At 69.2% G+C, this 56,902-nt stretch carries 51 protein-coding genes, 1 tRNA gene and 4 pseudogenes (1 of these 56 cut by a window edge); 33 read left to right on the top strand and 23 right to left on the bottom strand.

Annotated elements, in window-relative coordinates:
- The 4 genes from tmk to ACFQ87_RS02330 all read left to right on the top strand — a co-directional run.
- Positions 1-310: the final stretch of a dTMP kinase gene (gene tmk / locus ACFQ87_RS02345; RefSeq protein WP_380608654.1), read on the top strand. It extends 3,089 nt beyond the left edge of the window; 310 of the gene's 3,399 nt are visible here — the last part of the coding sequence; its start codon lies beyond the left edge, outside the window; it ends in the stop codon at positions 308-310.
- 202 nt (positions 311-512) lie between these two features.
- Positions 513-1,724, top strand: coding sequence for a DNA polymerase III subunit delta' (locus ACFQ87_RS02340; protein WP_380608732.1), 1,212 nt, complete (start codon positions 513-515; stop codon positions 1,722-1,724).
- Between the two features lie 303 nt (positions 1,725-2,027).
- Positions 2,028-3,191, top strand: coding sequence for a hypothetical protein (locus ACFQ87_RS02335; protein WP_380608653.1), 1,164 nt, complete (start codon positions 2,028-2,030; stop codon positions 3,189-3,191).
- Between the two features lie 189 nt (positions 3,192-3,380).
- The gene (locus ACFQ87_RS02330; protein WP_380608652.1) at positions 3,381-5,003 is read left to right on the top strand and encodes an alpha/beta hydrolase; all 1,623 of its coding nucleotides are present in this window, start codon (positions 3,381-3,383) and stop codon (positions 5,001-5,003) included.
- A 10-nt stretch (positions 5,004-5,013) separates the two neighbouring features.
- Here ACFQ87_RS02330 and leuE read toward each other — a convergent pair whose 3' ends face one another.
- Positions 5,014-5,664, bottom strand: a complete 651-nt coding sequence (leuE, locus tag ACFQ87_RS02325; protein WP_380608651.1) for a leucine efflux protein LeuE — start codon at positions 5,662-5,664, stop codon at positions 5,014-5,016.
- A gap of 193 nt (positions 5,665-5,857) precedes the next feature.
- On the opposite strand from leuE, the gene ACFQ87_RS02320 reads away from it, so the two are divergent.
- A tRNA-Thr gene (locus tag ACFQ87_RS02320) sits at positions 5,858-5,931 on the top strand.
- Between the two features lie 346 nt (positions 5,932-6,277).
- Here ACFQ87_RS02320 and ACFQ87_RS02315 read toward each other — a convergent pair.
- From ACFQ87_RS02315 to ACFQ87_RS02290, 6 genes are all read right to left on the bottom strand, one after another.
- The gene (locus ACFQ87_RS02315) at positions 6,278-6,910 is read right to left on the bottom strand and encodes an HAD-IA family hydrolase (RefSeq protein ID WP_380608650.1); all 633 of its coding nucleotides are present in this window, start codon (positions 6,908-6,910) and stop codon (positions 6,278-6,280) included.
- On the bottom strand, positions 6,907-8,865 hold the full coding sequence (locus ACFQ87_RS02310) for a site-specific integrase (protein WP_380608649.1): 1,959 nt from the start codon (positions 8,863-8,865) through the stop codon (positions 6,907-6,909). The genes ACFQ87_RS02315 and ACFQ87_RS02310 overlap by 4 nt, the downstream gene beginning before the upstream one ends.
- A gap of 461 nt (positions 8,866-9,326) precedes the next feature.
- A complete protein-coding gene (locus ACFQ87_RS02305) occupies positions 9,327-9,668 on the bottom strand; it encodes a helix-turn-helix domain-containing protein (protein ID WP_380608648.1) in 342 nt (113 codons plus the stop codon).
- The gene (locus tag ACFQ87_RS02300; protein WP_380608647.1) at positions 9,668-10,789 is read right to left on the bottom strand and encodes a tyrosine-type recombinase/integrase; all 1,122 of its coding nucleotides are present in this window, start codon (positions 10,787-10,789) and stop codon (positions 9,668-9,670) included. Before ACFQ87_RS02300 ends, ACFQ87_RS02305 begins: the two co-directional genes overlap by 1 nt.
- 103 nt (positions 10,790-10,892) lie before the next feature.
- Positions 10,893-12,377, bottom strand: a complete 1,485-nt coding sequence (locus tag ACFQ87_RS02295; protein ID WP_380608645.1) for a tyrosine-type recombinase/integrase — start codon at positions 12,375-12,377, stop codon at positions 10,893-10,895.
- Entirely contained in the window at positions 12,374-13,042 is a 669-nt protein-coding gene (locus ACFQ87_RS02290) for a helix-turn-helix domain-containing protein (RefSeq protein ID WP_380608644.1), read from the bottom strand. Before ACFQ87_RS02290 ends, ACFQ87_RS02295 begins: the two co-directional genes overlap by 4 nt.
- An 89-nt stretch (positions 13,043-13,131) precedes the next feature.
- Between ACFQ87_RS02290 and ACFQ87_RS02285 the strand changes: the two genes are divergently transcribed.
- The 7 genes from ACFQ87_RS02285 (at position 13,132) to ACFQ87_RS02255 (ending at position 20,929) form a co-directional block, all read left to right on the top strand.
- A complete protein-coding gene (locus tag ACFQ87_RS02285; RefSeq protein WP_380608643.1) occupies positions 13,132-13,395 on the top strand; it encodes a hypothetical protein in 264 nt (87 codons plus the stop codon).
- A 301-nt stretch (positions 13,396-13,696) separates the two neighbouring features.
- Entirely contained in the window at positions 13,697-15,028 is a 1,332-nt protein-coding gene (locus ACFQ87_RS02280) for a DUF3631 domain-containing protein (RefSeq protein ID WP_380608642.1), read from the top strand.
- A gap of 481 nt (positions 15,029-15,509) precedes the next feature.
- Positions 15,510-16,322, top strand: coding sequence for a DUF2637 domain-containing protein (locus ACFQ87_RS02275; RefSeq protein WP_380608641.1), 813 nt, complete (start codon positions 15,510-15,512; stop codon positions 16,320-16,322).
- A 406-nt stretch (positions 16,323-16,728) separates the two neighbouring features.
- Entirely contained in the window at positions 16,729-17,310 is a 582-nt protein-coding gene (locus tag ACFQ87_RS02270; RefSeq protein WP_380608640.1) for a MobC family plasmid mobilization relaxosome protein, read from the top strand.
- A gap of 7 nt (positions 17,311-17,317) precedes the next feature.
- Complete coding sequence (locus tag ACFQ87_RS02265) at positions 17,318-19,063, top strand: relaxase/mobilization nuclease domain-containing protein (RefSeq protein ID WP_380608639.1); 1,746 nt, start codon at positions 17,318-17,320, stop codon at positions 19,061-19,063.
- 100 nt (positions 19,064-19,163) lie between these two features.
- Positions 19,164-20,057, top strand: a complete 894-nt coding sequence (locus ACFQ87_RS02260; RefSeq protein WP_380608638.1) for a ParB/RepB/Spo0J family partition protein — start codon at positions 19,164-19,166, stop codon at positions 20,055-20,057.
- Positions 20,058-20,383: 326 nt separating this feature from the next.
- Entirely contained in the window at positions 20,384-20,929 is a 546-nt protein-coding gene (locus ACFQ87_RS02255; protein WP_380608637.1) for a YbhB/YbcL family Raf kinase inhibitor-like protein, read from the top strand.
- 137 nt (positions 20,930-21,066) lie between these two features.
- Here the strand turns inward: ACFQ87_RS02255 and ACFQ87_RS02250 are convergent, their stop codons facing one another.
- From ACFQ87_RS02250 to ACFQ87_RS02240, 3 genes are all read right to left on the bottom strand, one after another.
- Positions 21,067-22,614: a hypothetical protein gene (locus ACFQ87_RS02250; RefSeq protein WP_380608636.1), complete on the bottom strand. Its 1,548-nt coding sequence runs from the start codon at positions 22,612-22,614 to the stop codon at positions 21,067-21,069.
- A gap of 343 nt (positions 22,615-22,957) precedes the next feature.
- The gene (locus ACFQ87_RS02245; protein WP_380608635.1) at positions 22,958-23,449 is read right to left on the bottom strand and encodes a TrmO family methyltransferase; all 492 of its coding nucleotides are present in this window, start codon (positions 23,447-23,449) and stop codon (positions 22,958-22,960) included.
- A gap of 13 nt (positions 23,450-23,462) precedes the next feature.
- On the bottom strand, positions 23,463-24,845 hold the full coding sequence (locus ACFQ87_RS02240) for a Tat pathway signal protein (RefSeq protein ID WP_380608634.1): 1,383 nt from the start codon (positions 24,843-24,845) through the stop codon (positions 23,463-23,465).
- A 600-nt stretch (positions 24,846-25,445) separates the two neighbouring features.
- On the opposite strand from ACFQ87_RS02240, the gene ACFQ87_RS02235 reads away from it, so the two are divergent.
- Positions 25,446-25,649 carry a hypothetical protein gene (locus ACFQ87_RS02235; RefSeq protein ID WP_355672218.1) on the top strand — a complete coding sequence of 68 codons (204 nt, stop codon included), beginning with the start codon at positions 25,446-25,448 and terminating at the stop codon, positions 25,647-25,649.
- Positions 25,650-25,674: 25 nt separating this feature from the next.
- Positions 25,675-26,712 carry an NAD-dependent epimerase/dehydratase family protein gene (locus ACFQ87_RS02230; protein ID WP_380608633.1) on the top strand — a complete coding sequence of 346 codons (1,038 nt, stop codon included), beginning with the start codon at positions 25,675-25,677 and terminating at the stop codon, positions 26,710-26,712.
- Here ACFQ87_RS02230 and ACFQ87_RS02225 read toward each other — a convergent pair.
- On the bottom strand, positions 26,709-27,581 hold the full coding sequence (locus tag ACFQ87_RS02225; RefSeq protein ID WP_380608632.1) for a glycosyltransferase family 2 protein: 873 nt from the start codon (positions 27,579-27,581) through the stop codon (positions 26,709-26,711). The genes ACFQ87_RS02230 and ACFQ87_RS02225 overlap by 4 nt on opposite strands.
- A gap of 18 nt (positions 27,582-27,599) precedes the next feature.
- Between ACFQ87_RS02225 and ACFQ87_RS02220 the strand changes: the two genes are divergently transcribed.
- The 7 genes and pseudogenes from ACFQ87_RS02220 to ACFQ87_RS02190 form a co-directional block, all read left to right on the top strand.
- Complete coding sequence (locus ACFQ87_RS02220; RefSeq protein WP_380608631.1) at positions 27,600-28,361, top strand: hypothetical protein; 762 nt, start codon at positions 27,600-27,602, stop codon at positions 28,359-28,361.
- A 14-nt stretch (positions 28,362-28,375) separates the two neighbouring features.
- A complete protein-coding gene (locus ACFQ87_RS02215) occupies positions 28,376-29,698 on the top strand; it encodes a hypothetical protein (protein WP_380608630.1) in 1,323 nt (440 codons plus the stop codon).
- Between the two features lie 147 nt (positions 29,699-29,845).
- A complete protein-coding gene (locus tag ACFQ87_RS02210; protein ID WP_380608629.1) occupies positions 29,846-30,400 on the top strand; it encodes a peptide deformylase in 555 nt (184 codons plus the stop codon).
- Between the two features lie 594 nt (positions 30,401-30,994).
- A complete protein-coding gene (locus tag ACFQ87_RS02205) occupies positions 30,995-31,666 on the top strand; it encodes a DUF6009 family protein (protein ID WP_380608628.1) in 672 nt (223 codons plus the stop codon).
- A gap of 141 nt (positions 31,667-31,807) precedes the next feature.
- Entirely contained in the window at positions 31,808-32,710 is a 903-nt protein-coding gene (locus ACFQ87_RS02200) for a phosphotransferase (protein ID WP_380608627.1), read from the top strand.
- A 39-nt stretch (positions 32,711-32,749) separates the two neighbouring features.
- On the top strand, positions 32,750-33,217 hold the full coding sequence (locus ACFQ87_RS02195; RefSeq protein ID WP_380608626.1) for an NUDIX hydrolase: 468 nt from the start codon (positions 32,750-32,752) through the stop codon (positions 33,215-33,217).
- 48 nt (positions 33,218-33,265) lie between these two features.
- Positions 33,266-33,608, top strand: a pseudogene (locus ACFQ87_RS02190) (restriction endonuclease); the annotation flags it as partial.
- Here ACFQ87_RS02190 and ACFQ87_RS02185 read toward each other — a convergent pair.
- Positions 33,561-33,875: pseudogene (locus ACFQ87_RS02185) on the bottom strand (DNA/RNA helicase domain-containing protein); the annotation flags it as partial. The pseudogenes ACFQ87_RS02190 and ACFQ87_RS02185 sit on opposite strands and share 48 nt — an antisense overlap.
- Before the next feature lie 105 nt (positions 33,876-33,980).
- Here ACFQ87_RS02185 and ACFQ87_RS02180 point away from each other — a divergent pair.
- Together ACFQ87_RS02180 and ACFQ87_RS02175 are read left to right on the top strand one after the other, a co-directional pair.
- Positions 33,981-34,229, top strand: a complete 249-nt coding sequence (locus ACFQ87_RS02180; RefSeq protein ID WP_380608741.1) for a hypothetical protein — start codon at positions 33,981-33,983, stop codon at positions 34,227-34,229.
- 80 nt (positions 34,230-34,309) lie between these two features.
- Entirely contained in the window at positions 34,310-34,777 is a 468-nt protein-coding gene (locus tag ACFQ87_RS02175; protein WP_380608625.1) for a very short patch repair endonuclease, read from the top strand.
- On the opposite strand, the gene ACFQ87_RS02170 is transcribed toward ACFQ87_RS02175, so the two are convergent.
- The 4 genes from ACFQ87_RS02170 to ACFQ87_RS02155 all read right to left on the bottom strand — a co-directional run bounded on the left by ACFQ87_RS02170 (position 34,774) and on the right by ACFQ87_RS02155 (position 40,156).
- A complete protein-coding gene (locus ACFQ87_RS02170) occupies positions 34,774-36,036 on the bottom strand; it encodes a DNA cytosine methyltransferase (RefSeq protein ID WP_380608624.1) in 1,263 nt (420 codons plus the stop codon). The genes ACFQ87_RS02175 and ACFQ87_RS02170 overlap by 4 nt on opposite strands.
- A 141-nt stretch (positions 36,037-36,177) precedes the next feature.
- On the bottom strand, positions 36,178-38,010 hold the full coding sequence (locus ACFQ87_RS02165; RefSeq protein ID WP_380608623.1) for a DEAD/DEAH box helicase: 1,833 nt from the start codon (positions 38,008-38,010) through the stop codon (positions 36,178-36,180).
- The gene (locus ACFQ87_RS02160) at positions 38,007-39,440 is read right to left on the bottom strand and encodes a ParB N-terminal domain-containing protein (protein WP_380608622.1); all 1,434 of its coding nucleotides are present in this window, start codon (positions 39,438-39,440) and stop codon (positions 38,007-38,009) included. Before ACFQ87_RS02160 ends, ACFQ87_RS02165 begins: the two co-directional genes overlap by 4 nt.
- 23 nt (positions 39,441-39,463) lie before the next feature.
- Positions 39,464-40,156, bottom strand: a complete 693-nt coding sequence (locus ACFQ87_RS02155) for a hypothetical protein (RefSeq protein WP_380608621.1) — start codon at positions 40,154-40,156, stop codon at positions 39,464-39,466.
- A gap of 219 nt (positions 40,157-40,375) precedes the next feature.
- On the opposite strand from ACFQ87_RS02155, the gene ACFQ87_RS02150 reads away from it, so the two are divergent.
- Together ACFQ87_RS02150 and ACFQ87_RS02145 are read left to right on the top strand one after the other, a co-directional pair.
- A complete protein-coding gene (locus ACFQ87_RS02150; protein ID WP_380608620.1) occupies positions 40,376-41,257 on the top strand; it encodes a hypothetical protein in 882 nt (293 codons plus the stop codon).
- 207 nt (positions 41,258-41,464) lie between these two features.
- Positions 41,465-41,656 (top strand): annotated as a pseudogene (locus tag ACFQ87_RS02145) (MazG-like family protein); the annotation flags it as partial.
- 652 nt (positions 41,657-42,308) lie between these two features.
- Here the strand turns inward: ACFQ87_RS02145 and ACFQ87_RS02140 are convergent.
- The 5 genes and pseudogenes from ACFQ87_RS02140 to ACFQ87_RS02120 all read right to left on the bottom strand — a co-directional run bounded on the left by ACFQ87_RS02140 (position 42,309) and on the right by ACFQ87_RS02120 (position 46,870).
- The gene (locus ACFQ87_RS02140; RefSeq protein WP_380608619.1) at positions 42,309-42,800 is read right to left on the bottom strand and encodes a nuclear transport factor 2 family protein; all 492 of its coding nucleotides are present in this window, start codon (positions 42,798-42,800) and stop codon (positions 42,309-42,311) included.
- Between the two features lie 6 nt (positions 42,801-42,806).
- Positions 42,807-44,582: an acetyl/propionyl/methylcrotonyl-CoA carboxylase subunit alpha gene (locus ACFQ87_RS02135; protein ID WP_380608618.1), complete on the bottom strand. Its 1,776-nt coding sequence runs from the start codon at positions 44,580-44,582 to the stop codon at positions 42,807-42,809.
- Between the two features lie 465 nt (positions 44,583-45,047).
- A complete protein-coding gene (locus ACFQ87_RS02130) occupies positions 45,048-45,692 on the bottom strand; it encodes a response regulator transcription factor (protein WP_380608617.1) in 645 nt (214 codons plus the stop codon).
- Positions 45,693-46,307: 615 nt separating this feature from the next.
- A pseudogene (locus tag ACFQ87_RS02125) lies at positions 46,308-46,582 on the bottom strand (IS5/IS1182 family transposase); the annotation flags it as partial.
- Between the two features lie 33 nt (positions 46,583-46,615).
- Complete coding sequence (locus ACFQ87_RS02120) at positions 46,616-46,870, bottom strand: hypothetical protein (protein ID WP_380608616.1); 255 nt, start codon at positions 46,868-46,870, stop codon at positions 46,616-46,618.
- Positions 46,871-47,054: 184 nt separating this feature from the next.
- Here ACFQ87_RS02120 and ACFQ87_RS02115 point away from each other — a divergent pair, with 184 nt between their 5' ends.
- Positions 47,055-47,726: a ScbR family autoregulator-binding transcription factor gene (locus tag ACFQ87_RS02115; protein WP_380608615.1), complete on the top strand. Its 672-nt coding sequence runs from the start codon at positions 47,055-47,057 to the stop codon at positions 47,724-47,726.
- Between the two features lie 375 nt (positions 47,727-48,101).
- Positions 48,102-49,349, top strand: a complete 1,248-nt coding sequence (locus ACFQ87_RS02110) for a sensor histidine kinase (RefSeq protein ID WP_380608614.1) — start codon at positions 48,102-48,104, stop codon at positions 49,347-49,349.
- Positions 49,350-49,479: 130 nt separating this feature from the next.
- Here ACFQ87_RS02110 and ACFQ87_RS02105 read toward each other — a convergent pair whose 3' ends face one another.
- Positions 49,480-50,943, bottom strand: coding sequence for an FAD-dependent monooxygenase (locus ACFQ87_RS02105; protein WP_380608613.1), 1,464 nt, complete (start codon positions 50,941-50,943; stop codon positions 49,480-49,482).
- Between the two features lie 65 nt (positions 50,944-51,008).
- Complete coding sequence (locus ACFQ87_RS02100) at positions 51,009-51,200, bottom strand: hypothetical protein (RefSeq protein ID WP_380608612.1); 192 nt, start codon at positions 51,198-51,200, stop codon at positions 51,009-51,011.
- A 212-nt stretch (positions 51,201-51,412) separates the two neighbouring features.
- Here ACFQ87_RS02100 and ACFQ87_RS02095 point away from each other — a divergent pair, with 212 nt between their 5' ends.
- Genes ACFQ87_RS02095 through ACFQ87_RS02070 form a run of 6 tightly spaced genes read left to right on the top strand, consistent with a single transcriptional unit; the run spans position 51,413 to position 56,784 of the window.
- Positions 51,413-52,888 carry an FAD-dependent monooxygenase gene (locus tag ACFQ87_RS02095; RefSeq protein ID WP_380608611.1) on the top strand — a complete coding sequence of 492 codons (1,476 nt, stop codon included), beginning with the start codon at positions 51,413-51,415 and terminating at the stop codon, positions 52,886-52,888.
- Positions 52,889-52,932: 44 nt separating this feature from the next.
- The gene (locus ACFQ87_RS02090; protein WP_380608610.1) at positions 52,933-53,589 is read left to right on the top strand and encodes a TetR/AcrR family transcriptional regulator; all 657 of its coding nucleotides are present in this window, start codon (positions 52,933-52,935) and stop codon (positions 53,587-53,589) included.
- Between the two features lie 30 nt (positions 53,590-53,619).
- On the top strand, positions 53,620-53,949 hold the full coding sequence (locus tag ACFQ87_RS02085; protein ID WP_380608609.1) for a TcmI family type II polyketide cyclase: 330 nt from the start codon (positions 53,620-53,622) through the stop codon (positions 53,947-53,949).
- A 37-nt stretch (positions 53,950-53,986) separates the two neighbouring features.
- Positions 53,987-55,255: a beta-ketoacyl-[acyl-carrier-protein] synthase family protein gene (locus ACFQ87_RS02080; RefSeq protein ID WP_380608608.1), complete on the top strand. Its 1,269-nt coding sequence runs from the start codon at positions 53,987-53,989 to the stop codon at positions 55,253-55,255.
- Positions 55,252-56,469, top strand: coding sequence for a ketosynthase chain-length factor (locus tag ACFQ87_RS02075; RefSeq protein WP_380608607.1), 1,218 nt, complete (start codon positions 55,252-55,254; stop codon positions 56,467-56,469). The genes ACFQ87_RS02080 and ACFQ87_RS02075 overlap by 4 nt, the downstream gene beginning before the upstream one ends.
- A 42-nt stretch (positions 56,470-56,511) precedes the next feature.
- A complete protein-coding gene (locus ACFQ87_RS02070; protein ID WP_380608606.1) occupies positions 56,512-56,784 on the top strand; it encodes an acyl carrier protein in 273 nt (90 codons plus the stop codon).
- The last annotated feature ends 118 nt before the right edge of the window (positions 56,785-56,902 follow it).

Raw genomic sequence — 56,902 nt, 5'->3', positions numbered from 1 at the left:
CGGACAGCCTGCCGTGGAGCAGCCCGGTGCTGGGCAGCCCGCGGTCGAGCAGCCGGATGTCGAGCAGTCCACGGCGGAGCGGCCTCGGCCGGAGTGGGCCGAGGAGACCCCGATGGACGACCTGCCGAGCCTGACCGACACCCTGCTCGGCTCGCGCGACGAGTGGGCCCGCTGGGAGCAGGGTGGTGGCCAGGGGCCGCAGGGCCCGCACGACGGCGAGGACCGGCGCGGCGGGGACGACCGGGGCGGGGACGACCGGGGCGGGGACGGCGACAAGGGCAAGGGCCGTCGCTGGGGTCGCCGGGGCTGAGCCCGTTTCGTGACGGATGGCGGGCGGCGTCGTCGGGGCAGTGGCCCTCGGCGGGGCCGCCCGTCGCCGTACGGGCGTGGTGCGTATCCGGTTCCGTACCGGGCGCGACCCGGACGGAGCAGTGGCTGTCGGGGCGGAGACGTATGCTCGACGGCGGGGAATCGGCGCCGGGAGCGCTGTCGTACGGAGCTTGGGAGCAGCAGTGGCCGTCTGGGACGACCTGGTGGGCCAGGAGCGGGTGGTCGAGCAGCTGACCGCCGCGGCCCGGGCGGCCGGGGCGACGGTCGAGGCCGGTCGCGGCGCCGCCCCGGGCCAGGGTGGGAACGCCTCCCTGATGACGCACGCGTGGCTGTTCACCGGCCCGCCCGGGGCCGGGCAGGTCACTGCCGCGCGCGCCTTCGCCGCCGCCCTGCAGTGCACCAGTCCCGACCTCGCGCTCGGCGGCACGCCCGGCTGCGGGTTCTGCGACGGCTGCCACACGGTGCTGGCCGGCAGCCACGCCGACGTCAAGTACGTGCGGACCGACGGCTTGTCCATCGGCGTCGGCGACATGCGCGACCTGGTGCTGCGCGCCTCCAGCTACCCGACCGGCGGCCGCTGGTCGGTGATCCTCGTCGACGCCGCCCACCGGCTCACCGAGGCTGCTGCGAACGCGCTGCTCAAGGGCGTGGAGGAGCCCTCCCCGCGCACCGTCTGGCTGCTCTGCGCCCCCTCCGTCCAGGACGTGCTGCCGACCATCCGCTCGCGCTGCCGTCTGCTCGTGCTGCGCACGCCCGCCGCCGAGGCCGTCGCCGACATGCTGATCCGCCGGGACGGGGTCGAGCCGGAGGCCGCCCGGCTGGCCGCGCTCGCCGGGCAGGGCGACATCGAGCGCTCGCGCCGCCTCGCGGTGGACGAGCAGGCCCGCACCCGCCGCACCGAGGTGCTGCGGATCCCGCTGGAGGTCTCCGACATCGGCGGCTGTCTGGCCGCCGCCCAGCGCCTGGTCGACACCGCCAAGGCCGACGCCGAGGCGCTCGCCGAGACCCAGGACGCCAAGGAGACCGACGACCTGAAGGCCGCCTACGGCGCCGCCGAGGGCAGCAAGGCACCGCGCGGCATGGCCGGTGCGGTCAAGGAGCTGGAGAAGCGGCAGAAGAGCCGCGCCACCCGCACCCGCCGGGAGACCCTCGGGGTTGCGCTGCTCGACCTGCTCGGCTTCTACCGGGACGTGCTGGCGATCCAGTTCGGCTCCACCGGCGCGCTCGCCAACGAGGACCAGCGGCAGGTGCTGAACCGGGTCGCCCAGGCCGGGCCGGCGGAGAGCACGCTGCGCCGGATCGAGGCGGTGCTCGCCTGCCGTACGGCGCTGGACCGCAACGTGGACCCGCTGCTGGCGGTCGAGGCGATGACGGTGGCGCTGCGGGCGGGCTGAGGCCGTTCCCTTCTCGCCGTAGGCCTGCGGTTCTCCCCGAGGGCCTCTTGTCTTCCTCCTTGGCCTCTGGTCCTCTCCGTAGGCCTCCCGGAGTCGGCCCGCCGTCCCACCTTCGAGTGAACGGGCGATACTCGCCGGGCACACCCGCGTGTGACAGTGCGCCCGTTGTGCACGCTGGGGGCCGACTGCGCCCCGGCCGTACCCCGGGCTCCCCCGTGTCGGGGCCCGCCGGCCGGAGTGGTCGCCTCCCTGACGGCACCGGGTCCGGTCCGGCGCCGGCCCTCCTCCGAGGTGGTGCGTTCCGTGGTTCGTCCGCTCCTCGTCATCCCCCTGCTGGCCGCCGCCGTCGGCGGCATCTGGCTGGCGCGCGGCGCGCTCCAGCGCTGGCGCGACCTGCGCGCCGCCCGGACCTACGAACTGGCCGGCGAACGGTGGCCGATGCTGCTGCGGGCGGCGGGGGCGATGGTCTGCGGAGTGTGCGTCACCGCGTTGACGCTGCTCACCGCGCTCGGCGCCTTCGGCGGCCTCAGCCGGGGCGGGCAGGAGGCGGATCGGGCGGAGTCGGCCGTGGACGCCGCCGCGGCGGGGGCCTGGGCGGGTTCCAGCGCCGGTTCGGCGGTCAGGCAGCCGGCGGCACCGCCGACGCCGGCCGAGTCGGCCACCGCTGCGGCTGCCGTTGCCTCCGCTGCCGCGACTCCAGCCGTGGTCAGCCGCTTCGACAGCGTCGGGCACCCGGGAGGCGGCGAGCTGCTGCAGTCCGCCGTGCTCGGCCCCGACGGGAAGCCGCGCAACGTCCGGGTCTGGCTGCCGTCGCAGTACGCCAAGGAGCCGAACACGCGCTTCCCCGTCGTCGTGATGCACGCCGCCACGCCGGGCAAGACCGCCGACGCCGAGGTCCCGGACGTCTTCGAGGGCGTCGGCGCCGCCCTGCAGGCCGGCCGTGCCCGCGCGTTCATCCTGGTCGCCCCCGAGGCGCCGAACGGCACCGCGCACCCTTGCGAGCTGATCGCCGCCGCCCCGGCCGCCGTCTCCGACGACGCGACGCTGCGCACCACCATCGCGACCTCCTTCCGCACCCTGCCCCCCAGCCCCGCTTCCTGGGGCGTCCTCGGGGTCGAGAGCGGCGCGCCGTGCGCGGCCGCCGCCGGGCTGGCCCGCCCGGACCTGTACGGCGCGGCCGCGGCGGTCTCCGGCCGGTACGACGCCGCCGCGCTCACGCAGGCCGGCGCCGAGGCCCCGGCGGGCAGCGCGGCCAAGCTGCTGCTGGCCGCCGCCAAGGCGGACGCCGCCGGGCTGGACGCGGCCCGCACGCTCCAGGCCGCGCTCAAGGCGGGCCCGGGCCCGGCGGCCAAGGCGGACGTGCGGATCTCGGACAACGTGCAGGACTACACCCCCGACCGGGAGCGGCTGCGGCTGGTCCGGCAGGCGGCGCAGTTCCTCGCCGAGGCGCTGGCGAAGGCGTCCTGAGCGGCGGTTGGGTGGGCGTTACGCTGCCCGGTACCCGGGGTGGGTGCCGGGCAGCCGCGTTTCTTCGCTCCCGTACCTTCGCGCTCGTTCTTTCGTGTGGTTTCTGTGCTTTCTGTGGTTTCTGTGATTCGCGGAGTTCGTGGATTCGCGCGGTTCGCGCGGTTCGCGGATTCGTGGAAAGGGGAGCGGATGAGGGTCTTCGGGCGGCGGGTCCGGGCGGCGGCCGCGGTGCTGGCGGCCGGGCTGCTGGCGGTCTCGGCGAGCGGATGCAGTGCGGGGCCGTCCAGCCCGACCGGCTTCGACGCGTCCGGCGCGGCCGACGCCACCCCGCTGGAGCCGCTGCCCGCCGCCGTGCCGGAGGCGCTCGCGCCGTACTACGCGCAGCGGCCGGTCTGGCAGCCCTGCGACGGCGGGTTCGAGTGCACCACCTTCCGGGTGCCGATGGACTACGACCGTCCGGGGGACGGCGACCTCACCCTCTCGGCGGCCCGGGCGGCGGCACCGGGCGAATCCGGTTCGCAATCCGCCTCCCAACCCGGTTCCGGTCCCGGTCCCGGGGCCGGCGCCCGGCTGGGCTCCCTGCTGCTCAACCCGGGCGGGCCCGGGGGCTCGGCGATCGAGTACCTGGAGGCCGTCGCCCGGACGTACGACCGCTCGGTGCGGGCCCGGTACGACCTGGTCGGCGTCGACCCGCGCGGGGTGGGCCGCAGCAACCCCGTCAGCTGCCTGAGCGGCGCGCGGATGGACGCCTTCACCGCCGTCGACCTCGAACCCGGGGACCAACGGGCGATCGACGCGCTGGTCGCCGCCGACAAGGAGTTCGCCGACGGCTGCTACCGGCAGGCCGGGGCCGCGCTCGGCCACCTCAGCACCGTCGAGGCGGCACGCGACATGGACGTGCTGCGTGCCCTGCTCGGCGACGAGCGGCTGAACTTCGTTGGCAAGTCCTACGGAACCTTCCTCGGGGCCACCTACGCCGGGCTCTTCCCGAACCGGGTCGGGCGGGTGGTGCTGGACGGCGCGATGGACCCGGCGCTCGACTCGGTGGCCGGCAACCGCACCCAGGCCGGTGGTTTCGAGACCGCGTGGACGGCCTTCGCCAAGGACTGCGCCAAGCACGAGGACTGTCCGCTCGGCCGTACCGAGCAGCAGGTCGGCGAACAGCTCACCGTCCTGCTCACGGCCGTCCACGCCCACCCGCTGCCGAGCACCGACAACGGGCGTCGGCTCACCGGTTCCCAGGCGACCACCGGGATCATCCAGGCGATGTACGCCGACTTCCTCTGGCCCAGGCTGCGCAGCGCGCTCACCGCCGCCCGGGCGGGCGACGGCACCGGCCTGCTGAAGCTCTCCGACGAGTACTACGGGCGCGGGGCGGACGGCTCGTACCCCAACCTGATGTTCGCCAACACGGCGGTGAACTGCCTCGACCTGCCCGCCCCCTTCAGCTCGCCGGAGGACGTCCAGCGGGCGGTGCCGAACTTCGAGCGGGCCTCGCCGCACTTCGGGCGTGACATGGCCTGGATGGCGCTGACCTGCGCCTACTGGCCGGTCCGGGCCACCGGCGCGACGCACACCATCCGGGCCGCCGGCGCCGCCCCGATCGTCGTCGTCGGCACCACCCGGGACCCGGCCACCCCGTACGACTGGGCCCGCTCCCTCGCCGGCCAGCTGGAGTCCGGTCGGCTGCTCACCTACGACGGGGACGGCCACACCGCGTACGGGCGGCACAGCACCTGCGTGGACGGCGCGGTCAACCACTTCCTGCTGACTGGGGAGGCGCCGGAGCAGGGCAAGCGCTGCGACCGGTAGCCGCCTGCCGTCACGCGGAGGAGACGGCCAGCTTTGCGGCGAAGCCCGCGAACAGTACGGCGACGCCGCTGGTCAGCGTCGCGGAGAGGCGCTTGCGGCGGCGGAAGGCGGTGGCCAGCGTGGTGCCGGCGAAGATCAGCAGGGAGAGGTAGAGCAGGCTGAAGGTCTGCAGGATTCCGCCGAGCAGGCCGAAGGACAGTGCGGGCTGCCCGTACGACGGATCGACGAACTGGGTGAAGAACGACAGCAGGAACAGGATCGCCTTCGGGTTCAGCAGGCTGATCACCAGCGCCCGGCGGAACGGCCGCTCGACCGCCTCCGGCGCCGCCTCGGCGGCCGGGTCGGCCTCGGCCCGGCGCTCGCGCCACAGTTGGCGGGCGGCGCGGAGCATCCCGAAGCCGATCCACAGCAGGTACGCGGCCCCGCCGAACTTGACCACCGCGAACACCGCCGGGTTGGCCTTCAGCAGCGAGGCGGCTCCCAGCGAGGTCAGGCTGATCAGCGTGAGGTCGCCGACGAACACGCCCGCCGCGGCCTGGTACCCGGTCCGGATGCCCTTCCGGGCGGCGACCGACAGCACGTACAGCGAGTTGGGGCCGGGCAGCAGGATGATGACGAGGGCGCCGAGGATGTAAGTCGCCAGGTCGTTGACGCCGAGCACGATGCGCTCCGGGATGGGGGAGGGGGGCAGGGGGCGCTCATCGTAACGTCGTACCGATGGTCGATTGAAGCGAAAACCATCCCCCTTCGCCCACCCATGTCCCACCCCCCGCCCTGCCCCCGACCATCCTGGCTACGGATCACCTGCGAACCTGTGTAGACTGGCCCGCGTTGCCACCACACATGGCAACGGTGCCGCCTTAGCTCAGTTGGCCAGAGCAACGCACTCGTAATGCGTAGGTCGCGGGTTCGAATCCCGCAGGCGGCTCAGCGAAGGCCCAGGTCAGATAGCCGCTGACCTGGGCCTTTTGTCGTTTCTTGGCGTTTGGGCAGGGGTCGGTAGCGCGCTACGAGATCGCTTGCGTGAGCGATGCGTGAGCGCGGGTGTTGATCTTGGTTTAGCGCTTGGTCTTCTTGGCCTTGGACTTCGCCTTCTTCGAGGCCTTCCGCTTGGCCTTCTCGGCCTCCGCTTCAGCCTTGGCGTGAGCTTCGGCAGCAGCCTTCCGTTGAAGCGGGACGAGCTTGGCGGCGGCCTCGGCGGCGTCCTTCGCGATCTCCGGCAGGACGCTTAATGGTGACGTCGGGTATTGGAACTGTCCGAATGCCTCTGGATGTCACGTGTGCTCTGCGTCTGGTGCTGTGAGGAGGGGCGCCAGGGCTGTGCGGAGATCTTCGATCTGCCGGTAGTGCACGGCGGTCATGCCCACTTCGCTGGCTGCGATGACGTTGGCGGCAGTGTCGTCGATGAAAAGACAGCGGTGGAGCGGGGCGCTGGCGCGTTCGGCGGCCATGAGGTAGACGCGGGGATCCGGCTTCATGACGCCGACGCGGGAGGTGTTCACCACGATGTCGGCGAGGTCGTCGAGCCCTTGCTGGGCGAGATCCCACTCCAGTCGGGTGGTCGCGTTGGAGACCAAGGCGACGGTTGCGACGGTGCGGGCCTGGGCGAGGAGGGACACGACCTCGTGATCGACGCGGGGCACCAGGTTGGACCAGTCGGTGACCGCAGCGTGGGCGCGGTCGCTCGATCCGCAGATTTCAGTGAGGTCCGCAGCCACTGCGGCGCGCCACTGCTCGTCGGTGATCTCTCCGGTGATCGCGGGGTGCAGGCGTGACGGGGCGAAGGCCGCCTTCGCGAGTGTGCCTGCGGGAAGCCTGTGGCTGCGTTCGATGTCATCGGCGTCGGGCCAGTGCCGGAGCACGCCATCGATGTCACAGAGCACGGCGTCGTAGGGGCGAGCGGTCATGGTGAGGACTCCTTGGTGGTGGTGTTTCGCGAGCTCACTTCGGCTGCGTAGCTGGTCCAGTCACCGGCGGAGAGCCGTTGCCAGGCGACGGCGACGTCGGTGTGGATGCCCAGGGTGCGGGCGAGGATCGCGGCGGGGATCTCGGTGGCGAGTTGGAAGAGCGCGGTGCTGCGGGCCTGGTTGGGGCGGATCCCGAGCTGGTTGAGGCGTTGTGTGAGCTGTGTGGTGCTGATCGGCCGTCCGGGCTGGCCGCCGGGGAAGAGCCATGGAGACGGGGCCAAGACCCCGATGGTCGCGTGGCCCTTGCGGTTGGCGGCGACAGTGCGGGCCAGCTGGGCGACGGGCTCGGGCAGCTGGACGGGTGCAGTGCCGAGGTGGAGACGTACTTCCTGAGCGTCGACCTCGAGGTTCTCGGTGGTCAACCGGTGGATCGCCGAAGGCCCTTGGGCATAGAGGAGGAGAAGCAGCCCGGCGAGGCGGTCTTCGGGCTTGAGGGTGTCGTCGTGCAGGAGCCGGCGTGCGACGTCCCAGCGGTGCTCGTCGTCGAGTGGCTGCGTGGGGCCGTTCCAGCGGACGGCGGGGACGTGGACAGTGGTGAGCTTGTTGGTGCGGGCCCAGCGGATGAAGTGCCCGGCCGTCTGGCGGTAGGTGGCGGAGTCGTCGGTGAGCCACCGGTCGAGGTCGGCCTGCCGACAGGTCTCCAGGGGGAGGTCGTGAGTCGTCAGCCAGTTCAGGAAGGCAACGGCCGCGTGGGTGCGTTGACGTGCGGATATGAACTGCTGCGGGGTGAGGGGGCGGCCGTTGTTGCGTCGGCGTAGTCGCCGGACCAGATGCCAGATCGCGTACCGGTGCAGGACTTTGCGTTGTTCAGGGTCCTGTTGGGATGCGAGGAGGCTCGTGAGGAAGCGTTCGAGGCGGACCATGTACTCGTCGCGCTCGGGTAGGGCGCCGACGCCGACGAGGACTTGGCGGAGGTGGGCGAGGGGCGGGCTGTCGGGCAGTTCGTCGAGTGCCTCGTGGGTCAGGGCTCGTCGGCCGGCCGCGAGGTCGGACAGGACCGGGGAGACGGACGACTTGTTCAGCCACCGTCTGGCGGTGACGGGGTGCTCGGTGGTGGCGATGTTGTGCCGGAGGGCTTCGAGGCCGGGATGGAGAGCATCGGACGGAGGGCCCAGCAGCTCGTTGAGGCGTCGGTTGATGAGGCAGCGAGCGCACTGGCCGGGGTGCGGGTAGTCGGGGTCGGTGCAGGTGGGACAGGTGTGCCAGACCTCAGGGGCGGTGCAGTCAGCGCAAAGGGGCTGGTCGAGAGTTCCGGAGACGACCGCAGCGACGTCTCCGCAGGCCGAGCATGGCGCTGAGCGACGCTGGCAGTCCGGGCACCACGGCCAGCCTGTGGTGCGGGAGGTGCCGCAGGTCTTCTCCTCGCCGCAGATGCTGCAAGTCGCGGTGGGCAGGGAGGGGCAGCTCGAGCAGAGCGGACCGTCCGGCGTGCGGGTGTTCACGACCTTTCGTCTGCCGCAGTTGATGCACTGCTCCAGGTTCGCAGGGTCGTTGACCAGGCAATTCGGACACATCGGTCGGCCTTGGTCGTCGCGGGTGGCCGGCTCTCGGCGGGCTCCGCAGCCCGAGCACTCCTCGATGCGGGAGTGGGCGATGCAGGTGCGGCAGACCCGCTGTCCGTCCAGGGGCTTGTCGATGCGTACGACTCTGTGGCAGCGGGGACAGGACGGCCGGACGATCCCGGCGACGCCGGCCTCGTGTAGCAGGTCGATCAACCGGAGGATCGCGCGGTGGGGTGCGAGGTGGCCGTCCCCGGTCAGCAGGCCGGGGTCGGATTCCAGGGCCCAGGCGAGTTTCTGCTGGTAGGAGGGACGGGGTGTCGATCGGTGGACCGCTTCGCTGATCACTTCCCGCCTGGCCTGCGGGTCCAGTTCGGCGATCAGGGCGGCGATCACCGTGACGGGGTCGCGTCCGTCGGTGTCCGGGCACTTGCCGCATCGGGGCCGTCCGACCCGGTCGCGTGAAGCGACTCGGCGGGTGTTTCCGCAGGCAGCGCACGTCTCGGGCTGTGGACCGCAATTCCAGCAATACCAGCCCTGGCCGCGGCGCTGGAGAGTTCGCATCTGTCTGCCGCACTCGGCGCAACACGGCGGCGAGACCGTCTGGGCTCCGGCCTCACGCAGGGCGATGAGTAGGTCGCCGACGGCCCTGGGAGCCGGAGAGCGGCCGTCGTTCAGCACGCTGGGATGCTCGGCCAGATGCGATGCGAGGCGGCGTGACTTCGCGCGGCCGCCCGCGACGCTGACGACCACGGCGCGGATCCGGTCAGGCTCCAGTCGATGTTCGACGGCCGCGACCAAGTCCACGATCAGCCCGATCGGGTCGCAGACGGCCCGATCGGAATGCCCAGGTGCGGTCACGACCGCTCGACACCGCGGATGCGGGCCCGCTTGGGACGCAGATCACCGACACCGGTCTCAGCGCCAACAGCTTTCTTCGTGCGGGTAGTTGATCCGGCACCGGCGGCGGTCACGGGCTCGATGAGGTCGTCCATGGTGCAGTCGAGGATGTCGAGCAGGGCCATGAGGATCTTCAGGCTGAGCCGCTCGGGGCGCTCGACGACGAGCCGGTAGACCTGGCTGGACGACAGGGTGATGCCGCGCTCGTCCAGCAGCGGGATGAGGTCGGTGGTGGAGAACATCCCGCGGTCGGCCATGACCTTGCGCAGGTGCCAGTGGTAGTCGAGCTTGGCGGCCATCAGCGGTCCTTGTCTGCCGAGGTCGGGGCGAGCACGGGAGCAAGTGCCTTGTGGAGCATGGTGTTCATGAAGTCGTCGCTGACGTGGGTGTAGATGGCGGTGGAGCTGTCATTCTCGTGACCGACTTGCTGCTGCAGAAACCGCCGGTCGACCCCGTCCTCGGTCAAGTGCGTGACATAGGCGTGGCGAGCGGAGTGGACGGTCAGCTCCTTCGGCAGCTTGAGGGCGTCGCGGTAGGCGACGAACCGGGCGTTGATCTCCGCCGGCTTGATGCGACCGCCCCGCTCGGTCACCCACAACGCGGGGTGGTCCTCGCAGCCGAACCGAGGCCGGACGTTCTCCACGTAGTCGGCGACCGCCTCCACCGCCCAGTCCATCACCGACAGCACGTTCCGACGACGCGGCGGCTGCCCCTTCTTCGCCTTGCCGTAGCGGACGTTGAGCGTGCCGTACCGGCCGAACTGCGGAGCTTTCGGGTTCCGTCCGAAGTCGACCACATCCAGTTTGGACGTCTCGGTCCGTCGGAGCCCCCATCCGTAGATGACCTTGAAGAGAGTGGCGTCGCGGTAGGCGGCGAGGGCACCCTTGCGCTTGGCCCGGATTGCCCGTTCGACTTGGTCGTCGGCGTAGTCGAGGAACCGCTGGATCTCCTCGCGGGTGAACGGTCTTGCCTCGGGGCGGCCCTCGTAGTCGTTGAGGTGGGCGATGGTGTTCCACTCGTGGCAGATGGCCACCGGGTGGGTGCCAAAGGCGTCCTCGCAGGCCACCGCCCATCCGTAGCGGCCGTCGATCAGGAACTCGCTGAACAGGCGCAGGCTGCCCTGATAGCTGCGGATCGTGGACGGGGCGAGGTGCTTCTCGCTGGTCAGCCACAGTGACCACTCATCCACGTGACCGGGCGTCCACGCCCACGGGTACTCGTTGGTGTACTCCAGAAACCGGCGTACGAGTCGTTCTCGGGGAGTAACCGTGTCCTCGCGGAGCCCACGAGCTGTCTGCTGAGCCCGCCAGCCCCGCAGCATCGCCTCGACCATCGCGTCCTGCGGACGCAGCTGGACCACCCCGGAGACCAGCTCCAGATGGGCCGCCCCCGCGAGGTCGGCACGTTGCTGAAGACCCACTTCCGCCCTCCCCTTCAGAGGGCAAATCCTGCATCAGATGGGATCTGATCGACAAACTCCCAGCTCAGGCCGCCAAGTTGTAGGAGGAAGGAGTCCTCGTTGGTCAGTGCCCTGACCTCGCGACCTGCGGCTTCTCACCCGTCTGATGCAATTCCCGAGGGTTGGTGTAGATGTCCGAGGTGATCTTGATGGAGGAGTGGCCGAGCATGTCGGACACCACCTTCATGTCGACCCCGCCCGCCAGGGCGAGCGTGGCAGCGCCATGCCGGAGGTCGTGCAGCCGGATCGGCGGCAGGCCGGATGCCGCGACCAGGCGCTCGAACATGTCGGTGACCTTGCCCGGATGGAGCCAGGGGCCGTCCTCGTTGGTGAAGACCCGGCCGGTGTCCTTCCAGGCTGACCCCCAGTCGTCCCGCTCCTTCTGCTGCTGCTCGCGGTGACGCCGTAGGACGGCCACCGTGTCGTCGTCCAGCGCTACAGTGCGGAAGCTCCCGTCGGTCTTGGGGTCGGACTCCTCGACCTCCCAGCCATCCTGCACGAGCTGGGCCGTCACGGTCAGCGAACTGTTGTCGAGGTTGGTCTCGGACCACGGCTGCCCGCACGCCTCGCCCCGGCGAAGCCCGCGGAAGGCGATCACGTGCCACATCGCGTACAGGCGGTCGTCGGCCACGGAGTCGAGGAACGCGCCGGTCTGCTGCGGCGTCCAGACCATCACGGGGGAAGGCTTCACGCCGGTCGCCTGCCACTGGGCGACCCGCTCCGGCGTCCAGACCAGAGCCTTCGGCTTGGCGGCCGGGTCGAGCTTGACGTGGGCGGCCGGGTTGAGGGTGATCAGGCCCTCGGGGATTGCGTCGTTCAGGGCGGTCCGGAGCGTGGCGCGGATGCGCTGGCGGGTGGTCGCGCCGGTCGTGCGCCGGAACGGCGGCATCTCGGCAAGCTCAGCGCGCAGAGCCTTGCGGCGGGCGCGGTTCTCCACACCCTTGATCGGAACCGTGGCGAGTTCGGCCTTCAGGGCGTGCCGCAGGGCATTGTTCTCCAGGATCTCCTCGTTGGCGTCGGCGATGGCCGTGAACATCTCGGCGAGCGTGCTCACCCGAAGCCGGTCGACGCGGATGTGCCCGATGCGGGGCTTGAGGTGGACCCGCACGTCACACTCGTAGCGGGTGATCCCGGACTTGCGGATCTTCTTACCGGCCAGCCAGGTATCGAGCCACTCGCCCACGGTGACGCGACTGGAGAGATCCTGACCGGCCTTCAGACGGTTGCGGGTCTCCTCGATGTCGGGCAGCTGGGCCTTCTCGTCGGCGACCTTCACCAGCAGCTCGGCGACCAGGGCCAGGTCGTCGGGATCCTCCTTGCCGAGGGCGAGCAGGCCACGGATGTGGTCGAGGTCGGCCTGCGCCTCCTTGAGCGTCTCGTAGCCGGCGCGGTTGAACGAACGGCGAGTGCCGTCCTCGGAGTTGGGCAGCTCCTGGCGTATGGAGTAGGCGCCGTGCTTTCGGCTGCGGAGCTTCGGGCACGCCTTGCCGAGCGGCTTTCCGGTCTCGGCGTCGCGGCAGTAGCAGCGGTGGTAGGTGGAACCCTTCATTTGTCCTCCAGATCGGTATCGGTGTTCAGTGGGGGAAGTTCGGCGTCGAGAAAGCCGAGATTCGAGGCGAGGTGCGGGACCTCCAAGCCGATTTCGCGCATGTGTGACCTGACGGGTTGAAGCCGCTCTCGGATGGCGGCGATGAAAGCGTCACGTTTCTCCTGCGAGCCGGGAGGCCATTCCTCCCGGAACAACTTGAACTCCAGCTGGACCGCTTCGTGATGTTCCTCCTGGAGCTCCTGCCAGATCCGGGCGTGCTCCCGGTAGAGGCGGAGCCGGTACATCCCGAGCGAGTGGCGGGCCTCTCCGGTGAAGTGGGCGAGGGCCGACCAGCGGTCGCTGCTCATCTCCGGCAGGTAGTCGATCGAGCCGCCGAGGGCTGGGGAGAAGAGCAGTTCGACCGGAGCGGCGTCCAGGACCTCGGCAACGACGATCAGCTCTGGAATCGTGATCGTCTTGCGCCTGCCGGACTCCCAGTTGGCGATGACGTTCCGGGGGACTTCGTGGCCCAATTCCCCTGTTTCGTCGGCCACATCCTGCGCGGACAGTCCAAGGAACTTCCTCCTTCGAGTGATTGCTCGGATCACGTCTCTGGTGATCCGGTCGTGCCAGTCGAGTGCGTTCTCGTCGTCGGTGGACCAGTGTTCCTCTCGGCGTTGTGTCATATCGACACAGTACCCACTGGAAATCTCTTCTCCGTTGCGGCGCTCTGCCGCAGCCCCCCGTCCGGGGGAGGTTCAGATTTGGAGTTCATATGCGAACTGGTGAGATATCGGCGACGGCGCAGGGGATGGGTCGGGCCGAGCTTCTCAGGCTGCCGGCGGCTATCGACCTCGACACCGCTAACCGCGCCATCGGCCTCGGGCGGAGCAAGGGCTACGAGTTGGCCCGGCGCGGCGCCTACCCCTGCCGGGTCCTGCGCCTGGGCAAGAAGTACCGCGTGATCACAGCGGACCTCCTGCGCCTGCTCGGCATCGAGGCGGCGGCCGGTGAAGGTGCGGTGGCTGATGCAGCTTGACGTGGTGAGAGCCCGATCGACAAGCCCGTCTGCCGTGGGCGTACTTGCCCGATTGGAGTGGATCCTCCACCGGGATGACCGTACGTTCGTGGTCCCTCGGCGGCCTCGGCCGCCGAGGGGCCGCCGCCAAGGCGCAAGCAGTCCCTGCGAGTTGGCGGACCGTAACCCCGGTCCGCCGGCCCCAGGACGCACGAAGGCCCCCGGTGCAGCGAACACCGAGGGCCAGGCGAAGTCCTTACCCGCGACCTTCATCGGCGGCGCGCGACGAATCAGGTCCCGCGCCCCAGTCTGGAGCTTCACCATGGAGTCTACGTCCCACCAGCCCGATCCGGCAGCTTCCATGGCGAGTTGGCCGCCGATCGCCAAGCCGGGCGAGCCCGGCACCTTCCTGTCGGGCCGGCAGCCGGAGCCCGTGTCCACAGCCTGTGGACACGACGCCGAGGCGGCGCCTGCCGAGCCCGCCACCCCGGACGGGACCGACCTGATGCCGGACACCGAGGCGACCGAGGGCGCCGACCTGCTCGCGCAGCTGAGGGCCCAGATCGCGAAGTTCGTGATCCTTCCCTCCGAGCAGGCCCTGGACGCTGCCACGCTGTGGGTCGCCGCGACCCACCTGCAGGGTTCGTGGCAGCACGCCCCGCGCCTGGCCGTGGTCGGCCCGGCCAAGCGCTGCGGCAAGTCCCGCCTGCTCGACGTGCTCACCGAGACGGTGCACCAGGCGGTGCTGACGGTGAACTCGACTCCGGCCGCCGTGTTCCGCTCGATCACCGAGGAACCGCCCACCCTGCTGGTGGACGAGGCGGACACGATCTTCGGCAGCCCGAAGATGGCGGAGAAGAACGAGGAGATGCGCGGCCTGCTCAACGCCGGGCACCAGCGCGACCGATACGTGCTGCGGGTCGTCGGCAACGACCACACCCCGCGCCGCTTCCACACCTTCGCCATGGCGGCCATCGCCGGCATCGGCGACCTCCCGGACACGATCATGGACCGCTCGATCGTGATCCGCATGCGCCGCCGTGCCGAGGGCGAGAGCGTCGCCCCGTACCGCACCAAGCGCGACAGCCCCGCCCTGCACGCGATTCGCGACAAGATTGCCCGCTGGGCGGCACCGCTCGCCGGCCGGGCCCTGTGCCTGGAGCCCGCCATGCCGGTCGAGGACCGCGCGGCCGACACCTGGGAGCCCCTGGTGATCGTCGCCGACCTCGCCGGAGGCCCCTGGCCCCGTCGTGCCCGCCAGGCGTGCAGGCGCATGGTCGACGCCGAGGTCCAGACGGAGGAGGACAACCCCGGCGGCGCACGGATCCTCGCCGACATCCGCCGGATCTTCCACGCCGCCAGCGAGCCGGAGCCGGACAGCATGACCACCGGCCAGCTGCTGTTCGCGCTCAACGGCAACGAGGAGGCGCCGTGGGCGGAGTCGGCCCGAGGCGGGCTGACTCCGCGCGCACTCGGCGCGATGCTCCGCGAGTTCGGCATCATCTCCGGCAACGTGCGCCTCGGCGACGGAACCCAGCGCAAGGGCTACACGCGCCACAAGTTCCTCGACGCATGGCGCCGTTACTGCCCCACCGTCCACCCCGTCACCCTCACGGCCACGGACGAGAGCGCGGGCACGGGCAGCAGAGCCTGACCAGCCTCCCCGAACTGCCGTCCCTGCCGTCCCTGCCGTAACAGCGCAGGTCACAGCACCTGCCGCCGGGACGGAACGGCCTCCCAAGACGGGAATCGCTCCCGCACCGGGGACGGCAGCACCCCGCCTGCAAGACGGCGCGTGGGACGGCAACCGTCCCACCCCGCCATCGGCCCGCCGCCGCCCGGACCTCGGCGCGAGCGGCGGGCCAACCCCGGGACGGGAAACACATCCGTCTTGTGCCGTCCCTGCCGTCCCTGCCGTAAAACCGCAGGTCAAAGGCCATGCCGCCGGGACGGATACGAGCCCCAAGACGGATACCGCACCGTCCCGAACCCGAACACCGCCGCGTCCACGGCACCACCCGGGCAGCCGAACCCGCCCCAGCCCAGAGCCCGTCTCGCAGCCCCAAGACGGCAAGACGGCAAAGACGGCAATCCCACAAACCACCACCGCCCGACCCGCGAGGACCACCTTCCGCATGACCGCCACCACCCCACCGCGTCTGCCCCGCCCGGACGCCGTCCTCGTACAGGCCGCCATCGCTGGCGCCCTGTCCTTCGCCCACCTCCACGACATCGCCGAAGCCGCCGGACAACACGGCTGGAAAGCCTGGGCCTACCCCGTCTCGGTCGACCTGCTGCTCGTCGCCGCCTGGCACCGCATGCGGACCCTGCGCACCACCGGACGCCCGGCCGGCACCGCCTGGACCTGGTTCGCCATCGCCCTGACCGCCTCCCTCGGCGCGAACGTCGCCACCGCCGGACTCCTCGACCTCGCCCACGTCCCCGCCTGGCTGCGGATCCTGGTCGCCGGATGGCCCGCCCTCGCCTTCTTCGGCGGCACCCTCCTCGCCCACAACACCACCGCAACCGCCACCAAACCGAAGCCCGCCGAGGGCGAACTCCCGCTCCGCGAAAACCCCGAGCACACCCCGGCAGTCCAGCCAGTACCGAAGGCGGAGCAGGACGGCCCGTCCAGCTCCACGCCGGTCACAGAGCGCACGGACGACGGCCCGGCCTCCGACGAAGAACCAGCCGCGCCTCGCAAGCGCACCGGACGCCCACCGGCGAAGACCATGGACCAGCTCGTGGAGATGATGCGGCCGGTCGTCGCCGAGCACGGCGTCAGCGTCGCCGTGGTCGAGAAGGCCCTCAGCGACGCCAGGATTCCGATCAGCAGCAAGCGCCGGACGGAGCTGATGACGCTCCTGCGGGATGAGCAGGCCGACCCTCAGCCCGAGCACGCCGACCGCGAGCCTGAGCAGGCGCGTGAGCATCCGGTGCCCGCCTGACGCGTCACCGCTCCATGGGTGGCCGCCCGCCAATGACCCGCACGGCGCTTGGCGGGCGGCCCCTTCACCGTCAATCGGTATGGCGGATGTCCAACACAGGGTCAGCGGCATTCGCCAAAGCATCGGATCGCGCTTCCGCCGAACCGCTCTCTGCCCGAGCCGGTCTGCGCGCCGCGTTCACACCCCGCTCGCACCACAGCACCTCGACGACCTCGCGACAGGAGATCGGCCCGTGACCGACACCCAGCACCCCCACGGCCCCACCGGCGGAAGCGCGAAGGAGAGGAGGAAGTCCCATACCGTGAAGGGTCTTTGGCAGTGGGCGTTCGGCGACCGAGCCCCTGGCGGAGCCAGTAGTACCGCGAGTCCGACTCGTGGCCGGACTCGCGGAGTCTCCGCCCCAGGGGTGGCGGAGACGGCCCAACGCGAGGGCGCGCCGGGCCAGCAGGTCGGGGCCGAGGGCGGCCCCGACCCGGACAAGCTCCTCGCCGTCCAGAAGCAGATCCTCGCCGCCCTCCACCCCAACGAGAGCGACAGCGAGCCCGACGATGACACCAGCCCCGCCGCCGACGGCAGCGGCGCGAGCGGTGCCGAGCTGAGGAACCGCCGCTACACCGGCACCAAGCGCGAGGAGCGCGTCGGCCCACTGCGGTTCAAGCCCGACGAGGAGGCCCGGCTGCAGGCCGCCGCCGTCGCCAACGGCTACAACGGCGTGTCCGGGTTCGCCGCCGACGTGGTCCTGGCGTTCATCGACGGCCGGTTCTTCATCAGCCTGCCTTTGGCGGAAGAACGTCGCCAGACGCACCACTTCCGCGCCAGGGTCCTGCGCCTGCTCAGCGGTATCGCGAACAACGTCAACCAGATCGCCCGTGCCCTCAACGGCGGATACGGGCCGCCAGCTGACCTCCGCCAAACGCTCGACGAACTTCGGCACCTGCTGCTGCAGATCGCGAAGGCCCTCCGCCAGCCCGCCGACCAGGAGGTCTGAACCCACTGTGATCGCGCCCATCAAGAAGCCCGGATCCAACACCCGCGGCCTGCTCGCCTACCTGTACGGGCCGGGCCGCCACGACGAGCACCGCGACCCGCACATCGTGGCCGGCTTCGCCATGCTCGGCATGCCCGACCCCGGCCGCGACGAGAGCGCCACGCTCACCGAACTCGCCCGCTACCTGGACGAGCCCGTGCACCTGCGCAACAGCGAGCCCGGCAAGAAGCTCACCGACCACGTCTGGCACTGCCCCGTCCGCGCCGCGCCGGAGGACCGCTACCTTTCCGACGCCGAATGGGGCGAGGTCGCCGAACGCATCGTTCAGGCCGCCGGCATCGCCCCCAAGGGCGACGACCTCGCCTGCCGCTGGATCGCCGTCCGCCACGCCGACGACCACATCCACATCCTCGCCACCACCGTCCGCGAGGACGGCCGCCGCCCCAAGCTCCACAAGAGCGGCCAGCGCGTCGGCGCCGAGTGCCGCCAGATCGAGAAGGACTTGGGCCTGCGCCAGCTCGGCACCGGCGACGGTACCGCCGAACGCCGCCCCACCCAGGCCGAGATGCACAAGGCCAAGCGCCTCGGCTGGGAACAGACCAGCCGAGAGTGGCTCCAGGACCGCATCCGCGCCGCCATCCCCCACGCCGCCGACTTGGAGGAACTCCTCGCCTACCTCCAGGCCGACGGCGTCGAGGTCAAGATCCGCCGCTTCCCCTCTGGCGACCTCCAGGGCTACTCCGTCGGCAGGCCCGGCGACCTCAACAAGAGCGGTGCGCAGGTCTACATCCCGGGCGGCAAGGTCGCCCCGGACCTGTCGCTGCCCAAGCTCCAGGCCCTCCTCACGGCCAGTGCACCCGAGGAGCACCCCACCGCTCGCCGCAATCGGCCCGGCACCCCGTGGCAGCGTGCCACCGACGCCCTCGACACGTTCTCCGCCGACCTCGGCCACAGCGACGGCGACTGGGAAGGTGGCGCCAGTGGCGACGCGCGAGCACAGGCCCACGTCACCGCACTCGGCGAACTGATCGAGGCCACCGCGCAGACCGCACCCGAGGACCTGCGCGCCGAACTGCGAGCCGCGTCACGCGCATTCGCCCGTGCCCAGCGCTCGAAGGTCAGGGCCGACCACGCGGCGGCGGCCGACCTGCGCCAAGCGGCCCGCGACCTCGTGTACGCGGGCAGCGGCAAGGACGGCAGCACTCTCGCCGTGCTGGTCGCCGGCCTCGTCTGGGCCGCGATCCTGGCCGAGCGCTGGCACACCGCCCGAGGCCACGCCCAGCAGGTCGAAGCCGCCCGACGCGCGGTCCAGCACCTTGAGGCCGCCTACGACCAGTCCGCCGCCGAGCAACTCACCGCCCTCGCCCAGCGCCAGCCTAAGGAGGAGACCCGCAACACCCTCGCCGGCGACGTCCGCGCGGCCGTCCCTGACCACGCCGAGCGAATCCTCACCGACCCCAACTGGCCCGCCCTCGCCACCGTCCTCACCGATGCCGAAGCCGGCGGCCACAAGCCCCACCAGCTCCTCAAGGAGGCCGCCGCCAAGCGCGAACTGACCACCGCCCGCCTGCCCGCCAAGGTCCTCCTCGGCCGGATCCAGCACACCAGCCGCAATCCCGCCCCCAACCCCGCCGCCGAAGCCGCCCGCCTCCGCTCACCCGCCGCGATCGCCCTCGGCCTGCACATCACCCCCGCTAGCCCGGCCACCCCGCCCGCCGCACCGGCCACCGGCCCCCAGCGCCGCACGCGCTGAGGGCACCAGCTGACTCCGGGGGCACCGACCTGGTGCCCCCGGTATCCCCGCCCAGCAAGGAGACATCCTGAAGACCCACCCGTACGCCGCCAGCTTCCCGATGCTCCCCGAGCACGAGATGTATGACCTCGCCGAGTCCATCAAGGAGTTCGGCCTGACGATGCCCATCGTTCTCGACCCCGACGGCGTCCTCCTCGACGGCCGCAACCGCCTCTCCGCCTGCGAACTCGCCGGCGTCGAACCCCGCTTCACCACCTACACCGGCACCGACCAGACCGCGTACATCCTCAGCTCCAACCTGCGCCGCCGGAACCTCAGCGAGGGCCAGCGCTCCATGATCCACGCGATGGTGCTTTCATTTTCGGGACACTCCCTGCGCACCCACGCCAAGCTCCACGACATCAGCCGCACCCGGCTGTCCCTCGCCAACACCGTGCTCAAGCGCGCGCCCGACCTCGCCGACCAAGTCCGCGACGGCAAGCTCGGCCTCGACGCCGCCAGCGACATGGTCCGCGAGCGCAAGGCCAGGGCCGACGCCATCCAGGCCCAGCACGACCGTCTCCGCCGACATGCCCCCGACCTGGCTGCCCAGGTCACCGAAGACCAGCTCACCCTCGACGCCGCCACCGCCGCACTCGACCAGCGACTCGAAGACGAACGCCTTCGCCGACGAGTCGAGGAGATCGACGCGATCCGCCTCGCTGACCGCGACCCGGGACCGACTTTCACCGCACTCGCCGAACGCGGTGACATCGACTGGCACCAGGCCCACCAGCGCGCCGAGCACTACCTCGCCCAACGGCAGGCCGCCGTCAGCCGCGATCAGCAACACCTGACCGCCATCGCCGACAACTGGGCCGCCTTGCGCAACCTCGCCCGCTGCCCCGACAGTGCCTACGCCACCGAGGTCCTCGACGGCCTCACAACCGGTACCCGCGCGCTCATCACCCGCCTCATCACCGGTGAGACCGAGGAGACGCACCAGGGCGACTGACGTAGTCGGCCAGCGGCCAACTGCACCGCAGAGACGCCGGTTTGATGTCCTTCTCCGGCGGCCGGGATCCATCCCGGCCGCCGTGCGTCGTGTCGTGCTGGCAACCGTCACCGACACGGAAGGCCCTGCGTGATCAACCCCGCCGACGACCGCAACGACCACCACCGAACCGTCATCCGCACCGGCCCTGGACCACGGTCGGAGTAAGCCTGCTTGCGCGACGATTACGGCCCGGGCTTACTGGGTTCATGCGTCGGCGCACGCCAGACGGTGCGCGGCAACCAGTGCCCCGGCCGCCCTGGCCGCTGAAACGTATGGAGACAGGCGTGTCCGCCAATCCCTATGCCCGACTCGACCCGAACATGGCGTCCTTCACGCTGGCCAGCGCGGACACCGAGGACGGCGCACCCTACGCGGACCAGCACTACAGCGGCATCTTCGGGGTCCCCGGCGGTGAGGACGCCTCGCCGCAGTTGTCGTGGTCGGGGGCACCGGCCGGTACGAAGAGTTTCGCCGTGACGGTCATCGACCTCGACGCCCCTACCCCCAGCGGTTTCTGGCACTGGGGTCTGGTCGACCTGCCCGGCGACACCACCGAGCTGCCGGCCCGTGCCGGTGCGCCGGAGGCGAAGCTGCCCGGGGCGGCGTTCCAGCTGAAGAACGATGCCAGCACGGTGGGCTACATCGGTGCCGCCCCGGCCGTGGGTACTGGCCTGCATCACTACTACACCGCCGTGCACGCGCTGGACGTGGAGTCGGTACGCGCTCTGGGCGTCAACGAGCAGTCCACCCTCGCCCTGCTGCACTTCGTCATCCGAGGTCATGTCCTGGCCCGGGCGGTCATGGCGCCCACCGGCGAGCCGCGCTCGTAGCCGGTCGACGCAGCCGGCTCCGCGGTCCCCGAACGCGGGCGCACCCGGTGCATGCAAGCAGGAAGTCTGCAGTGATCCGCTGCGAGGCCTCGGCCTGGTGGCCGAGGCCCCGCAGCATCAGGTGACAGCAGGAGCCGTCAGTTCGCCGGTGAGGCACTCGGCTGGGCACCCACGGTCGGGGAGGTGAACTCCCGGGCCACGATGGGCCATTCGTTGTGGTAGAGCTTGAACGGGATGTCTTTCTCGATCAGCGGAGTACCCATGATGGCGATCCGCGCCGGCACCGCTCCGTCCACGTCGAGGCCGCCGTAAAGTCCGGCCTTGCCATGGACGGTCGGCTTGCCGCCGCTGGAGTCGATGCTGACCGAGCCGTCCACGTCCGCCCGCAGATACGGCTCGACCGTGGCCTTCACGCCCACCGTGTCGTAGAGGGCGACGGAGCCTTCGGCGACGAGGCCTGCGCTGACCGAGGCCCGGCCCTCGAACGACGCCTTGACCGGGGAGACGCTGGTCTTGACGGGCTCGGTGGTGGAGGTCCAGCCGCCCGCCTTCGTGTAGTCGGCGTGCAGGGCCCAGTCACCGGTGATCTCCTGGGTGACGTCGACGCTGACGGTGCCGTCGGCGTGGGCCGTGGCGTAGACCGTGACGTTGAGGACGATCACGACGGGAACCGTGCCGACCATCACCGTGGGGGTGGCGGTGAGCGTGGCGATCGGGATCTTCACCTGCCCGGTGGAGCCGGTGAGGCCGGCGGTGAGGTGCCAGTTGGCGCGCGCGCCCAGGTCGAAACCGACCTTGGCCTGTTCGGGGGCGAGGATGCCGTGGGTGCCCTGGTAGGAGAACATGACGCTCGGGTCGAGTTCGAGCGAGCCGGTGAGCGAGGCCTTCGCGCCACCGGGCAGCGGGACGGTGGCATTCGCGTCCAACTGCAGGACAGCGGAGGCCGAACCCTCGCCACCATCGGGCTTCGGGACGTAGGACGCCTTGAGGTCCTTGACCTTCGGGGTGACCTGGATCTTGTGCGGGTCCAGGGCGGTCTTGATGTTGGCCCAGGCCGACCCGAGCAGCTCGGATATGGAGGCCGGGCGCGTGCTTACCGCGACCTTCCCGTCACCCGCCGGCTTGACGTCGGTGATCGCCAGCAGCGCGCCGTGCGGCGCGACGGCCGACGGAGGGCTGTCGATCACCTGACCGACCTGGACGGAGGCGGTGGCAGCGGCCGTGGCGGCAGGGCTCGGGGTGCCCTTGCCGGTGTCGGCCACAGCGAGAACGGCCTTGCCGGTCCCCTTGTCGTAGGCGTCCAGCTTGAGGTCGGGAGCACCCGCCACCACGGCGGGTGTCCCGGACGGCGACGGGGACGGGGACGAAGCGGCGGACGCCTTCGCTGTGCCAAAAGCAGCCGGAGCGGCCGACGGCACCGTGGACGGGGACGCAGCAGCAGACGCCTTCGCTATGCCAGAAGCGGCCGCCGCGGCCGACGGCACCGTGGACGGGGCGACCAGGGTGACCTTCTGGCTACCTGTGGCGGCCTCAGGCAGGACCTCGCCGGTCGGGCTGGGCACGGCAAAGACGGACGCGGAGGCGGGGCCGGCCGACTGGGCAGTCGGCGTCGACGGGTCACAGGCGCTGAGCGCGAGCACCACGGATGCGGCGAGCGCGGACAGCCGGAGGGTGCGCATGAACATGCGGAGGGGCACCTTCGACGTGAGTGGTCAGGGGGACGGGCAGGCCTGCCCTCGGCATGTTACTGACAAGTTGTCAGCAACAGCTAACTTCAGCTCAGGGGAAGCTCAATTGCGGATGGCCCACTGCCAGCCGAAGCGCACCTGCCCGGTGCCGTACGCGTGCCGGCCGTCAACATGGAACGGCGGCCAGCGGCATCAAGCCACGGCGCCCACCCACGTGACGGCCCCATCCGCCCGAACGCGGAATCCGTGGAATACGTGCTCGTCACCAACCTGACCGGCCCAAAGCTGCAGGCCGCCACTGAGCAGTGGCGGCCTGCAGCTTTGGTGAACCTCGCCCCTGTCAGTCGCTGACTGCTGGCGCGAAGTAGTCGCGGAGCATGATGGTGGTCCAGTCGGCCTGGCGGTGCTCTCCGCGCGGCCCCATTTCGGCAAACCACGGCTTCACGTCCAGGACCGGGGTGCCGTCCACCGCGTCGAGGTCTTCGACGTGGAGGTCCAGGCCGTCGACCTTGATCAGGCGGCAGCGCGACACCCCGAGCCAGTTCAGGCGCCGCATATTGCGGTGCCCGAAGATCCCGACCTCCGGCCAGTCCGGGTTGTCCCGGGGTCGACGGGCTCCGAGGTTCAGATCGGTCGGATCGGTGAGGTGGAACCGGAAGGCGACCTCCAGGTGCGAGAAGTCCTCCAGGCCCTTGGTGGCGTCGGGTGTGAAGAGGGATCCGTCGAGCCGGATGACCGCCCGGGTACCGCCCCAGAAGTCGTCGGTGGGTTCGGTCCGGCCGCCGACCACGTGGCCGAGGGCCTCGACCTCGAACGTCTCACGGTCTGCCATCAGTGACTCCTCATCAGGCTGTTTCGGACAGATACGCGGCAGCGCGTGCGTCGATCTCGCTGACGGTCGAGGTGCCGCGTCGGCGGTAAGGGGAGAGCAGGGCGCGCATGTCGGCGGCGGCCTGCCGGGTGCGGCCGGACCGTACGCCGTCCATGGCGTCGAGCGCCTGTGACCAAGTGGAGCAGGCGCGGTCGATGTTGTTCATCTGCGCGTACACAGAGCCGAGATATCCCAGCGTCACCGCGTGGGTGCGGGTGAACTTCGTCGTCTTGCGGGTGCGGACGCTGTGGTGGAACTCGCGGACGGAGCCGTCGAGGTCTCCTATGTCGCGCAGGGCACACGCGGTCTCGTGGGCCAGGCTGGCCTCGCCGAAGAAGAACACCCGGTCCGGTTCCGCGATGCCGTCGCTGGCGGCGGACAGATCGTCCTCTGCCCGCAGCAACGCCTTGGCGGCGGAGTTCTTGCGCCCGGCAGCGGCCAGGCTCCGGGCGTGGACGACGCCCAGGAGCGCGCGCTCCCGTGGGGAGGCGAGCGTGTACCGGTCGCCGTCGACGGACGCGGCGGCCAGGGCCAGCGCTTGCTGGTGGTGCCCGAGGTCGATCGCCTGGTGTGCCATCGCTCGCAGCACGTGGGCGGCCATGGGTGGGTCGCCGGCCTCGGCCGCCAGTTTCACGGCTTCGGTGAAGTACCGCTGCGCGGTCGCGTGTCGACCGCTGTCGAACGCCATCCAGCCTGCCAGGTAGGCAAGTTCGCTGACGGAGGAGAAGAGGTCACGGCGAACGCGCTCGTCGGCGAACTTCCCGCGCAGGTAGGCGGTGACGTCGGTGGTCAGGTACTGCACCACGGACGTCCAGGCGTGGGCGCCGCCACGCCGTTGGTCCACCTGGGAGAACAGCGTGGTCATGTCCCGGACGGCGGCGAGGTCTCCGGGGCCGACCCGTCGCGTTGCGGCCGAGCTGCGCGCGCTGCCCCGCTCGGACATGCGGCTCCACCAGTCCTCGCCGGGTAGCGAGAGGGCGCCCACCGAGTAGACCGCCATCCCCAGCGCCCGCCTGCGTTCCACGTCCACGTCGGTTCTCCCGAGTTCGGCCAGCGCGCCCAGCGTATCGGCGTCCCAGTCGGGAACTTGGGGCGAGGGGGCGATCAAGCCGATCTCTTCCAGGGTCACGACCCGGCCGCCCAGCGCACGGCCCAATGCCTCGGCCAGGAACAGCCCGACGTTCCCGGACGGCTGGCCGCCGTTCTTCCAGTGCGTGATGCTCGACTTGTTGGTCTCCGGAAACTCGTCGTGCTCTGCCGCAACCCGCTTGACCAGGCGCGCGATCGCATCACCCGAGAGCTTCGTCTCGTCGATGAGCGCCCGCAGCTTCTCGTTCGGTTCCTTCGCCGACGCCAACGCCCACCTGCCTGACTGGCCGTTAAACCGCTTAAACCGCATTGCGTGTCCAACACCGTACTCCTGGTAGCGGTTGGGCGGTTCACTAACTGACATGCCGCTCCGCAGGGTGCAGCCGACACCGGCAGGGAGCCCGCGGCGCGGCCGTCTGCGGCAGCTCGGTCGTTGCGTCCCTCGACGCCGACGGGCAGCCGCGCCAGTTCGCGAACCCGGAGAGGTTGATGACGACTGCCGACCGCACACAGCACCCGTGGAGACTCAACGGCTCCTCCACACTGGTGGACCCCAACCCGCCGGCCCCGCGCCGGTCTGCGAGTTGGACGACCGAGAGCACCACGGCGACTAACACCCGCATGCTGCTGGACGAGCACCGCAGCGAGAACGGGCAGTGCGTGCGGTGCGGGAGCCCGTGGCCCTGCGACGTGACCAGGGGCATCAGGTCCGGGGGTGCGACGTGAACACCGTGGACCTCTGCATTCGGGCCGGCGACCGGGCTGCGGTCTTCGTTCCGGACCGGGAACGTGCCCGAAGGCGCGCCCAGGTCTTGCGTCAGCTCGCTCTTGGACGGCGTCGCCGCAAGCAGTACCGGGAGTCGGCGGCGTGAAGAACGAGAACTCCCCGGACTTCAAGCTCCCCGCCGAACGGCGCCAGGGCCTGTACATCCGGACCTTCAGGGTCGCGGCCGACGGCACCCGTTACGACGACTCCGGAGTCGTCCTCGTCGACTCGGAACCCGACGTGGCGGCCTACCACGCATCCGCGACCTGGCCCATCTGCAAGTGCCCGCAGCACCGCGAGGGCTGATCAACCACCGAGCAGAGGAGCTCCCTTGTCCCTCGAACAGCTTTCAGGAAAGACCGTGCTGGTCACCGGAGCGGGCGGCCTCATCGGCAGCCGCATCACTTCCCAGATCCGCCGGCTCGGCGCCCGCCCCATCTCGGTGTGCAGGCTCGACGCCTACCCGCCCGAGGTCTACCGCGACCGGTTCGGCATCAACACCACCGAGCCGGACTTCATCGTCGGCGACATCGCCGACCCGGAGCTGATGAGCGAGGCGATCTCCGGCTGCGACTACGTGATCCACGCCGCCGCCCTGGCCGACGTCGCCGCCTGCACGCGCCGCCCGCTCGATGCCATCGACACCAACATCATCGGCACCCAGCGCGTGCTCGACGCCGTGGCCGCCTCGGACCAGGTGCAGCGGATGGTGTTCGTCTCCTCCGCCAGCGTCTACGGCAACGGCACCTCGCCGGAGCCCGTGCACGACCACGTGCCCGCGCAGTTCACCGAAGGCACGGCCGTCTCCCCGGTCTCGGTGTACGGGAACAGCAAGGTCTGGGGCGAGTACCAGACCGCCGCCGTGCTCGGCGACGCCGGCACCTCGTACGCCGTAGTGCGGTACTTCTCCGTCTACGGCGAGCCGCAGGTCGTCAAGGAGAACAGCCACTCGTGGGTGGTCGCCTGGTTCGCCATGCGGGCCGCGCTCGGGCTGCCGCTGCACCTCAACGGCGGCGGCCACCAGATCCGCGACCTGGTCCACGTGGACGACATCGCCACCGGCACCCTGCACGCGCTGGTCGCGCCCCGCGCCCACAACGAGACGGTCAACATCGGCACGGGCACCGGCACGTCGATCCGGCAGGTCGCCGAACTGGTCCGCGCCCACTACCCCGACACGCAACTCGTCGAGACGCCGATGCCACCCGGTGACCCCGAAGGCGGGTACGCCTCCGTCGAACGGATGGAGGAGCTGCTGGGCTGGCGACCGACCACCAGCATCGAGGAGGGCGTCGCCCGGTACGTGGCCTGGCTGCAGGCGAACCCCAGCGCGATCCCGGAATGGATGCCCCGAGCCGCTGCGGCCTAGATGATCGGGGGCCGGCCGAGCCGGGTCATGGTCCACACCGTGCGCCAGCGCATCGGCTTGCGCCGACCGCACGGTGTGCGCCAGCCCTCGACGAAGCCCGCGAACCACGCTTTCAGACCGGCCATGTCCCGGGTGCGGGTGATGGTGAGCGCCACCCACACGCCGAGGTAGACCGGTACCAGCACAGCGGGCAGGTGCCGGCGCGCGAGGTACACGCGGTTGCGGGCGTTCACCCGGTAGAAGAAGGAGTGCCGGGTCGGGCTGGTCCGCGGGTGCTGCAGCAGCAGCTCGGGGACGTACAGCACCCGCCAGCCCGCGTCGAGCGCCCGCCAGGCCATGTCGGTCTCCTCGTGCGCGAAGAAGAATGCGTCCGGCCAGTCTCCAACCTGCTGCAGCATCTTCGTCGACAGTCCGTGGCCGCCTCCGAGGAAGCTGGTCACCTCGCCGCCGTGCATCGGATCGCCGGCCCGCAGCCGGGGGACGTGGCGGCGCTGGGTCAGCCCGGTCTCGTCGGCGATCCGGAAGGAGACGATGCCCAGCCGGGGGTCGGCCTCGTAGAGGGCCTCGATCCTCGCGAACACGTCGTCGGCGACCAGCAGGCCGTCGTCGTCTAGGTCGATCACCACGTCCGCGTCACGCAGGTGCTCCAGCGCCACGTTTCGGCCGCCGGTCACCCCGAGGTTCTCGGCCAGCTCGACGCCCTCCACCCACGCCGGCAGCTCCGGCAGCGGGCAGCCCTGGGCGATCACCACCGTCCGCGCCGGCTTGACGGTCTGCATTTCCACCGAGGCCAGCAGCTCGGCGAGTTCCTTCGGCCGCGTGCCCATGGTCAGGACCGCCACGCCCAGCTTGACGCCCACCGAACCCATCCCTTCGAGGAAGCAGACATGACCTCACGAACGCACCGCTCGGGCGCCGCGTCGCTCAGAGAACTCGCCGAGAACCGGATGCTTCCGGACCACCAGGTCATGGACCAATCCACACTGAACTGGATCGCCGGGATGCGGCCCGAGGTCTCCGCCGCGCCGCCCACCCTGCCACACCCGCCGCTCATGCTGGTACCGGACGTCACCTGGTTCGCGGAGCCCCGGTGCGCCGACTCGATCCACGGCGTCCGGCACAACGCCCGCGTCTCGCTGCTCTCGTCGATCCTCGCCCAGGAGTACGGACTCGACCGCGACCACAGAGCCGCGCTGTGCGCCGCCGCAGCCGTCCACGACTGTCAGCGCCACAACGACCGCGACGACCCCGGCCACGGCCGGCGGGCAGCGGCCTGGTTCACCCGCAACCACGCCGCCGTCACCAGCCTGGTCGGCCGGGAGCTGCCGCAGGACGCCCTCGTGCAGGCCGCTACCGCGATCAGCCTCCACGACGTGCCGTACGAGCGCTTCACCCCGCAGCAGAACCAGCTCTACCAGCGAGCACCGCACCTGATCGACCTGCTCAAGGCCGCCGACTGCCTGGACCGCTACCGGCTCCCCCTCGCCCGCTGGTGGCCTGACCCGTCCCACCTACGGATCGTGCCGCCCGACTGGCTCCATGCCGTCGCCCACGCCCTGGTCATCCGCAGCGAACAAGCCCGCCTCGACGGCGCCACCAACCACGGAGCGCTCATCCACGCCCGCCAGATTCTCGACCCCACCCGCTAGAAGGAGGCCGCGCCATGCATGCCGAATGGGACAACGCCCACACCGACCACACCACCACCCCCACCCACCCCGGACCCGCCGGCCTCACCGAGACCGAAGCCGACTGGCGATCCCACCTCGAACACGAAACCCCCAACGGCTGGCTCCTACACGGCAACGCCATGACCGAGACCCTCGCCTCTGGCCGCCCCATCCACCTGATGCACACCACCGTCGCCCTCGACGCCATCCGCGCCAGCGGCCACCTCTACGCCTCCACCGGCTGCCTCGTCGCCGCCCTCTACTGCGCGCCCCTCACACCGGAGCCCGCCGGCCTACGCCCCCACAACCTCGGCTCCTACCTCCTGGAAACCAAGAAGCACACCCGCACGCTCGTCTTCGAGATCACCCCCGACGCCCCGGTCCCACCCAAGGGAATCGACTACCTCCGCCTCGGCGCCATCCACCTGCGGACCTACCTCACCCACCGCAGCTTCCTCACCGAGCACGAGGACACCCAGCTCCGCCAGACGGTCCTGCGACGCATCCAGGCGGCGGCGCCCTTCCTCGACACCGCCCTCGCCAACGCCACCGGAACACCAACGTCGGACGCCTACTTCATCGACCAGCTCGCCGCCACCGTGCCGACGTTCCCGTTCCTCGGCTACCTCTACTTCGAGGTGCTCTCCGAGTACCTGATGCTCTACTCCACCAGCCACGAGACCAAGGCGTACGCCCAGCTTGGAGAGATGAACAACCGCCTCTACAAGCAGCTCGCCTTCACCGCCGTCCAGGGCATGGACAAGCTCTTCGACCTGTCCCGCTTCAACCCAGGATGCAACCGCCTCCTTGAGCTCATCGGCCGGATCGAGACCGGCCTCACCGCCGGAGTCGCCCAGTACACGAGGAGGCGCCTGTCGCACCTGTTCGCCACCGTGGCGCTCGCCCCCGGTCAGGACGCGGCCTCCTTCACCTTCCACCACTCGGACTTCGACACTCTCACCAAAGCGGCGCCGGGGCTGCTGGGACAGCTCGTCTTTCGCGACCTACGGGTCATCGACCGCTACCCGCAGCTCTACCTCGCCTTCGAGCAGGCCAAGGCCATGGAGGCATGGGCTTATTGGAACACCGAGGGCATCCCCGCCCCGTTCAACGGGACGGTCCCGAAGGGAGAGGTCGGCATCAACCCCGCCTACCCGCGAGCTAACTGCGCGATGTGGATCGCTGAGACCTGCGAGCGTGGCCTCCTGCACCCGGCGGAACAGCTCGACGTGAAATTCCTCCCGCGCCTTGCCGAGTTGTCGATGACCGCCATGCGCAGAGACGAAACAGGGAAGGCAGCAGGGCACCGCCGGTAGCGTGGATCAGAGGTCCGCTTGGCTTCGCGTCAGTCGCCGCGCCGAACGGGGCCCCAGCACTTCGCCCGGGCCATCGCGGTCCTGCTTTTCCACACTCGCTCCTGGCAGCCCCAAGCCAGACGCAGACCACGGGAACAGGTGATCAAGGTGCGTCCCAGCCAGCAGATGCAGTCCCTCGGCGTCGTCCAGCAGGGCACCCCCATCCTCAACCGCCCCGCCGAGCCCTTCGACCTCCCCACCGAACACGCCGCCGCCCAGGCCGTGATCGACGAACTGTTCGCCGCCGTCGAGCAGATCGGCCGCGTCCACTCCTTCGCCAAGGGCATGGGCCTCGCCGCCCCGCAGATCGGCATCCCCCGCGCCGCCGCCCTCGTCCTGCCCCCGACCGCCGGCGCCGACCCGATCATCCTGCTCAGCCCGGAGATCACCGCCGTCTCCGAGGAGACCGACGAACAGTACGAGGGCTGCCTCAGCTTCTTCGACGTCCGCGGCATGGTCCCCCGCCCCCTCCGCATGGAGGTCACCGCCACGAGCCTCGACGGCGCCATCACTACTGTCACCTACGAGTTCGGCCTCGCCCGCCTCATCGCCCACGAGATCGACCACCTCGACGGCCTCCTCTACACCGACCGCATGCGCCCCGACGTCCACCCGATCCCGGTCGAGGAGTACCGGGGTACAGGTTCAACCTGGGCCTACTGACCAGCCGCAGAACACAACCCCTGCGTGCAGGAGCCGGCCTCCCAGGTCCGGCGCCTGGCGTAACTGATCAAGTGGCTCGCGAGCCCATGCGATTGGCGAGAGCAGCTGCGGCTTCCTGCGATATAAGGATCACCCTGCGTTTGAACATGCCCTTCACGACGAAGAATCGAGCACCATCGCGATCATCACTGCGAACTCGCCACTCGTACAGTCCATTCTCCGGAACGGCCCATCCCCGCGGCGAACCAGAGCGCGGCAGGAAGTCTCGGGCAAACCCATACCTCGGGTGCGTTCCACGGATTCGCGCGAGTGTGCCTACGCTGCTCTCGTGCGCTACGAACCGGGGCGTTGCCGTCACCCCGGGGGCGATCTCTATGAGGTCCACGACACGACCATAGAACCGGAGAAGGCTGCCAAGTGCGAAAACGGGACTCCCGCCGGCGCTCTCTCAAGAGTCTCCTGGCCCTGCCCCGTTGACTCTCTCGTCAGGCCCATTCCGAACACGGTCGACTTGAAGACGAGACAGGGAGTCCGGGCGGTTCGCGCCAGCAGGCCGGGGGCAAGCTTGCCACGGTCTACTCGGGAGGGGCATTCATGAACAGGGACCCAGATCTCATCCGCCACGAGGACGGCATTGTCTGGACTGAGAGCATCGGCAACCTCGACTACGTGCGCGAATATCTGGAGGTGGCGGCCAGCACCCGTCGCGGCCCTGTCCGCTGGAACGGGCATGGCCGACGGGTGGGGTACTCGGTGCTCAAACCGGACGCGCCTGCGGGCGAGGCACCTTTTCGGTTCGCTCGCCGTGTCTTCTGGATCAAGGATCACGATCGATCAGAGCAGCCCGATGGTGTGTACAAGGCCTGCGCCCCATCCGAAGGCGTAGATCCTCGTACCGTCGCCGCCGGAGTCTGGGGTGAACTCACCGAGCGCGCTTGGGGAGGACCGCTGCCAACCGCAGGCACGCGATCGGCCAACACCTCGGTGTCTGGACCTCAACAGAACTTGATCAAGGTCGGCAAGTCTCTGGCAAGCGGCACGGCGTTCATCGGCGTGGGGCCGACCAGGCAGGGCCTCGTGGATATCTACATCGACTGCGCGAGCGGGAGCCAACTCGGCGACGGCAGCCATGTGATCTCGGAGCTACTCCCGCCCGACCAGGCCCGCGAGCTCCTCATCAAGATCATCAAGACAACCCCCTGGCTCCAGGAAGCCCTTGCACTCTCGGTAGTGGATGGGTGGCTCGCTGGCGACGTTCCGAAGTAGGCCCCTTAGCCACCAAGGGCTGCCACGGCCGGTCGCCTGGTTTCAGTTTCGGTCTCGTTCACCTCTGTCCAGCCACACGCGACCTGCCCGACACGGTCGTACCTGCTCCGCGCCAACTCGGCGCTACGGAAGGATGGATGGATGAGCGACTGGGAGTTCGTGAAGGCCAGAACCGCCACTGAAGGCGCGGTGTTGAGGTCAGCCGACGGTCTGCTCTACAAGCGAATCGGCGGCGAGGACCTGCGGGCGGAGTGCGAGTTCCAGCAGGTGGCCGCCGGCCTGGGTTACCCCGTCCCGGAGATCGTCGACAGCGGGTCCGAAGACGGAAGCTACTTCGTTGTCGAGCGAGCCATCGGTGATACCTCGCTGCACGAGGAGGCTTTGGCCGATACCAGGCGGGACGGGCAGGTCAGCCACCAGGTGATCAGCACGGCTGCTGCTGTTGCCTCGTGTCTCTTGCAGGCCCAGGCGAGGCACCCCTTACCCTCGACCCCGTGGTTCGAGAAGGCGGCCTTCGCACCCGAGGTCTTTGAGGAGAACCCGGACTTCGACATCCCCCGGGTTCACGAGGCGGTCAAGCACGCCCTCGACCGGCTGGCTCAACTTCCGATGGTGCACGGCCACCTGGACTACGGCCTGCCCAACGCCCTCCGGGCCGGGGTCATCGACTGGCAGCATCACGGACCGGTCCCGCTCGGCTATGACGTCTACCCCGCGCTCGACATCGTGGCCTTCAAGGGCGGAGGCAAGGGCTACACGATCACCCCGGAGCAGCGCGCCGCCTACACCGCCGCACTCGACGAGACCACCGCATCCCTGATCGGGCGGCGCGTGAGCGAGCACCTGGGCGACTTCCTGCTCGTCAAGTGCTTCTTCTTCCTCGCCCTCATGCGGCCCACCGATCCCGCACGGCACGACAAGCACATCAAGTGGCAGTACCGCCGCGCCCTCCTCACGATGGGACTTGATCAGTATGAGTCGTCCAACACGATCGACACCGGCGCCTTCCCTACTCTGGAACGGTTCACTGCTGAACACCGGTAGGCCGGTGCCCGCCGTCTGACCAGGAGGGGTCCACCGCACATGGGCAGGACCGAGTACTACAACGACCCGAACGCCCCCAAGGCCAATACCCTTATTCCCGCCAGCAACCTGCTCGTCGTCGACGACAGCGGCGCGATCCTGCTCCAGCGCCGTCGTGACACCGGCCAGTGGGCCCTGCCCGGCGGCGCGCAGGACATCGGTGAGACTGCCGCCGAGTGTGCCGTGCGCGAGTGCCTGGAGGAGGCTGGCATCATCGCTGAGATCACCGGCTTCCTCGGCGTTTACACCAACCCCAACCACATCGTCGCGTACACCGACGGCGAGATCCGCCAGCAGTACGAGAACGCCTACATCGGCCGCCCCATCGGCGGCGATCCTACGATCAACGACGAGGCCGACGGCGTCCGCTTCGTCCACCCCGCCGACCTCGACCAGTACGACATCCACCCCAGCATGCGCCAGCAGATCGGCGACTACCTCGCCGGCACCTACCCCTACCTCGGCTGATCGGCTAACAGTGATCCCCCGGCTGTATCGCGAACCACCCTGGCGGCCATGGACTGGCTCGATCAGGTGGCGAGGCTGAGGCGCTGGACGAACAACGGCGTCCGCGCTCCACGCAAGCCGTTGCTGCTGCTGTTACGCCCTTGGCGGCTACCAACAGGACACCGACGGCGAACTGCGCTACAGCGAGGTTGAGGAGAAGCTCAAGCGGCTGCTCGCCGAGTACGGACCGTCGCACCCGACAACCCTCGCTGACCCATTCCACCACTTGGTCAGTGGCGGAGTGTGGGAGATCCGAACCAACCAAGGTCCGGGGAGTCCCGGAAGCGGCGTTCGGATCCTTCGTTCAAGCGGAGCCACCGGCAGGCTCGCACCCGGGCTCCGGGCCGCGCTGCCCGGTTACCAGTTCCCGCAATTTGGCGCGCGTCTCCGGATCCGTCGAGTACACGACTGTGCCGATCATCCCTCGCGTCAGAAGTACCTTGTAGGTGTTGCGGATCAGACGATCGATGTCGGCGTCGGTGGTGGACTTGCGGAAGACAGGGTCCTTGGACGCCGTCCGGTCGGTGATCCAGCGATCGGTTCGCCATATGAGGTCCGGCCCGAGAATGACGCCGCTCCAGTCGTACTCGAAGCCCTGGGCGGTGTACACGCAGCCGACCGCCACTCGATGGCGAGAGAAGGCAGCGATCCAAGGGGAGTTGGCTCCCAACGGGCGGGATCGTGGATCACGGTGCAACGTCCTGACCTGCTGGTTCATCGCCAAGTGATCATGATGGCAGCAGCCAGCATGATCACTCTTGGGCTCGTAACGCAGTGCGGCGGTGAGGTCCTCGCAGGATCCGCCAGCAACTGGGCAAGCCTCGAAGACCCGGCGATCCTGGCTGGCCTCGAACGCTCACCCCGCCTGTGGGAACGCTTCCTCGTCTACGAGACGGCCGCCTGCGCGAGCCCGGGCGTACGCGACGGCGGTACCCGCATCCTGTTCGCAGCGCGCCGTGCCACCCCACTGTGACAGGTCGAACCGGCTTCCCAACCACGCATGCTTCACCAGGGCGGCCGCACTGTGGCCCGGAAACCTGGGAGACTGACCGCATGCGCGATTCTTCGGGTTGGGAACCGCCACCGGGCTCGTGGGCATCCTCGGCAGCCCGGCGCCGGAACATGCAGGCGATTAGGTCACGCGACACCAAGCCCGAGCGAGTCATTCGCCAGCTGCTGCACGCCAAGGGCCTCAGGTACCGCGTCGCTGCCCGCCCGCTACCGGATCTGCGCCGCACAGCCGACATTGTTTTCCGGCCAGCACGAGTCGCCGTGTTCATCGATGGCTGCTATTGGCACGGCTGTCCAGAACACTACGTGTCACCCAAAACCAACCCGGGCTACTGGTCGGACAAGGTGACACGCAATGTCGAGCGGGATCGCGACACTGATCAGCAGTTGACAGAGGCAGGCTGGCTCGTGCTCCGCTTCTGGGAACATGAGCCATCGGAAGTCTGCGCCAAGAAAATTGCCACCACGGTTGCTTCCCGGCGTGCAGATTTGCATGCGCCCGGCAACTAGAACAATGGCGGCTCGCCAGTTTCTGGCATCGAGCAGTCTCCCTCATCCAGCACATAGCGCTTGCTCAGCGCAGCCCTCCGTTCCGGCCGCAAGACAGCTGCGATAGCCCGCCCCACAGCCTCTGCCACTGGCGGTGGAAAGGCATTTCCGACCTGGCGGTAACGCGCCGTCTTTCCGCCCTTGAAATCCCATTCGGGAGGGAATCCCTGAATAAGGGCAGCCTGGCCCACGGTTAGCATCGGGCCATTCTTGCGGAACAAGTCTCGAGGAGCATGGCAATCCTCTGCGTCATTGGCAACGCCGGTTGCATCGACTCCCATGTCTTTCCATGCACGCTTGGCTCGAGTCGGACCAAGGTCAGCCCCACCATGTTTCTTGGAGCCGCCGACCAGCGTCGGCGCAACCCCCTCATTCGGACCCGATTCTGCTTTCTGAGCCATGTCCCACCATCGGTTGAACGCCTCTTCCCCAGTAGATTCCCCAGGCTTCGGCTTCTCACCGTCCCCGTTCGTCTCCCAGAACGCACTGTAGCGCTCACGCATGGAGTCATGGAGAACGTCAGCGACCGAAACTGAATCCCCGATAATACGCTTCGGCCAAACGAATCGATTGTCACCCAGGAAATCCTTATGGATCGCCACAAGGATGGCCCGTGGCCTGAGCTGGGGAACGCCAAAGTCTCGCGCATCAAGCCGTCGCCAAACGCTCCGCATCTCCATGTCCTGCCGCTGCGGCGACCACCCGCGATTGACCTCTGGCACGACATAGCCCATGTCTCCGAGCTCGCCGACAATCCTCCTGCGATAGTCGATGAATACCTGCGGAGGCTCTAGAATCCCACGGACATTTTCAATCATGACAGCCTTTGGGCGAAGCCTGTCTACAATTTTGAGCATGTCCGGAAAAAGATCACGCTCATCGTCTTCGCCTAGCTGCTTTCCGGCCAGCGAAAATGGCGGACATGGCACCCCTCCCGCGAGGAGATCGAGTCGATATGGCTCGAGTGCCAGCTTCTTAAAGAGCTCCGAGTCCAAAAACTCTCGGACATCCATGGGCTCAAGTTCATTGGCCCGCCTCTTATTCCAGCCAGGCCAACGGTGAATGTTTGCCCCGAGCGTCGTAACGGCGTGAGGATCCAGCTCCAGCAGAGCCAGGTGCTCGAAGCCGGCCCTGTGCAGACCGACAGCCTGGCCTCCCGCGCCCGCGCAGATCTCGATCGAGATCAGTGGGTCGGTGTGCGGGCTCTGGCTGGTCGCCATCGGCGCGGTCCTCCTGGTGTGACGCAAACAAGTTGCTCAAGTGTCGCAGAGGCGGCACTGAGTTGCCGAGTTGCAGTCGCTCACCGTGGAACCGCAGTCGAAGAGCGCTGGTACACGTGGCCCCAGCGCCCGTCAACGCTATCAGTTGTGCCAGCTCTGCCCGGCTCGCATGTGACTCAGAAGGGCCTCAATATCGCTGGGTGCCAGCCCGGCAGCAACCGACGGCTCCTCTTGCAGGTCGGCAAGCTGCTGCACAGCTGGGTCATCAAGGATCTTGCCCATGAAGTCGAGCTTCTGCTCGAGTCGCACCTCAACCACCTCGTCGATCGTGTTGCGGACAGCAAGCACAGTCACCTTGGTCTCGGCCTCACGGTCGAGCCCGAGCCGGTGGATGCGGTCGATGCTCTGCAGGAAGCGTCCCGCCACGAAGTCACGGTCCACGTACACAGCGTCGTGGCATACCTGGTGCAGGCTGATGCCTTCGCCCAACGTCGCCGGGTTGGAGATCAGCACCATGCAGGCCGGATCCTCACGGAACCGCCTCAGCTGTTCGTCGCGATCAGCTGTTCCGCCATGGACAACGGCCGGAGCGAACTTCTCCAGCAGCTTGGCCAAGGTGGTCAGGCTCCGCACAAACGTGGTCCAGATGAGCGTCTTCCGCCCCTTCTCTGCGTTCTCAGCGACTATCGCGGCAGCCTCCTTGTACTTGGGAGACAGCTCATAGTCCGGGAGGTTCTGCAGGAGCGGGAAGAGGGAGTCGCTCTGGGGGATTTCCAGCGGCGGCAGCCGGTAGGCGAGGGGTTCGTGCCGGCTCGATCCCTCCACCAGCAGGGCTGGACTTGTCGCAGCCATCAGCAGGCGGAGTGCCGACCTGCCGAGCGCGCTTAGATCATCCCGAGTCGCGCCGGTCTGCATGCCGCTGACCAGCGAGGTGTAGATCTCGCCATGCAGCTCCGGCATGTCGACGTACCGTTTCTCCGTCTTCATCGGAGGCAGCCCAAGCTCATGCTTCGTGGTCCGGGTGAACAGCGGTCGCAAGACCGTGCTGGCGTATGCCAAGTCTCCGCCTGCCACCGCCCGCGCAACCGATCGCTGGCCATGCCCTGGCCAGACAAAGCCAAGAAGGCTCTCCAGGTCCCGAGCGCCATTCGGTGCCGGCGTACCAGTGAGGATCAGCCGCCGCCTCGCAAGAGGTCCCAGTGCCATGCAGGCAGCGCCGTAGGTGCCTCGAACGCCTAGCTTCATCCGGTGGGCCTCGTCGAGAATGATCATTGACGGGGCTGACGAAAGCCACCCACTTAGAGTGGACAGCGACCTGTCCAGCCGTTCGTAGTTGACGATCAGTACTTCAGCCCACTGATCCAGCGTCCGGTCGAAGACCTGGGTACGCAGGGGGTATCTGAAACACACGCCAGTTTCATAGTGCCAGGACTCATACGCAGACTTAGGGCACACGACAAGAAGCCGACGGACGCTGCCCGCAGCCTTCTGGGCGGAGTAGACTGCGAGCGCCACGCGCGTCTTGCCCGCGCCCGGGACACTGAAGTTCGCGCCGTGCTGCAAGGACAGGAGCTTGGCAATATCGCGCCGCTGGAACTCTCCCAGCTCTGCCTTCCAGTCGATTCCAAGGAGGTTGAGCACATCGCTGGGCTTAACCTCGCCCCGCCCTGGCGAGGACTCGAGCCGTTGCTGGACCTTGGCGGCATCCTGCAGAACTCCCAGAACCAGATCTTGCAGCTCGGGAGCCCACTGGACACCTACGTGATCAGGCCAGCCGTTGATCTCTCCGATCCCGGTCAGCAGGTCATCGAGGTCCACAGAGGCAGAGAGTGGGCCAAGCTGGCCGCCCGTTCGGAAACGGGCGACCAGCCGGACGAGATCCTCGCGGTGGTGCTCAACTGTCCTGAGCACCACCTTGGTGCGCGTCTCGTCAAAGGCGAGACGGAGGGAAGGACCGACCGTTGCCTCGGTCATCGGCTGCCTTCCACTGCGGTTGCCTCAATCAGCCACGAGACGCCATCTCCCGGGCTCGGCATGCCGCGTCCGGCCTGGTGAGCCAGCTTCCGGAGGCTTTCACGCAACTTCAGCACCGCCTCATCGAATGCCTCCTCATCAAGAGTCCGCGACGTCCGAGCCTGGACTAGGTCCACAACGCACTGGTCAATATCAGCGCATGCCTCAGCCAGACGGGCGGGAGCCAGCTGCTTGCGCTTCCGGACGCGCGCATCTCGGCCGGCGGCATCAATCGCCTGGTTGAACGCCTCCTTGGCACTGTCGACGATTGCCTGGGCGCCCGCCTGCCCGCCCTCGCCCAACTCGCCATCTGCTTTCCGCACAGCGGCCGTGGCCCGAAGGATGTGGTCGTTCAGCGCCCTGGCTGCGGCCACTCCAGACGTGCCAGTTGGCACGGAGACTCCAAGGCCAGGAATCGACACGCTCTCCGGCTCTGAACCCTGCGCGACTGCAACGAGATCTGGCGGCATCGCCTTAAGGAGGTATTCCTGCTGGAGGAACTCCTCGTCGATGTGACGGACGTCCGTCTTGGAGAAGCCCAGGAGAATCGCGGTCAGCCGTGTCTCCTTCAGGATCTCTGCCTGGTCCCGCTCGACACCCTGCAGCTTCTCGTAGAGGCGGTGGAGCTCCTTGAGCTTCTCCTGGTCGTCCTCGAAGTCGACCAGCCGAAGAGCCACGCCACCACCGCTCTTGCTTCGGTCGATCAGCTCGCGGATCGTGCTGAGGATCCACCTCTCCTGGTGGTAGGTAGCCGGACGGATCCTGAATTCCTTGGCGATCGCCTCGGGCGTCCTGCCGAGGGCCGCCTGCTCCTCCATGGCAAGGAGGCGGTTGAGATACGAGTAGTCCCGCCGATGGTCCTTGCGGAGCTGCAGCGACAGCTCAACCGCATTGATGTCGGACCACGTGAACGAAGCCGGCAGAACGCCCACCCGCATCGACCGCGCACCGATCTCTCGAAGCGCAGCAGCACGGGTGTTGCCGTTCACCAGGATGCCGTGGTGCGTGACGAGCCCCGGGTCGGTCTGACCGAACTGCTGCAGGCTCTCCTTCAACTTGTCGAAGTCGGGGTCCCGGCGATTCGGGTTCGCCGGCTCTGCCTGGAGCAAGAACCTCAAGTAGTCCTGGCTCTCCGCACTCCACGGATCCCGGTCGAGTGCATCGTCCCGGGCCGGGTCGTGGCTGCGCTGCGCGCGGACACGATGGGTACTGGGGTTGAAGTAGAGGCCGTCAAGAGGCAGGTCAATCACCTCGGAGTGCAACGGCTGCTCATTCCAGTCAACCGTGACCGTCTCCCGAGTCCCGCCCGAGCTCTTCACCTCCTCCAACCGCGTTTTGATCAGTTCGCTGAACTCAGCCGCGCGCGGCGGCGGCGGGAACTCGTGGAACATCACAGCCCTCCCCAAGCCTCTCTCTACTTACCCTCAGCATTTACGGCCTTTGCCACAGCCTCACGGGACGCAGCCGGCATAGTCCGGTAGAAACCCCACAGCTTCTCAAGTGCGCTGAGGGTACGGCGGTCAGCTTCGATCCACCCGCTCAGGACCTTCCGCTCAAGCTCCGTCAGAGCGGACACTGCCGTGAGCAGCTCATCAAGCCCGGCCTCCCGGTCAACACTGCCCGCGCTGCATCGCTGGCACTCAGTCACCAACTGAACCTCAACAGTCCCGTCAGCCAGCCGGACCTTGCGTCGGGAGACGTTCAGCTTCGACGTCTCGATTCCGTCACCGTACGACTCACCGGCACCAACACCGCAGGTCCGGCAGAGGAGGTTGTCGGCCAGCATGACCTTGTTGCGCTGCGCAGCAGTGAGGCTGTTCTTGTGCGCAGGCCCCTTGTTCTGACCGGGCAGCCAGACCTCTGCCCCCTTGTGCACGTACCGCTGCTCCTCCTGCTTCAGAGAGGGATCGTCGCGGCTGGTGTCGATCCGCCACCCGCGGTCACGAAGATCCCGGACGCGGCGGTCGATCTGCTGATCATCCGGGAACGCCTCGCGCAGCCTGGCCTTGGTGAAGATCTTGCCCTCCCCCACCTCAGTCTCCAGCCACAGAGCGGCGCGGACCATGCCCCCGTACTTCTTCCTGTCCTGCCAGGACGGCAGCGTCATGTTGGGCCTCCGATCGACCAGTTGCTCGGCACACTCGCCTAACCCCGTGCGTCATCCCGTCGCACGCGGCGTGTTCTCGCCCCAGGTTCCCCCGCGGTCCACTCATCCCAGCACCGGCACGGGAGGTAGGTCCAGCGAAAGGCGATGTTGCAGGCTGATAACTCAAGACTGGCACTGCACAATTGACCGTCTGAGACTGATCGAGGGAGGCAAGTGCGGGTGCGAGCAGGACAGATTGGGACCCGGATCGATCCGAGCCTTCCGCCTGGCAGGCGGCAGCTAGCAAAAGCCCTGGTCGCCGTGTACGGACGCCTCGGCACCTCGACCTTGGCCGAAGCCACTGAGCTCCTCGCCTCTCATGGGTACAAGAAGCACGCAAGCGAGATATCTCGCTACTTGAACGGCGTCCACGTGCCGCCACGAGGCTTCGTTGAGCGCCTCTACGACGTCGCCGCCGAAAGGGCTAGCAACACCCGGTTCCGCCTGGCGAAGCAGGAGCTCTTAGCACTCCACGCCAGCGCCGAGTCGACCCTCTGCAAAGCGTGTCCGAAGGTTGGGCGCGAGAACGACGATCTGCGAAGCGCGATGGCGGGTCTGAAGCAGACCAACGGAGAGCTGCTGGAAAGGATCGACTTCCTCCAGCTCAAGGGCGACCAGCATCAGGCCGAGAACCTTGAGCTGCGAGACCGGGTCGAGCAGCTAGACGAAGAAAGAGCCGGCTTGGAAGCGGCCCTCGCGGCGACCCGTGATCGGTCCGCTCCGCTGCCGGTCCCCTCTCTGGCAGGGGACCGGCAGCGGAGCGCAAGCGACGTGCTGGCGGCACAGCAACTTGTCAGGCAGGCAGAGGAAGTCCACAGGCTGGGCGAGGATTCTGCAGTGCTCTCACTGCTCGGGGAGGCGTCCCAGGTCCTGACACCTCTCGAGAGTGCAGCCGCTCTCGTTCTCCTGCGCCAGCAGCGGCGCAATCAGCTTGCCGAGACCTTGCTCGGAATCTATGGCCGTGACCAGCCTGAGAAGCACGTCATCAGAGCCGCTCTCGAGCTGCACGACTACGGCATGGCCGCCGATGCCGGCGCTTTGCTGCGGGCATCAGTGCGCTAACGGCCGGCACAGCCGGCGATGGCGTCCCGCTGTGTGGTGTAGCCGATCACGATTAGGGCGTACGCCGGGGGCGCGTGCTCTGTGAGGCTCCGCTCCCTGCCCGTGGAACGGGCTACCAAGCAACTCTTCCAAGTGAACGGCCAGTTCAACACGGGAGGTGCAAGGTGGCCCTGTCTCAGCATGACCTACTCCGGCTGCTGGGAGCGGCTGCTGCGAATCGTGAAGCTGTCCGAGGAGGTCGGCGAGGTCGGTCAGGCCGTGATCGGGGCGACCGGGCAGAACCCGCGCAAGGGCGTGACGCACTCGTGGGAGGATGTGCAGCAGGAACTGTGCGATGTCGTCATCGCCGCGCTGGTCGCGCTGCGAACGCTGACGCCCGAGGCCGAGCGGGTATTCACCGCAGCCGAGCGGCGGTCGAGCAGTGCGCGGCGGGAGGCCTCGGCGCGCCGTTCTATGCGTGAGCGATGCGTGAGCGGACGGGGCAGCACGTGCCGGTTCGGGCGGGATCTCGGATCACGGCGCAACGTTCTGACCTGCGGGTTCATCACCAAGTGATCGATGCCAGCAGCCGCCAGCATGATCACTCTCGGGCTCGTAATGCGTAGGTCGCGGGTTCGAATCCCGCAGGCGGCTCAGCGAAGGCCCAGGTCACATAGTTCGTGACCTGGGCCTTTTGTCTTTCCGCAACCTTTCGTCCCGGGCTTGCGTGAGACGGACCTTCCGTCCGCCACGAGGCGACCGTGCCGGTCGCAGCCCTCGTCGACCCCGGCGTGGACATCGGGGTGCTGGCGGAACTGGTCGACGATGCCTGCAGTGCGCACTGCCGCGGTCCGGTTGTGCGTGCGCCCGGGACGGGCTGTCCCGGAGAACGGGGTCCGGCCTTGACCGTCACTGAACGTGGTGGTCTTGATCGTGTTCCGTCTCCGCTTGCCGGAGATGAACGCCTTGCGGCCGGGGTTGCCCGCGGCTGGACCGCGCCCTGCCCGCCCGGGGCCTGTCCGACCCGGAACGGGCGGGCGCGGTGCACGTGGCGGTTGCGTGACGGCAGTCCCTAACGCGCCGCGGTGGCGATGCTGCCGGTTCCGTCGTTGAGCCAGACGATCGCCGTTGCCAGTCTGCTGATGCGCCAGCCGGTGGCCGTGCGCACCGCCTCGAAGTCGTAGCGGGCGCCGCCGACGAAGAGCGGGGCATCGGGCCCGTGCGGAACATGGGTGGCCTGCACGTTCGCCCGCCCCGTCGCCATGTCACCGGCCACCTCGATCAGATGGTTCGTGGTCATGTGATGGGTGCGTGCCCACTGCGTCTTGGGCCCGCCGAAGAAGTCGGGCATGCCCGCGATACCGCGGTGTGTGCCGTTGGGCATGTCGAGCACGATGTCCTCGCTGAACAGCGAGCGGTACCACGTCTCGTCGCACCACTGCGGATTCGGGTGGTCGAGTCCGGAGACGAACCGGTCGATCAGCGCGCCGATCAGGCTCCGGTCCGTCAGGTCCCGCAGCTGCTCCTCGAGGCGGCCTATGCGTTCCTGGGTGCTGTTCGTCATGGTGTCTCAGTCCTTGATCTCGCAGATGGCGGCGCCGGAGGTGAGGGAGGCGCCGACCTCCAGGGACAGGCCAGTGATGGTTCCGGCCTTGTGGGCGTTGAGCGGCTGCTCCATCTTCATGGCCTCCAGGACCACGATCAGCTCGCCCTCGGCGACGACCTGGCCCTCCTCGACGGCGACCTTGACGATGGTGCCCTGCATCGGGGACGCGAGAGTGTCGCCGGAGGCGGCCGGGCCGGACTTCTTCGCCGCGCGCCGCTTCGGCTTGGCGCCCACAGCAGGTCCTGAACGCGCCAGCGACATGCCCATACCCACCGGGAGGGAGACTTCGAGCCGCCTGCCGCCGACCTCGACGACGAGGTTCTCGCGGCCGGGCTCGTCGGCCTCCTCGGCTTCGCCGGCCCCGCCTGCGAACGCCGGGATGGTGTTGTTGAACTCGGTCTCGATCCAGCGGGTGTAGACCGTGAACGGTTCGTCGCTGCCGTGCACCTCGGGTGCGAACGCCGGGTCGGTGACGACCGCCTGGTGGAAGGGGATGGCGGTGGCCATGCCCTCGACCTTGAACTCGTTCAGCGCGCGCTTGGCCCGCTCCAGGGCCTGCTTGCGGTCACGGCCGGAGACGATCAGCTTGGCCAGCAGCGAGTCCCAGGCCGGGCCGATGACCGAGCCGGTCTCCACGCCGGAGTCCAGGCGCACGCCCGGGCCGGACGGCGGGGCGAACAGCGTCACGGTGCCGGGCGCGGGCAGGAAGTTGCGGCCCGGGTCCTCGCCGTTGATGCGGAACTCGAAGGAGTGGCCGCGTACTTCCGGGTCGCCGTAGCCGAGCTCCTCGCCGTCGGCGATCCGGAACATCTCGCGGACCAGGTCGATCCCGGTGACCTCCTCGGTGACCGGGTGCTCGACCTGCAGGCGGGTGTTGACCTCCAGGAAGGAGATCGTGCCGTCCGTCGCCACCAGGAACTCGCAGGTCCCGGCGCCCTCGTAGCCGGCCTCCTTCAGGATGGCCTTCGACGCGCGGTACAGCTCGGCGTTCTGCTCCGGGGTCAGGAACGGCGCGGGCGCCTCCTCGACCAGCTTCTGGTGCCGGCGCTGCAGCGAGCAGTCACGGGTGGAGACGACCACGACGTTGCCGTGCTTGTCCGCGAGGCACTGGGTCTCCACGTGCCGCGGGTTGTCCAGGTAGCGCTCGACGAAGCACTCGCCGCGACCGAAGGCGGCGACCGCCTCGCGCACCGCGGACTCGTACAGCTCCGGGATCTCCTCCAGCGTGCGGGCGACCTTGAGGCCGCGGCCGCCGCCACCGAACGCCGCCTTGATGGCGACCGGCAGGCCGTGCTGCTCGGCGAAGGCCACGACCTCGTCCGCACCCGAGACCGGGTCCGGGGTGCCGGCCACCAGTGGGGCGCCGGCGCGCTGCGCGATGTGCCGGGCAGCGACCTTGTCGCCCAGGTCACGGATGGCGTGCGGCGGCGGGCCGATCCAGATCAGGCCGGCGTCGATGACGGTCTGGGCGAAGTCGGCGTTCTCCGACAGGAACCCGTAGCCGGGGTGGACGGCGTCCGCGCCGGCGTCCTCGGCGGCCTTGAGGACCTTGGCGATGTCCAGATAGCTGGTGGCCGGGGTGTCACCGCCCAGCGCGAAGGCCTCATCCGCGGAACGGACGTGCAGCGCGTCCCGGTCCGGCTCGGCATAGACGGCAACGCTCACGATCCCGGCATCCCGGCATGCCCGGGCCACGCGGACAGCGATTTCACCACGATTGGCGATGAGCACCTTGCGCACGATGAGTCACTTCTCCCAGGGGTAGAAACCTGTGCACCACCCTGCCCGCCACCCACTTCAGGGATCTACGCACACCACTACACAGCTTGGTCAACTCCGGCCCCGCATCGCGCGGTTTACCGCGCACCGCGACGCTCCGGACCCTTCTCCCGGGCAACCCGGGACCAACGCGTCCTCTGCGAAGCCCCACCAACCGCCACGCCCCGGGACCGGTCGGCCGAAGCCGCAGTCGCCCGGGCCGTTGTCGTACGGGCCGTTGTCGTACGGGGGCGTGGCTGGGGCAGCCGCTGACCGGGGCCGCTCCTCGGCCGCTCCTTGGCCGTGGCGGGTGCCGACGCCGGGGCCGGCAACCAGTGTGAGGCGGGCGAGGCCGACCCTCGCGAGGGCGAGGTCCGCGGCCTCAGCGGACGCCACCGGCGGCGTCCGGCTGGAGGGCGACCGACCGACAGTTCCTCGTCAACCTTTTCAGGCGTGTCCGAGGCGGAATCCGACGCCTCGCACGGTGATGATCCAGCTGCTGGACCCCAGTTTGTTGCGCAGGCTGCTGACGTGGGTGTCGATGGTGCGCCCAGGGCGCGACAAGGAGTCGTCCCAGACCTGGGTCATCAGTTGTCTGCGGGAGACCACGGTCTCGGGCTGGGACGCGAGCAGATGCAGCAGGTCGAACTCCTTGCGGGTCATCTCCACCGGCTCGCCGTCGAGCAGCACTTCGCGCGTACCGGCGTCTATCCGCAGCGGGCCGTGCTCGATGACCTGCTCGAGGATCTGCGGCGGCCGGACGCGGCGCATGACGGCTTCCATCCGGGCCACCAGCTCACGGAATCCGTACGGCTTGATCATGTAGTCGTCGGCACCGGCCTGCAGGCCGAGCACCCGGTCGAGTTCAGAGTCCCGCGCGGTCAGGGCGATGACCGGGGTGTCCGACATGGCGCGAACACTGCGGCAGACCTCGAGGCCGTCGATGTCGGGCAGATCGAGGTCGAGCAGGATCAGGTCCGCGCTGCGGTAGGTCTGCAGGGCCCTGGCCCCCGTCGCCACGCTGTCGGACCGGTAGCCCTGTCGGCGCAGCCCCTGCACCAAGGAGTCGGCAGCCCGGGTCTCGTTCTCCACGATGAGCACCCGCAGGGGCTCGCGTCGAGGCCGCCCGGGCTGCTCCACAGGCGGCACCGAGACCGACTGCTCTCCCGGGTGGCCGCGGTCGTGATGCGAACTGAGTACTCGGTGCACCAAAAGATCCGAGGATGACCTGGTCATCTGCTCTCCCCCTGTAAGTCGGCGCTGAGCTCATGGTGTAGACGACCAGGAGAATACAAACCGACATCCCGGTTTGTCAAAGATTCAAGGGGGGCTGCCGCGGCGCTCGCCCGCCCTTGCCCGGTGCCTCAATCCAGCCGCGTGGCAGGGAGATTGACGTGTCCCTGTAGTTGATCTGGCCCCACCCCGAAGCCCCTCCCGAGACCCCTTCCGAGGCCCCTGCCGCTGCCGCCTCGCGCGGAAGCGGCGCCCCTGGGTTCCGTCCAAAGCGGACGTGACTCCGGGGCGGGAGCGACCGGCGCATGGATCACTTGAGACGTCGGGTGGCTCGATCGATCAGCGTCGACTCGCCCGGATCGGGGCGAACGCTCCTGCGGACAACGTCGGCTGTGAATCCAACTCGGCGATCAGGCATGGGAGTTGTTGTTGTCATGGCTATGGCCGGGGCGCACGCTGCGGAGCATTCAGCCTCTGCTTGCCCCGGTCGGCTGGCGAGCGCCCCGCCTTCTCTCCGCCGGAAGGGGACTTGGTGATGTAGCCACCCACCGGGATCCCGTCCAACTCGAGGCCGGTCATCCGGTCGCAGGCCTCGGGCGCCGGAGTGTGCACGGTCTTGGAAATCCCTTGCTCGGCCCACTGTTTGAGGCGGCGGATGGTACGGTCTGAGCACTCCGGGGGAGGTTCCGTTCGTATCCGGAGCCGTGGACCGGCGCAAGTGCGACATGCTCGAAGTCCGTTCGGTCGGGGCCCGACGGCGGTGTCCTCGTCGCGCAGGAAAATCAAGCGGTGCGGGTGCGGGAGGGGTCGTACCGCAGGTAGGTGATGTCGGCCAGGCGTACGGTGGCGGTGCGCCGGTAGCGGGTGACCGCGAAGGATGTGAGGGTGGCCGTGGCGGCCAGATCTTTCGGTGTGCCCAGGTGGGCGCCCTTGAGTGCGGGCCGTCCGCGCTTGCCGGTGCGGCCGGGGCGAGGTCGCAGACCACCGCGGACGCGGGCCGACGGGTGTGTGAATGTGCAGGTGACTCCAGCCTGCACGGTGGGATGGCGCCGCATCACCCACCGAGCGACCCCGACAACGATCAACTCGAAAGCCCGATTATCCAATACCGGGGAGTTGGTTTTATAGTGGCCGCAGTGTGCCGCGGTCTTCCCCGGCGTGCTGCTGGCGTCATCGACGAAGAGGGCGTACTGACGTCGCCTCCCAAACGGAGCCGAGAGAGTGAGCAAACAAGAACGGGCTACCCGTACCCGCAACGCGCTGATCCGCTCAGCAGCCCGGCTCTTCGAGCAACATGGCTATGTACAGACCGGGTTGACAGCGATCAGTTCGGGCGCAGAGGTCAGCCGTGGGGCCCTGACTTTCCACTTCGAGAACAAGGCCGCCGTCGCCAGTGCCGTCGAGCAGGTGGCCGTCCACCTCCTGCGCCGCGTCGTGCGCCAGGCCACCCTCGGGCAGAGCAATGCCATGCAGGCCATGGCGGACATGACCCACGGCTTCGCGTACCTGCTGAACGAGGACGTGGTCGTGCGCGCGGGCTTCCACCTCAACTGCGACTGGGCGCAGGGCACCGATCTCGATCTGCGCCAGGAGTGGCAGGGGCGTGTGCGGAGTTGCGTCACCCAGGCCGCGGACGACGAGGCACTGCTGCCCGACACGTCGCTGGAAGCCCTGGTGAACACCGTGACGAGCGCGACCCTCGGCATGGAGATACTCAGCCGGCGCGACAAAGTGTGGCTGTCGCGCTGTACGGTCACGGGTTTCTGGCAGCAATTGCTGGTCGCGGTCTGCGCGGAGAAGGCCCGCGCCGCGACCGACCCGCGGGGCAGCGACAAGGTCCTGGAGCAAATCGCGGAGATCCACCGGCAGTTCACCCGGGCACTGCCTCAGTAGAGAGCCCCAGCGGGTGTGCCGACCGCGACAAGGCCGCCGGTACCGGCAGTGCGACACCTCCCGTCCGCCCTCCCGGGGGCGCGCACGGCAGCAACGGCGCCCACGGCCTCTCCGACCAGCGCCGGGGCGTCTCGCGCCCCTCGGCCTGGCGGTCGGCGTTACCGGGCGCTGGTCGATGCGGAGAGGATCACCGCCGCGAGCGCCTCAGCCCCGAGATCATCGGGCGGTGGGGTTGTCCAGGACCGGATGGGTCAGGGCGTGGCGTTGTCGGCGAGGGCAAACGCGAGGGTTGACAAACAGCTCAGTCGGTTTGTTATCTTGATCGTCACTTGGCCCACGGTGCGCAACCGCGCCGGTACAGAGACGAGGCAGTTCATGGACCTGCACCCCCTGCCCGTCGGCCAGCCCGGAGTCGGGCTGCTCGAAGCCTTCGTCGGTCATGGCTTCGCCGCGGCACTGCAGGACGGTCTGAGCCGCCGGGCCACGCCCTACCGCGCACCCGGCCGCAGCGGCGGGGCCGGTTGCCGGCAACACGCCCCGAGATCCGGCAGGGGTGGCGAGGCGGAGCCCGCGCGGGTTGGTGTGCTGCTGCTCGACGGGGCAGGCGCCGTGCTGCGACGCTTCGAGGAGCGGCTGCACGCCCTGGCCGAGTCCGACGCCTTGCCGGAGCTCAACGTGCCTGCCGTGCGGGCCGTGTTGACCGCATACGCCCGGCGAATCCTGGCCGATGCCCGGGCCATCGCCGACGGTGCGGCCGTTGCGCCCACCGCGCTCGGCCCCGCTCTTCCCTGCCTGGCCCCGGAGTTGACCACTGCGGTGGGCACCCTGCTCACCGAGTGTGCGGTCCTGCACGCCGTGTCCGGAGCCCGCGCGGCTGTCTCCGCGCATGATGTCCCGTCGCTGGTCCGCGTGCTCGGCCAGGCCATCAGACGGCACTGCGCGACGTCGGTGGACACGGGTGACGCGCACGACGCGCTGTGGCGCGAGCGGCGCAGGCTCGCTCGGGAGATGCATGACGAACTCGGCACGCACCTGTCGGTGGCGCTGCACCATCTCGCCCTGCAGGCCAGGCACGACGAGGACGCCGCGGGTCATCTGGCGGTCGCCGCGACCGGTGTCCGCTCGGCGCTGGGGCACGCCCGCGACCTGATCACGGGCCTGCGCGACGAGACGGCCGTGCTACCGCTGCGCGAAGCCGTCGAGTCCTTCGTCGCGCTGGCCGCGCCCGGCGGCGTGCGGGTCACGTTCAGCTCCACGGGCAACGAGAACATCGTGCCCGAACTGTGGCGGCGGGAGTTGTTCCTCGCGATACGTGAATGCCTGCGCAACAGTTTCGCGCATGCACAGGTCGACCAGATCGTGGTCACCGGCCGCGTCACGCGCCGCTGGGTGCACTTTCGAGTGAAAGACAACGGCATCGGTTGTGCCGTTTGTGAGGACAATTCCGAGGATTCCGAAGGGGGTCCCGAAAGGCGTTCTGGTGTCGACAGCACTCAGCTCGGACACGGTCTGACCTACGCGGCGGACCGGATCGAGGGACTCGGCGGGCGGTTCGTCGCGGACGGTGCACCGGGCGAGGGCACATGCGTCAACATGCACATTCCCCTGGGCGCACGTTCGTAGAGCGGCAGTTGATCGTCGTATCGATCAGCTCGTCCTTTCGGGTCGACCGCTGTCGCTCAGTGGGCTCATCGATCGCCGGGTGGCGACGCGGCGTGTTCGTAGGCGGTTGGTGGACCGGATGGTGCCCTGATCAGCGCGGGTCGCCGAACCAGCCGCGCAGTGCCTCGGCGAGGCCGTCGCCGTCCGGGGCCCAGGCGATGTAGCCGTCGGGGCGGACCAGCAGCGCCGGAGCCGGCAGGGCGGAACGCGGCACGGGGACCGTGGTGACGACGTGCGCCCAGCCGGCCGCCTCCTGGGCCGGGACGCTGTCGCCGTCACCCGTCAGAAGCAACGGGCGCCCCTCCTCCAGCAGGCCGATGACGTCGTTGTCGCCGAGGGCGGCGTTGTCGAGGAAGCGGCCTTCCCACCGCGACGCGTTCGGCCCGCGGGGTGGCAGGTCCAGGCCCTGGGCGCTGATCATGCCGCCGACCAACCGGCTGCCCTCGTCCTGGGCGAGCAACTGCTCGAACAGAGCGCGCAGTTCGCCGAGCGCGGGGTCGGGCTTCATCAGGGCGAGCTGGGCCCGGGTGTTGGCGACGACCTGTTCGGCGACGGGCCGGCGCTCGGACTCGTAGGTGTCGAGCAGACCCTCGCCCGCGGTGCCCCGCAGCACGAACGCCAGCTTCCAGGCAAGGTTGAGACCGTCCAGCAACCCGGTGCTCAGCCCCTGGCCGCCGATGGGGAAGTGGGCGTGCGCGGCATCGCCGACGAGGAAGACCCGGCCCTTGCGGTACTGGTGGACGAGCCGGGTGAAGTCGCTGAACCGGCTCAGGCTCGTGGCCTCGGACAGCGGCACGTCGTGGCCGGTGATCCGGGACAGCTCCGTTTCGAGTTCCCGCCGGGTCAGCGGCGCGTGCCGGTTCGGGTGCGGAGCGCTCAGATCGAGGACGCGGACCAGGTGGCGGCCGTCCGCCAGCGCGCGGGCGACCGTCCAGCCGCGCGGCGTGCGCCGCCAGCCCTCCGACAGCGCGCCCGGCTCGGCGACCCGTACGACGCCCATGGCCGCGGAGACGGTCGGCAGGTGCACCTCGGAGCCGAAGCCCAGCTGCTCGCGCACGATGCTGCGGACGCCATCCGCCCCGACGAGGAAGTCTCCGGTGAACTCGGCCGTCCCGTCGGGGCCTTCGGCCACCACCACCGCCCGGTTCTCGTCCTGGTGTGCCGCGACGACGCGGTGCCCGCGCAGGATCCGCGCGCCCCGCTCCCACGCCTGTTTCTCGAACTCCCGCTCCAAATCGGCCTGGAGGCGCTTGAGGAGGGCGGGCGGCTCGCTCGCGGGCGCGGTGATGTCCAGCGCGGGCAGCCCGCCGAAGTGGAACGGTGTCGACACGGTCCCGGCGCGCTCGGCGGACACCGGCAGGTTCAGATAACCGCGGCGCACCAGGCACTGCACGGTTCGCGCGTGCAGTGTGTTGGCCTTCGGATGGTCGTCGACGGCTTCCTTGGCCTCCAGGACCACGGTCTCGATGCCGTAACCGGCCAGTTCCGCCGCCACGAGTAGGCCGACCGGGCCGCCTCCGGCCACGACGACACGCGTTGCCGCACCCCTGCGCATGGAACCCCCTGATCATGCCTCGGCGCCACTCCGCACCAGGGTGCGGAGGCTGACCAGCGCGCAACCTAGCACAGCCGTTCGAGCCGGAAGGGGCTGGTCAGACCCTGGCCCTCGCTGCCGGCCCGCGCCACCTCGACGCGGGTGGGCGGCAGGTGGTGCCGGACGGCCACACCCGCCAGGCCCGCGAGCCGTACCCCGTAGTGCCCGAGGAGCTGTTCGAGCGCCGCTCGTGCGCCGACGGTGACAAGCGCCCGCATGGCTGCAGTACTGGCCGGACGACCGGCGATCTGTCCTTTCTCTGACATTCGCCGGACGTATTTGTGGGGGGCGCACAAAGCCGTGAAGAAACCCTGCGCAGACCTGAACAGAAGCGTCTTGAAGTCCTTTCCCTGGGCGAAGAAACTCATTCCTAGCTTCCGCAGTTATGTGTCGAACCGAAGGAACCCCAGAAATGGCCAAGGAGAGGTACATGGACGCTTCAGTGATTGTCGTGGGCGCAGGCCCCGCCGGAATGATGCTGGCGGGCGAACTGCGGCTCGCGGGAGTCGATGTCGTCGTTCTTGAGCGCCTCGCGCAGCGCACCGGAGAATCCCGTGGGCTCGGCTTCACCGCACGCACCATGGAGATATTCGACCAGCGTGGCATCCTGAGCCGGTTCGGCGACGTGGAGACCAGCGACCTCGGCCACTTCGGCGGTCTGCCCATCGACTTCTCCATCCTGGAAGGCGCCAAGCAGGCCGCCAAGTCCGTGCCGCAGTCCGCCACCGAGACGCACCTGGAGGAGTGGGCCGCCAGCCTCGGCGCCGACATCCGGCGCAGCCACGAGGTCCTGGAAGTGACCGACGACGGCGACGGCGTCACCGTCAAGGTGCGCGGCCCCGAGGGCGACCACACCCTTCGCGCCGCCTACCTGGTCGGCTGCGACGGCGGCCGCTCCATGGTCCGCAAGGCGGGCGGCTTCGACTTCCCCGGCACCGCGGCGACGATGGAGATGTTCCTCGCCGACATCAAGGGTGTCGAACTCAAGACGCGCATGATCGGCGAGACGCTGCCGGGCGGCATGGTGATGGTCGGTCCGCTGCCCGGCGGCACCACCCGCATCATCGTCTGCGAGCGCGGCAACCCGCCGCAGCGCCGCGACGCCCCGCCGTCCTGGCACGAGGTCGCCGACGCCTGGAAGCGGCTGACCGGCGAAGACATCTCGCACGCCGAGCCCGTGTGGGTCAGCGCCTTCGGCAACGCGACCCGCCAGGTCACCGAGTACCAGCGCGGCCGCATCATCCTGGCCGGCGACGCCGCCCACATCCACCTGCCGGCCGGCGGCCAGGGAATGAACACCAGCATCCAGGACTCCGTGAACCTGGGCTGGAAGCTCGCCGCCGTCGTCAACGGCACCGCCACGCAGGACCTGCTCGACACGTACCACTCCGAGCGTCACCAGGTCGGCAATCGGCTGCTGATGAACACCCAGGCCCAGGGCCTGCTCTTCCTGAGCGGCCCCGAGGTGCAGCCGCTGCGCGACGTACTGACCGAGCTCATCAAGTACCCCGAGGTCGCCAAGCACCTGACCGCCATGGTCAGCGGCCTGGAGATCACTTACGACGTCGGTTCGGGCAGCCACCCGCTGCTCGGCAAGCGCATGCCGCACCTGGAACTCACCACCGCCAAGCGCGCCACCTCCAGCACCGAACTGCTGCACTCCGCCCGCGGGCTGCTGCTCGACTTCGCCGACAACCCGCGGCTGCGCGCCCGCGCGGCCGGCTGGTCCGACCGCGTCGACATCGTCACCGCCGAGCCCGGCCACCGCACCGAGGCCAGCGGCCTCAAGGACACCACCGCCGTGCTGATCCGCCCCGACGGCTACATCGCCTGGGCCGCGCCCGGCAGCCACCACGACCTGCCGATGGCGCTGGAGCGCTGGTTCGGCAAGCCGCTCGCCGGCTGAACGACATCACCCATCGATCCGCACGTCAACTGGAGGAGTACGCCATGGCCACGCTGCAGGCAACGATCGCGATCCAGGCCGGTCCGGCGGAGGAGCGCGGGGACGTCGTCCGCGCGGCCCGCACCGTCTTCGCCCGCGAAGGCTGGACCCACACCACCGTCCAGGCCATCGCCGAGGAGGCGGGGCTCGAACCGGCCGCGGTGGACCACTACTTCAGGGACAAGGAGCAGCTGCTCCTGTCCGTGCTGCTCGACAGCGCCGCGTCCGTCGCCGCCGCGCTGACCGTCATCGCCGAGGACCACCTCGTCGAGATCGACGACCTGGAAGCGGACCTCACCGCCCTCGGCCGCGCCTGGCTGGCGCCGCTGGCGACCTTCCCCAAGCACTTCGCCATCGTGCGGCACATCAGCGCCGAGGTCGACCGGCTCCCGGCCGGTGTCCTCGAGATGTGGCAGACCGCGGGCCCGCGGCAGGCCCAGCGCGAACTGGCCCGCAGGCTGCAGCGGATCGCCGACGCGGGGCTGCTCGACATCGCTGACGCCGACCACGCGGCGGGCCGGTTCGTGCAGCTGGTCGCGGGCAGCGTCGTGCAGCGCTCGTTCCACGGCGCCCTGCCGCTCGCGGACTTCGAGACCGACGCCCTGATCGCCGCGGGAGTGGCGGACTTCATCCGTCTCTTCGGCCCCACCAGCGCCGCCTGAGGCGCCGACACCCACGGAAGAGAGAAGACATTGCACAGCACCCTGATCGTGGCCCGCATGGACGTCGAGTCCAGCGTTCAGGTCGCCAAGCTCTTCGCTGAGTTCGACGAGACCGAGATGCCGCACCGCATGGGCACCCGGCGCCGTCAGCTGTTCTCGTACAACGGCCTGTACTTCCACCTGCAGGACTTCGACGGCGACAACGGCGGCGAGCTGATCGAGGAGGCCAAGACGGACCCGCGGTTCGTCCAGATCAGCCAGGACCTCAAGCCGTTCATCGAGGCCTACGACCCGGCCACCTGGCGGTCGCCGGCCGACGCCATGGCCACCCGCTTCTACAACTGGACGGCCTCCCAGTGATGCCGTCCGCCACCGACACGAGGGGAGGCCACCGCTAGTGGGCCGCCGGGTAGTAATCACAGGGGTGGGAGTGCTGGCGCCGGGCGGAATCGGCGCCAAGAACTTCTGGAGTCTGCTGAGCGAAGGACGCACGGCGACCCGGGGGATCACCTTCTTCGATCCGTCCTCCTTCCGCTCCCGGGTCGCGGCCGAGGCCGACTTCGACCCCGAGCTGCACGGGCTGAGCCCGCAGGAGATCCGCCGCATGGACCGCGCCGCCCAGTTCGGCGTGGTCACCGCCCGCGAGGCGCTCGCCGACTCCGGCCTCGACCTCGCCGGCTTCGACCCGCACCGCACCGGCGTCACCATCGGCTCCGCGGTCGGCGCCACCACCGGGCTCGACGACGAGTACCGCGTGGTCAGCAACAACGGCGCGCTCGACGAGGTCGACCACGCCTACGCGGTGCCGCATCTGTACAACTACTTCGTGCCGAGCTCGTTCTCGGCCGAGGTGGCCTGGGCGATCGGCGCCGAGGGCCCGGCCACCGTGGTCTCCACCGGCTGCACCTCCGGGATCGACTCGGTCGGCCACGCCGTCGAGCTGATCCGCGAGGGCACCGCCGACGTGATGATCACCGGCGCGACCGACGCCCCGATCTCGCCGATCACCATGGCCTGCTTCGACGCGATCAAGGCGACGACGCCGCGCAACGACGACCCCGAGCACGCCTCGCGGCCCTTCGACGGCACCCGCAACGGCTTCGTCCTCGGCGAGGGCAGCGCGGCCTTCGTCCTGGAGGAGTACGAGAGCGCCAAGAAGCGCGGCGCCCACATCTACGCCGAGATCGCCGGCTACGCCTCGCGCTGCAACGCCTTCCACATGACGGGCCTGCGCCCCGACGGCCGCGAGATGTCCGAGGCGATCAACGTGGCCCTGGCCGAGGCGCGGATGAACCCGGAGCAGATCGACTACATCAACGCCCACGGCTCCGGCACCAAGCAGAACGACCGCCACGAGACGGCCGCGTTCAAGCTGAGCCTGGGCGAGCACGCCTACCGCACCCCGGTCTCCTCCATCAAGTCGATGGTGGGGCACTCGCTGGGCGCGATCGGTTCGATCGAGATCGCCGCGTCGGTCCTCGCGATGGAGAACAACGTGGTGCCGCCCACCGCGAACCTGCACACCCCCGACCCGGAGTGCGACCTCGACTACGTGCCGCTGACCGCGCGTGAGCACCGCACGGACGCGGTCCTCACGGTCGGCAGCGGATTCGGCGGGTTCCAGAGTGCGATGGTGCTGGCCCGTCCCGAAAGGAGCGCGGCATGAGTGCCAAGGCAGTGATCACCGGTATCGGCGTCGCCACCCCCAACGGGCTCGGCGTGGACGAGTTCTGGGCCGCGACCCGCGTCGGCAAGAACGCGATCGACAAGATCACGCGGTTCGACCCGTCGTCGTACCCCTCGCAACTGGCGGGCGAGATCCGCAACTTCGAGGCGTCCGACCACCTGCCCAGCCGGCTGATCCCGCAGACCGACCGGATGACCCGGCTCGCCCTGGTCGCCGCCGAATGCGCCTTCGACGACGCGGGCGTCAAGCCGGACGACATTCCCGAGTTCGACATGGGCGTCGTCACCGCCTCCACCTCCGGCGGCTTCGAGTTCGGCCAGAACGAGCTGCAGAAGCTGTGGAGCCAGGGCAGCCAGTACGTCTCCGCGTACCAGTCCTTCGCCTGGTTCTACGCGGTCAACAGCGGCCAGATCTCCATCCGCAACGGCATGAAGGGCCCCAGCGGCGTCGTCGTCAGCGACCACGCGGGCGGCCTCGACGCCATCGCGCAGGCCCGCCGCCAGATCCGCAAGGGCAGCAAGCTGATCTTCTCCGGCGGCTTCGACGCGTCGATCTGCCCCTGGGGCTGGGTCGCGCAGATCGCCGCGGGCCGGATGTCCACCAGCGACCAGCCCGAGCGCGCCTACCTGCCCTTCGACGCGGCCGCCAGCGGCTACGTCGCCGGCGAGGGCGGCGCCCTGCTGATCCTGGAGGACGAGCAGACGGCCCGCGAGCGCGGCGCGGAGAACATCTACGGCGAGGTCGCGGGCTACGGATCGACGTTCGACCCGAAGCCGGGCAGCGGACGCGAGCCCGGGCTGCGCCGCGCCATCGAGGTCGCGCTGGCCGACGCCGGTGTCACCGCCGACGAGATCGACGTGGTCTTCGCCGACGCGGCCGGCACCCCGCAGCTGGACCGCGAGGAGGCCGACGCCCTGATCGCCGTGTTCGGACCCTCCGGCGTCCCGGTCACCGCGCCCAAGACGATGATCGGCCGCCTCTACTCCGGCGCCGCCCCGGTCGACGTGGTCTCGGCCGTCCTCGCCATGCGCGAGGGCCTGATCCCGCCGACGACCAACGTCGAGCTCTCGCCCGAGTACGACATCGACCTCGTCGTCGGGCAGCCGCGCACCGCCCTGGTGCGCACCGTGCTGGTGCTCGCCCGCGGCTACGGGGGTTTCAACTCCGCCGTGGTCGTGCGCTCCCTCGACTGACGCATCCCACCAACTCCGCCAACTCCGAGGAAGGGGACACCCATGTCCGCCCAGGAATTCACCATTGAGGACCTCAAGCGCATTCTGCTCGAAGGCGCCGGTGCCGACGAGGCCGTCGACCTCGACGGCGACATCCTCGACACCGACTTCGAGGAGCTGGGCTACGAGTCCCTCGCGCTGCTCGAGACCGGTGGTCGTATCGAGCGCGAGTACGGCATATCCCTCGACGACGACACCTTCACCGACAACCGGACCCCGCGGGCCCTCGTCGCCGCGATCAACGGCTACCTCACCGAGCTCGTCGGCGCCGCCTGACCTCCGGCCGGCCCGCCGGGGGGCGGAGCGACCCCACGGGGGGGGAGATCACCCCACCAACCCTTCCCCCCCCTTTTTTTTTTTTGGGGGGCAAAAACGTTGCAACACGAAAAAAAAG

Origin of the sequence: Kitasatospora sp. NPDC056531 (assembly GCF_042794375.1) — a bacterium.
GTDB lineage: Bacteria > Actinomycetota > Actinomycetes > Streptomycetales > Streptomycetaceae > Kitasatospora.
The sequence above is the reverse complement of the archived record's forward strand: the minus strand, read 5'-3'. Positions and strand labels throughout refer to the sequence as shown.

Coding starts and splice junctions, on each gene's coding strand:
- ACFQ87_RS02330 (WP_380608652.1), top strand. CDS start 3,381: ATGAGGGTCTTCGGGCGGCGGGTCCGGGCGGCGGCCGCGGTGCTGGCG.
- ACFQ87_RS02315 (WP_380608650.1), bottom strand. CDS start 6,910: ATGACCGCTCGCCCCTACGACGCCGTGCTCTGTGACATCGATGGCGTG.
- ACFQ87_RS02305 (WP_380608648.1), bottom strand. CDS start 9,668: ATGGCCGCCAAGCTCGACTACCACTGGCACCTGCGCAAGGTCATGGCC.
- ACFQ87_RS02295 (WP_380608645.1), bottom strand. CDS start 12,377: ATGAAGGGTTCCACCTACCACCGCTGCTACTGCCGCGACGCCGAGACC.
- ACFQ87_RS02290 (WP_380608644.1), bottom strand. CDS start 13,042: ATGACACAACGCCGAGAGGAACACTGGTCCACCGACGACGAGAACGCA.
- ACFQ87_RS02285 (WP_380608643.1), top strand. CDS start 13,132: ATGCGAACTGGTGAGATATCGGCGACGGCGCAGGGGATGGGTCGGGCC.
- ACFQ87_RS02280 (WP_380608642.1), top strand. CDS start 13,697: ATGGAGTCTACGTCCCACCAGCCCGATCCGGCAGCTTCCATGGCGAGT.
- ACFQ87_RS02275 (WP_380608641.1), top strand. CDS start 15,510: ATGACCGCCACCACCCCACCGCGTCTGCCCCGCCCGGACGCCGTCCTC.
- ACFQ87_RS02260 (WP_380608638.1), top strand. CDS start 19,164: ATGCTCCCCGAGCACGAGATGTATGACCTCGCCGAGTCCATCAAGGAG.
- ACFQ87_RS02250 (WP_380608636.1), bottom strand. CDS start 22,614: ATGTTCATGCGCACCCTCCGGCTGTCCGCGCTCGCCGCATCCGTGGTG.
- ACFQ87_RS02245 (WP_380608635.1), bottom strand. CDS start 23,449: ATGGCAGACCGTGAGACGTTCGAGGTCGAGGCCCTCGGCCACGTGGTC.
- ACFQ87_RS02225 (WP_380608632.1), bottom strand. CDS start 27,581: ATGGGTTCGGTGGGCGTCAAGCTGGGCGTGGCGGTCCTGACCATGGGC.
- ACFQ87_RS02220 (WP_380608631.1), top strand. CDS start 27,600: ATGACCTCACGAACGCACCGCTCGGGCGCCGCGTCGCTCAGAGAACTC.
- ACFQ87_RS02215 (WP_380608630.1), top strand. CDS start 28,376: ATGCATGCCGAATGGGACAACGCCCACACCGACCACACCACCACCCCC.
- ACFQ87_RS02205 (WP_380608628.1), top strand. CDS start 30,995: ATGAACAGGGACCCAGATCTCATCCGCCACGAGGACGGCATTGTCTGG.
- ACFQ87_RS02200 (WP_380608627.1), top strand. CDS start 31,808: ATGAGCGACTGGGAGTTCGTGAAGGCCAGAACCGCCACTGAAGGCGCG.
- ACFQ87_RS02195 (WP_380608626.1), top strand. CDS start 32,750: ATGGGCAGGACCGAGTACTACAACGACCCGAACGCCCCCAAGGCCAAT.
- ACFQ87_RS02175 (WP_380608625.1), top strand. CDS start 34,310: ATGCGCGATTCTTCGGGTTGGGAACCGCCACCGGGCTCGTGGGCATCC.
- ACFQ87_RS02170 (WP_380608624.1), bottom strand. CDS start 36,036: ATGGCGACCAGCCAGAGCCCGCACACCGACCCACTGATCTCGATCGAG.
- ACFQ87_RS02165 (WP_380608623.1), bottom strand. CDS start 38,010: ATGACCGAGGCAACGGTCGGTCCTTCCCTCCGTCTCGCCTTTGACGAG.
- ACFQ87_RS02160 (WP_380608622.1), bottom strand. CDS start 39,440: ATGTTCCACGAGTTCCCGCCGCCGCCGCGCGCGGCTGAGTTCAGCGAA.
- ACFQ87_RS02155 (WP_380608621.1), bottom strand. CDS start 40,156: ATGACGCTGCCGTCCTGGCAGGACAGGAAGAAGTACGGGGGCATGGTC.
- ACFQ87_RS02140 (WP_380608619.1), bottom strand. CDS start 42,800: ATGACGAACAGCACCCAGGAACGCATAGGCCGCCTCGAGGAGCAGCTG.
- ACFQ87_RS02110 (WP_380608614.1), top strand. CDS start 48,102: ATGGACCTGCACCCCCTGCCCGTCGGCCAGCCCGGAGTCGGGCTGCTC.
- ACFQ87_RS02105 (WP_380608613.1), bottom strand. CDS start 50,943: ATGCGCAGGGGTGCGGCAACGCGTGTCGTCGTGGCCGGAGGCGGCCCG.
- ACFQ87_RS02100 (WP_380608612.1), bottom strand. CDS start 51,200: ATGCGGGCGCTTGTCACCGTCGGCGCACGAGCGGCGCTCGAACAGCTC.
- ACFQ87_RS02095 (WP_380608611.1), top strand. CDS start 51,413: ATGGACGCTTCAGTGATTGTCGTGGGCGCAGGCCCCGCCGGAATGATG.
- ACFQ87_RS02090 (WP_380608610.1), top strand. CDS start 52,933: ATGGCCACGCTGCAGGCAACGATCGCGATCCAGGCCGGTCCGGCGGAG.
- ACFQ87_RS02075 (WP_380608607.1), top strand. CDS start 55,252: ATGAGTGCCAAGGCAGTGATCACCGGTATCGGCGTCGCCACCCCCAAC.
- ACFQ87_RS02070 (WP_380608606.1), top strand. CDS start 56,512: ATGTCCGCCCAGGAATTCACCATTGAGGACCTCAAGCGCATTCTGCTC.